Here is a 56,342-nt window from a genome sequence, read left to right as displayed (position 1 = left end):
AGGACCGAGGGGACGACGCGGACATTGCGGCCGCAGTCACAGACGGCCTTGACCCGCACCCCGCCGCCGGAGGACCCGTGGCGGGCGGCCGGTCCGCGGAAGGTGCGCTTGCTGTCGGCGGACGTGGCGACCGTGTGCGCCCTGAGGGCGCGCTGGAGTCTCTCGATCGTGGGGCGGTACCGCCGCTTCGCCTCGGGATTGAGCGCGACCAGCGAGAAGCCGCTGCTGGGATGCGGCTCATCGACATGATCCAGGCCCATCTCCTCGGCGATCGCGAGGAATCTGCGGTTGTGGTAGCGGCCGGCGCGTGAGGTGTCGCGGACACCTCTGGCGGCGGCGATGCCGTGGACTGCCTCGTGGAGCAGTCGCTCGAAGGAGAGCTCGGCGCCGCAGGCGGACGAGGACTCTCCGATCAGGGACTCGGGCGCGGCAAGATCCGGCAGCTCGGGGTGGTGCCGCTGAATATCGGCCCACGCCTGTGCCAGCTCTGCGGCGAGAACAGGTGGTGTCGTGCTCACGTCGTGATAACGAGCCGAGACGCTCGCGGGTTCCATTCCGGGGCATCCCAAATAATTTGCACGTACCCGTCAGTTGCCATTGATGCGTCGTGACGAGGACGTGTGCGTTGATCTGCGGAGAAGCTGCACAGCTCACACCAAGGTGGTACGTAGCGGCGTACGCCCCAGCGCGTGGACGAAGTCCGCACGCCGGGGCATCAGTTGCCTCGCCGGGCGCGTGCGCGTCAGTAGGCGCGGGCCACGATCGCGACAGTACCCGGGGCGTCGTCGGCGTCCGGCACCGACCCGTCCTCGGCGACCAGACACCGTACGGACACGGACTGCTCGGCGAGCCTGGCCTCGCCCTCCTGGCCCAGCGTCGCCCACGGAATACGGGCCCAGCCGCCGGCTGCCGCTGCCTCGGCGGCCTCCTCGATCGTCGCGACCTCGCTGGTCCGCGACTCGCGGCGGTCGCGCGACTCCTTCAGCAGCTGCGCCTGGTCCTCCTCGAGGACCTTGGGCAGCAGCTCGGCCAGCGCCTCGATCCGCACCGGCTCCTTGCCGCCGGGGATGCGGCGGGCCAGCATCGCGGTGCCCGCCTCCAGGTCGCGCGGGCCGACCTCGATCCGTACCGGTACGCCCTTGAGCTCCCAGTCGACCGCGCGGCGGCCGAACGGGGTGTCGGTGCGGTCGTCGACCTGGACGCGCAGGCCCGCGGCCTTCAACTGGTCGCCGATCTCACGGACCTTGGCGACCGCTTCGTCGCCCTTGATCGCCATGACCACGACCTGGACGGCCGCGAGGCGGGGCGGGACGCGCAGTCCGTTGTCGTCGCCGTGCGACATGATCAGGCCGCCGACCATCCGGGTGGAGGAGCCCCAGGAGGTCTGCCAGGCCAGCTCCTGCTTGCCGTCCTTCGACAGATACGTGGTGTTGAAGGCCTTGGAGAAGTTGGTGCCGAGCTCGTGGCTCGTACCCATCTGGAGGGCCTTGCCGTCGCCCATCATGCCTTCGAGCGTGAGGGTGTTGATGGCGCCCGCGAACCGCTCCCTGGGGGTCTTGCGGCCGAGCACCACATCGATGCCGAGCACGTTGATCATGAAGTCCGCGTACACCTCTTTGTGGATGTAGGCGGCGTAGTCGCGGGCGTCCTCGTAGGTGGCGTGGGCGGTGTGGCCCTCCTGCCAGAGGAATTCAGTCGTACGGAGGAAGACGCGCGGGCGCATCTCCCAACGGACCACGTTCGCCCACTGGTTGATCAGGAGCGGCAGATCGCGGTAGCTCTGGATCCACTTCGAGAAGTAGTCATTGATGATTGTCTCGGAGGTGGGGCGTACGACGACGGGCTCGTCGAGCTCCTTGCCGCCACCGTGAGTGACGACCGCGAGCTCGGGCGCGAAGCCCTCGACGTGCTCAGCTTCCCGTGTCAGGTAAGACTGGGGGATGAAGAGCGGAAAGTAGGCGTTCTGGGCACCCGCGTCCTTGATGCGGGCGTCCATCTCCTGCTGCATCCGCTCCCACAGGCCGTATCCGTACGGTCGGATGACCATGGTGCCGCGCACCGGACCGTTGTCCGCCAGTTCGGCCTTGTTGATCAGGTCCTGGTACCAGCGCGGGAAATCTTCCGCCTGGGGCGTGAGAACGGGTGCCTTTGCCATGGCGCAGATCGTACGGCGACACGGGTGCTGAGCGTGAATCGGCCAGCACGGCGGGGGCGCACGCACGGGGTACACAAGCATTGCCATACGACCCCTGGACGTGAGGACGCATGCGGAGTTCTCTGGCATACGGGGGGGCGCAGGCGTACGCACACGGGGGCTGTCCTTCAGGGCTCGGCTGACCTCTTGGCGATTGGGGCGCTTTCGATGACACCAACGCTCGTCCAGCACCGGACCCACGCGATGTCGGCGGCCGCGTCGACATCAGCGTCCTCGGCGGAGGCGTGTGCGCGTGCCCGGGACTGGGCCGAGATCCAGGAACGGATGCTGGTACCGCTGTACGAGGCGGTCTACGAGCGCCTGGAGGTCGGCTCCGGGACGCGTCTGCTGGGCCTCGGCTGTGGCTCGGGTCTTGCGCTGCTGATCGCGGCGTCGCGCGGGGCGAGGGTGACCGGGGCGGATTCGGACCGCGAGCGGCTGGCGCTGGCGCGGGAGCGGATGGGTTCGGCCGCGGCGGCAGCCCCGGCGACGGCTGCGGCTCCGGCTGCGGCTCCGGCTCCGGCTGCGGCTCCGGCTCCGGCTGCGGCTGCGGCTGCGGCTGCGGCTGCGGCTCAGGACATTGGGAGCGGTGGCGGCGGCCCGGGGGTCGCCGAGCTGCTGGACGCGGATGCCCTGGCCGCGGCCGATGTGGATCCCACTCGGCCGGCGTACAACCTGATCACGGCGTTTCAGCCGATCGGCTGCGTGGCGGGTGACTCCGAGGGGCTCGGTCCTGCGCTGGAGGCGGCCGTCGCGCGCTCGGACCGCGGCAGCGCGGTAGTGCTCACGGGCTGGGGCCCGCCGGAGCGCTGCGCCACGTCCGGGGTGCTGCGGCTGGCGGGCCGGCTGACCGAGCGCCTGCGCTCGGCCGGCGGCTGGCGTCCGGCGCTGCGGGACGACCTCGAGGACGTCGCGGCCCAGGCAGGCCTGAAGCCGGACGGCTCGGGGCGGGTGGCGTGCCCGTTCGGCTACGCGGACATGGAGAGCGCGGTGCGGGGGCTGCTGTCGACGGGGCTGTACGCGGCGGCGGTGCGGGCGACGGACCAGTCGCAGGTGGAGAAGGAGATCACGGAGGCGCTGCATCCGTACCGGCGGCGGGACGGGACGGTCTGGATGCCGAACGTGTTCCGGTACCTGATCGCGCGTACGCGCTGAGGCTTGGGGGCGGTGGGGTGCGGGTGCGGGTGCCGCGGGCCCTTCCTCCCGCCCTTCCACGACCGGGGCAAGCCCCGGCCCCCGGAGGCGGCAGCTTCGCGCCGCGGCGGTGCGGGCCGCTGCCCCGCCGGAGGGACAGGGCGCCCTCACGCGCTGCCACCGACGGATCCAGATGCGTCGCCAGCCGAAGGCTCGCAGCCGGAGCGGCAGGAGCCGCAGGAGCACGAGTGCCTCGGTCGCAGGAACGCGGAAGGGCCCGCGGCCGGTCCGGCCGCGGGCCCTCAGTGCACTCCAGCGCAGGCGTCAGTCCATGAACTTCTTGAACTCGTCGGGCAGCTCGAAGTCCTTGCCCGCCTCGCCGGCCGGCAGTCCGAACGCCCCGCCCTGCCCCGCCTGCTCGCGACGCGCCGCGGCCGCCTGCTCGTCGGCCTTGCGCTTCATCGGGTTGCCGCTCTTGCGCTTGCCCTTGGCCTGCTTGACCTGCTTCTTCTGACGGCCGGGGCCGCCACCCATGCCCGGCATCCCGGGCATCCCCGGCATGCCGCCGCCCTGCGCCATCTTCGACATCATCTTGCGGGCCTCGAAGAACCGCTCCACCAGGCTCTTCACCGCGCTGACCTCGACGCCGGAGCCCTTGGCGACGCGCGCCCGGCGCGAACCGTTGATGATCGTCGGGTCGTGGCGCTCGGCCGGGGTCATCGACTTGATGATCGCGGCGGTACGGTCCACGTCCCGCTCGTCGATGTTGTTGATCTGGTCCTTGATCTGCCCCATGCCGGGCAGCATCCCGAGCAGCTTGGAGATGGAGCCCATCTTCCTGACCTGCTCCATCTGCGCCAGGAAGTCGTCGAGCGTGAAGTCCTTGCCCTGGCTGCTCGCCAGCTTGGAGGCCATTTTGGCGGCCTCTTCCTGGCTGAAGGTCTGCTCGGCCTTCTCGATCAGGCTGAGCATGTCGCCCATGCCGAGGATGCGGGACGCCATGCGGTCCGGGTGGAACGTGTCGAAGTCGTCCAGCTTCTCGCCGTTCGACGCGAACATGACCTGGCGGCCTGTGACATGCGCGACGGAGAGCGCGGCACCACCGCGGGCGTCTCCGTCGAGCTTCGACAGCACGACGCCGTCGAAGCCGACGCCGTCGCGGAAGGCCTCCGCGGTGTTGACCGCGTCCTGACCGATCATCGCGTCGACGACGAAGAGGATCTCGTCGGGGCTGACGGCGTCGCGGATGTCCGCGGCCTGCTGCATCAGCTCCTGGTCGATTCCGAGGCGTCCAGCGGTGTCGACGATGACGACATCGAACTGCTTGGTCCTGGCGTGCTCGATGGAGTCCTTGGCGACCTTGACCGGGTCACCGACGCCGTTGCCCGGCTCCGGCGCGTACACCGAGACGCCCGCGCGCTCGGCGACCACGGCGAGCTGGTTGACGGCGTTGGGGCGCTGCAGGTCACACGCGACGAGCAGCGGAGAGTGCCCCTGGCCCTTGAGCCACAGACCCAGCTTTCCGGCCAGCGTCGTCTTACCGGCACCCTGCAGGCCCGCGAGCATGATCACGGTCGGCGGCTGCTTGGCGAAGCGGAGGCGCCGGGTCTCGCCACCGAGGATGCCGATGAGCTCCTCGTTGACGATCTTGATGACCTGCTGGGCGGGGTTCAGCGCCTGCGAGACCTCGGAGCCGGCCGCACGCTCCTTGACCTGCTTGATGAAGGCCCGGACGACGGGCAGCGCCACGTCCGCTTCGAGGAGCGCGATACGGATCTCGCGCGCCGTGGCGTCGATGTCCGCCTCGGACAGGCGGCCCTTGCCCCGGAGGTTCTTGAATGTCGCGGCAAGGCGGTCGGAGAGGGTGTCGAACACGGCGGTCGCGGATCCTCAGATGTCGGGGGCGGGCGGACAGTGCCCCCCAGAGTATCCGGCCGCGCGCGGTGGGGTCTGCCCCGTGGGGGGTCTCACCTCAGGCGCAGTGGGGGTCTCACCTCAGGCGCGCAGCATCGCCTCCAGCGCGCGGGCCGTCTGGGAGGCCTGCTCCGGGGGCAGCGGCGCTCCGTCGGCGCCCGTCACATAGAAGGCGTCGACGGCGTTCGCGCCCAGGGTGGAGACATGGGCGCTGCGCACCCGTAGCGCCGACTCGTCCAGCGCGCGGCCGATGCGGTGCAGCAGGCCCGGGGCGTCCTGTGCGCGGACCTCGATCACCGTCGCGAGCCGGGAGTCCGTCGGTGCGACCGTCACCCTCGGCGGCGGGGCCTTGACCCCGCGGCGGCGCGGATACGCGGCCTCCCGTTCGGCGAGCCTGGCCGGGATGTCGAGCGAACCGTCCAGGGCCCGTACGAGATCGGCGCGGAGCCTGGCGGCCTGCGGGAGCGATCCGTACTCGGCCGCCACCCGCCAGCTCAGCAGCAGTACGCCCGAGGGCTCGCCGAGTTCGCTGGGCAGCTCGATCGAGCGCAGATCCGCGGCGCGTACGGTCAGCCGGTGCAGGGCCAGCACCCCGGCCGCGGCAGGAAGCACGCCGGGCTGGTCGGGTAGCGCGATCAGCAGCTCCACACCGACGGGCTCGGGCTCGTCGCCGGCGGACGGCTCGGCCTGGGCGTGCAGCGCGAGCACCGGCTCGCCCGTACGCAGCGCCTCGATGGCGAGCCGTTCCTGTTCGGCGCTGGGAGCGGCGGGCTCCGGTTCCGCCGGGGCGTCGCCCGCGAGGACCGCCGTGACCCGTTTCACCAGGTCCGCGACGAGCGAGCCGCGCCAGGAGGACCAGGCCGCGGGTCCGGTGGCGAGCGCGTCGGCCTCGGTGAGCGCGTGCAGCAGCTCCAAGGTGCCCGCCGATCCGACGATGGCGGCGACGGAAGCGACCGTCGCCGGGTCGTCCAGATCGCGCCGGGTCGCCGTCTCGATGAGCAGCAGATGGTGGCGTACGAGCGTGGCGATGACGGCCACATCGGCCCGGTCGAAGCCGATCCGCGCGGCGACGTCCTTGGCGATGGTCTCGCCCGCCACGGAGTGGTCACCGGGCCAGCCCTTGCCGATGTCGTGCAGCAGGGCGGCGATCAGCAGCAGGTCGGGGCGGCCGACCCGGCGGGTGAGCGAGGAGGCCTTGACCGCCGCCTCGACCAGATGCCGGTCGACGGTCCAGGTGTGCACGGGGTTGCGCTGCGGCCGGCACCGTACGCGCTCCCAGTCCGGGAGCAGCCGTGTGATCAGGCCCTCGGCCTCCAGCGCCTCCCAGACGCCGACCGTCGACTCCCCCGCGCCGAGCAGGGTGACGAGCTCTTCGCGGGCCTCGGCGGGCCAGGGCACGGGCAGCGGGCGGGTGGTGGCCGCGAGCCGCCGTACCGCGTGCAGGGAGATAGGCAGGCCGGACTGGGCGGCGGCGGCCGCGGCCCGCAGCGGGAGGACGGGGTCGCGCTCGGGCTTGGCGGCGCGGGCGAGCACCACCTCGCCGTCCTGCTCGACGACGCCCTCGGCGAGCGGGCTGCGCTCGGGCTGCGGGGTGCGGCCGCCGCCCAGCATGGCCCGCAGCCGGGGCCGTACGGAGCGGGCCTTGAGCACCCGGTGCACCTCACGCCAGGTGACGTCGGTGGCGTACGAGACGGTCCGCGCCGCCTCGTACACCTGCCGCAGCAGCGCGTCGGCGTCCAACAGGCCGAGCTCGGTCGCGACTTGGTCCTGCTCCTGGAGCGCGAGGCGGTCGGTTGCCCGTCCGGTGACGAGATGGAGTGCGTCCCGGGCGTCCAGCAGGATCCTGCGCGCCTCCGCGAGTCCTTCGCGCGGCGCGTCGGCGAGCCAGGACGCGGCGACGGCGCGCAGCGCTGTGGCATCGCGCAGTCCGCCCCGTGCCTCCTTCAGATCGGGCTCCAGCAGGAACTGCAACTCGCCCTGCCGCTCGGCCCGTTCGCGGCAGAGCTCGTCCAGTTCGGGCAGCCGCTTGGGCGCCTGGTTGCGCCAGTCGGCCAGTACGGTGGTACGCAGCCCGGCCACCAGCCCCAGATCGCCCGCGACCGGACGCGCGTCGAGGAGCCCCAGCTGCACCTTGAGGTCGTCGCCCGCGACCTTGCGGGCCTCGCCCGGGGTGCGTACGGAGTGGTCGAGCGCCAGCCCCAGATCCCACACCGGGTACCAGATCCGGTCCGCGAGAGCGGCGATCGCGCCCGCGTCCGCGCCCCCGTCGTGCAGCAGGAGCAGATCGAGGTCGCTGCGTGGCGACAACTCGCCGCGCCCGTAGCCGCCGACGGCGACGAGCGCCGCGCCCCGCACCCCGGCCTCCAGCGTGGCGGTGGCGAACAGCGCGGACAGCCAGTCGTCCGTCAGCTTGGCGAGGGCAGCACGGCGCGGCGGCCCGGACCGCCCCTTCTCATTGAGAAGGCGCAGCCGGGCCGCCGCATAACCGCTGGGTCCCGAGTCTTCGGCTTCGGTGGTCGTTTCGAGGCTCGTCACCCAGCAGCTCCTGTTCTGTTGAGCGTTTACAGCGCGTCCGGGCCGCGTTCGCCGGTCCGCACCCGTACCGCCGTGTCGACCGGCACGCTCCACACCTTGCCGTCACCGATCTTGCCCGTACGGGCCGCCTTGACGACGACATCGATGAGCTGTTCGGCGTCGCCGTCCTCGACCAGTACCTCTATACGGATCTTGGGGACCAGGTCGACGGTGTACTCCGCGCCGCGGTAGACCTCGGTGTGGCCGCGCTGCCGGCCGTATCCGCTGGCCTCCGTGACCGTGAGCCCCTGGACGCCGAAGGCCTGCAGGGCCTCCTTGATCTCGTCCAGCCTGTGTGGCTTCACGACTGCGGTGATGAGCTTCATGCGTCCACCTTCTTGATCGGAGCTGCGGCTGCCACGGTGTCGCTCGGCGCGGGTACGGCCTTGCGGGAGCCTGCACCGCCGCCCGCACCGCTGAAGTCGTACGCCGTCTCGGCGTGCTCGTCCTGGTCGATACCGGAGACCTCTACATCCTCGTCCACCCGCATACCGATGGTCTTGTCGAGGAGGAAGGCGAGGACCGCCGATGCCACCAGAGAGTAGGCCAGTACCGCGAAGACACCCACGGCCTGCTTGCCGAGCTGGTCGAGACCGCCGCCGTAGAAGAGGCCCTTGACGTCGGACTGGACACCGCCGGTGGCGAAGAGGCCGACGAGCAGCGAGCCGGCGACACCGCCGACGAGGTGGACACCGACGACATCGAGGGAGTCGTCGTAGCCCAGCTTGAACTTCAGGCCGACGGCCATGGCGCAGAGCACACCTGCGATGGCGCCGACGGCGATCGCACCGAGCGGGCTGACGGCGCCGCCGGACGGAGTGATGGCGACCAGACCGGCGACCGCGCCGGAGGCGGCGCCGAGCGTGGTGAACGCACCGTGGCGGATCTTCTCGTACGCCAGCCAGGCGAGCATCGCGGCGGCGGTGGCGACCTGGGTGTTGATGAACATCACCGCGCCGACGCCGTCGTCGTTGCCCAGCCAGGAGCCGGCGTTGAAGCCGAACCAGCCGAACCACAGGAGTCCGGCGCCGAGCATCACCAGCGGCAGGCTGTGCGGCCGCATCGGGTCCCTCTTGAAGCCGACGCGCTTGCCGATGACCAGGATCACGCCGAGGGCCGCGGCTCCGGCGTTGATGTGGACGGCGGTGCCGCCCGCGAAGTCGATGACACCGAGCTCGAAGAGCCAGCCGCCCGCGCCCCACACCCAGTGCGCGACCGGGAAGTACACGACGGTGACCCACAGCGCGACGAACAGCGCCCAGGCGCTGAACTTCACGCGGTCGGCGAGCGCGCCGCTGATCAGGGCGGGGGTGATGATCGCGAACATCAGCTGGAAGACGGCGAAGACGTACACCGGGATGGTGTAGCCGTCCCACAGCTGGGTGATACCGAGGCCACTCAGTCCGACATAGTCCGAGGTCCAGCCGATGAAGCCGCCCTTGTCCGTGCCGAAGGTGGCGCTGAATCCGTACAGCACCCAAAGGATCGTGACGATCCCGAGGCTGATGAAGCTCATCATCAGCATGTTGAGCGTGCTCTTGACCCGGACCATGCCTCCGTAGAAGAAGGCCAGGCCCGGCGTCATGATCATCACGAGCGCGGAGCAGATGAGCATGAACCCGGTGTTGGCAGAAGACAGTGTCGGAGTGTCTGCTGCAAGCGTCGAGATGCCTGGAGGCATCGGCGTCTCCTCGTCGTCGGTGCGGCCGCGTGCGGGCGAAGCCTGTGCGGACAGTGGGCGGGCCGGTTATGCGCCCTGAGATTGGCCCAATGCGGTTTCCGTCGATGCCGCACGATGTTTCGCCGCAGTGACGAACGGGTCCTGCGTGTTACGCACCGATGAACTGCCGGGCTCGCGTACGGGACAGCGTTACCATGCCGCAACCATTGGATTGAGGACCTCGGTGGCGAGCAACCGCCTCCGCGCCGGCGGGGGCGGTATCGCCGTAAAGAGGGACCGGCCGCGACGGCACCCGGTTGACCTGGCACGGGGGAGCCGAGTCGGACTGTTCGGGGTGCGTCGCGGCCGGGGCCTGTGGGGCGCCGCCGCTCAGACCGCTTGCGCGGTCTCGGGCAGCTGAGAGGTGAGCAGGTCGGTGAAGTGGGCGACCTCGGCCACGTCACCGAAGTCCCGGGCCGCCGTGTCGACGGTCTTGCGCAGACGGGTGTTGACCCGCTCGGAGCGGACCCGCTTGGCGACGGTGAGCGCCCGGTCGGCAAGGACCATGGACTGCTCGGGCTCCCTCTTCAGCAGATGGACCGTGGCCATGCCGATCAGGTTGAGTGCGTACGAACGCTGGTGCTCGTCGTCCTTGCCGAAGAGTTCGACGGCCCGCTCCATCACCGGCTCGGCGAGCGAGGCGTACGTGGGGCTGCGGCCGGCCACGTAGGCGAGGTCGCGGTAGGAGTGGGCGTTCTCGCCATTGAGCTCGGCCTCGGAGAAGAAGCGGGTCCAGTCGGGCTCCGGCTCGCCGTCGAGACCGGCGTCGGACAAGGTGTGCTCGGCCATCCGGACGGCTCGCTTGCACTTGCTGGGCTGGCCCATGTTGGCGTAGGCGCGGGCCTCCATCGCATACAGCATCGCCTGAGTGCGCGGGGTGGCGCAGTCGCGGCTGCCGTACTGCGCGAGATGGACGAGTTCCAGGGCGTCGTCGGGCCGCCCGAGGTGAATCATCTGGCGGCTCATGGAGGACAGGATGTACGAGCCGAGCGGCTTGTCCGCCGCCTCCTTCGCGGCGTGCAGCGCGAGGACGAAGTATTTCTGCGCGGTGGGCTGCAGACCGACGTCGTAACTCATCCAGCCGGCCAGCTCCGCGAGCTCGGCGGCGCACCTGAACAGCCGCGTGGCGGTGGCCGCGGGCTGCGGCTCCTGCAACAGGTCGGTGACCTCGTGGAGTTGGCCCACAACGGCCTTGCGCCGCAGTCCGCCGCCGCACTGGGCGTCCCACTGGCGGAACATCGCGGTGGTGGCCTCCAGCAGGTCCAGCTCGGGCTTGGATAGCCGGGAGGCCCTGCGCGGAACAGCCGACGACTCGGGCGCTCCCGGCTCGCCGCCCGGGGACGGCACCAGCCAGCGCTGCATCGGCTCGACGAGGGCGGGGCCCGCGGCCAGGGCGAGCGAGGTCCCGAGGAAGCCGCGCCGCGCCAGCATCAGGTCGCTGCGCGAGAACTCGCTGAGCAGGGCTACGGTCTGCGGTCCGGCCCAGGGCAGGTCGACCCCGGACACCGAAGGTGACTGGTGCGCCGAGCGGAGTCCGATGTCCTCGATGGCGACGACGCTGCCGAAGCGCTCGGAGAACAGCTCGGAGAGGATGCGCGGAATCGGCTCGCGCGGCTGCTCGCCGTCGAGCCAGCGCCGCACCCGAGAGGTGTCGGTGCTGATGTGGTGTGCGCCCATCTGGCGCGCCCGGCGGTTCACTTGGCGCGCCAGCTCGCCCTTCGACCAACCGCTGCGCACGAACCACGAGCTCAACTGCTCGTTCGGACGCTTGCCGGTATTCGTACCGTCTGCGCCGCTGCCGCTCACTGGAACGCCCCCATCCGCCAAAGCCACTGTCGCCTGAACCCCTACCAGAATGCCGTGAGTTGCGACTGTCCGTATGGAGGTTGCGCCCCGTCGAACAGGGAACCGAGTTGCCCCCGGCATACCCAAGGATGCGCGGAACTCCAGGACTCGTGTACTGAAAGTAACCCTACGATCACCCCTCCAGCGAGGGCGATTCCAGAAACGCCACCATTCGCCACCCCATCGAATGAACTCCCTTGCTGTCGGGCGCGATTCACTTGACATACGACGATCAGGAGGCAGCGGAGCGTTGCACGCACAGGCGCGCGGCAGGATCCGCACCACCCCTCGCGCTACTGTGCGCCGCCGGACCTTCACCGGCTGCGACGCAGTGTTACGAGGAGACTTCGGGTCGTAACCACCGGCGAGTCGGACCCGTTGGAGGGGGCATGGGCTTCACGATCGGCGGCATCCGGGGGACCAGGGAGATCAGGCCCGGCTCACGGCGCCGCGGCCGCACGGCAGAGTGCACAGCGGTGGCCGAGTACACCGGGCTGTGGGGCTGGGCCGTGGTCCCGGGCGCGCGAGCCGCGTCCGGCCAGTGCTCCTGCGGCGCCCCGGACTGTACGTCCCCCGGCGCCCACCCGCTCGGCTTCGCCGCCGAAGTCCCGGCCGGCGCGACGCTGGACGAGGTCACCAAGGCGTGGGCGGAGGTGCCGGGCGCGTCGCTGCTGCTGCCCGTCGGGCGCACCTTCGACATCCTCGACGTCGCGGCCCCGGCCGGCCGGCGCGCGCTGGTGCGCCTGGAGCGGATGGGCCTCCCGCTCGGCCCGGTCTCGGCCACCCCGGACGGCCGCTGCCAGTTCTTCGTCGCGCCCGGCGCCTCGGCGGAGCTCCCGCAGCTGCTCTACCGCATGGGCTGGGACGACGCGGACCTGGACCTCCACTGCCTGGGCCCGGGCACCCACATCACGGCCCCGCCATCGGACCACGGCAGTCTGGGCCCGGTGAGCTGGCTGCGGGCGCCGTCCCTGGACACGGCGACGGCGCCGCCGGAGGCGCGGCTGCTGCTGGGCACGCTGGCGTATGTCTGCCACCGCACGTCGCCCTGACGCACGAGTCGGGGCTCCGCCCCGAACCCCGCGCCCAATCGCCGGAGGGGCTTGATTTTCAGCCCCTCCAGCGTTTGAGGAGTGGAGGTCCGGGGGCGGAGCCCCAGGTCACAGCTACTCGCCGATCAGCGCGTCGACGAACGCCTCCGGCTCGAAGGGCGCCAGATCGTCCGGGCCCTCCCCCAGCCCCACCAGCTTCACCGGTACGCCCAGCTCCCGCTGGACCGCGATCACGATGCCGCCCTTCGCCGTACCGTCCAGCTTCGTCAGCACGATGCCGGTGATGTCCACGACCTCCGCGAACACCCGCGCCTGCACCAGGCCGTTCTGCCCCGTCGTGGCGTCCAGGACCAGCAGGATCTCGTCCAGCGGGCCGTGCTTCTCGACCACGCGCTTGACCTTGCCGAGCTCGTCCATCAGGCCCGTCTTGGTGTGCAGCCGGCCCGCCGTGTCGATGAGTACGACGTCCGCGCCCTCGGCGATGCCCTCCTTGACCGCGTCGAACGCGATCGACGCCGGGTCGCCGCCCTCGGGGCCGCGCACCGTGCGCGCGCCGACCCGTTCGCCCCAGGTCTGCAGCTGGTCCGCCGCCGCCGCGCGGAACGTGTCCGCCGCGCCGAGCACCACCGAGCGGCCGTCCGCGACCAGCACCCGCGCCAGCTTGCCGGTCGTCGTGGTCTTTCCGGTGCCGTTGACGCCGACGACCATGACGACGCCCGGGGTGTCCGGGCCGCTCTCGGTCTTCACCGCGCGGTCGAAGTCGGTGCCGAGCAGGTGCAGCAGCTCCTCGCGCAGCAGGGAGCGCAGCTCGTCGGGCGTACGCGTACCGAGCACCCGCACCCGCTCGCGCAGCCGCTCCACGAGTTCCTGGGTCGGCGCCACGCCGACGTCCGCGGTGAGGAGGGTGTCCTCGATCTCCTCCCAGGTGTCCTCGTCGAGGTTGTCCCGGGACAGCAGCGTGAGCAGTCCCTTACCGAGGGAGTTCTGGGAGCGGGCGAGGCGGGCGCGCAGCCGGACCAGCCGGCCGGCGGTCGGCTCAGGGACCTCGATCTCGGGGGCCGGCGGCGCCGCGGGTTCCTCGACGACGACCGGAGCCGCGGCCTCGGGGAGGTCGACCTCCTCGATCGTGCGGCGCGGCTCCTCGACCGTCGGTGCGGCGTCCTCACCGACCTGAGGCTCGGCGGGCGGGGCAGTGATGGTCGGCGTGCTCGACGGTGCCGAGGGCGGCAGCTGCTTCTTCTTGCGGCTGCCGACCACGAGCCCGCTGATCGCGCCGACCGCGACCAGGGCGATGACTACAGCAAGGATGACGATGTCCATAACCCGTCCAGTATGCGTGACCTCCCGCTGACGATTCGTTCTCCTCGCAGGGGTCTCTGACCCCGCGGGCCGGGCCGGTCCGTCGCCCGGCCCGCGTTCATCTTCTTCCTGACGCTGCTCGCGGTGGCGTTCAGGCAGGCGATGGCCGAGCGCGTCGCGGAAGCCGAGCCTGTGTCTCTTTCCGTCTGACGTCTCTTTCTGTCTGACGTCTTTCTATCTGACGCAACGTCAGCTACCGTCCCCCTTCGCCATGTTCATACCCGGCGGAGGGGGACCTTCCCATGGCCTTTACAGTGGCCCGCTTCAATCTCGTCGCTCCCGAGGCGACACCCGAGACCCTCGCGGCCCGCTACCGTGCCGCCCTGGAGATGGCCGCGTACGCCGACGACCGCGGTGTCGACACCATCCAGACCGAGGAGCACCACGGCGCCGCCAACAACTGGCTGCCCTCCCCCTTCGTCTTCGCCGGCTCGGTCCTCGGCTCCACGCGCCGTATCGCGGTCACCGTCTCCGCGATCATCGGCCCGCTCTACGATCCGCTGCGGCTGGCCGAGGACATCGCCGTACTCGATCTGATCGGCAAAGGCCGGCTGGTCACGGTCGCGGGCATCGGCTACCGGCCGGAGGAGTACGAGCAGCTGGGCGTCGAGTGGAGCCGGCGCGGCAAGCTCCAGGACGAGCTGCTCGAGACGCTGCTCCAGGCGTGGACGGGTGAGCCCTTCGAGTACCGCGGCCGCACGGTCCGGGTCACCCCGCGTCCCTACACCCAGCCGCATCCGCTGCTGCTGGTGGGCGGCTCCTCGCAGGCGGCGGCCCGCCGCGCCGCCCGGTTCGGGCTGCCGTTCTTCCCGAGCGCGCATCTGCCGGAGCTGGAGGCGTACTACCACGAGAAGCGCGCCGAGTACGGGACAGAGGGCTGGACGATGATGCCGGCGGAGAAGACTCCGCTGCTGCACATCTCTCAGGACCCGGACCGTACGTGGGCGGAGTACGGCCCGCACTTCCTGCACGAGGCGCGGACGTACGCGTCCTGGCAGTCGAAGGACATCCGCTCGGCGGTGCGCTCGAAGGCGACGACGGTCGAGGAGCTGCGCGCCGAGGGCGTGTACCGGATCGTCACGCCGGACGAGTGCGTGACGCTCGGCGGGGACAGCCTGGTGCTGCATCCGCTGTGCGGCGGGATGCCGGTGGACGAGGGCTGGCGCAGCCTTCAGCTGCTGTGCGAGAACGTTCTGCCCCGGCTCAAGAACCTCTAGAGGAGGGCGAGCCGGGGCAGTTGGTGAGAAGAGGGGCAGCGGGGATTAGCCCATCTCCTCCAACGCCTTGCCCTTGGTCTCCTTCACGAACTTGAGCACGAAGGGGATCGAGAGCACGGCGAAGAATGTGTAGATCATGTACGTGCCCGAGAGGTTCCAGTCCGCCAGGCTCGGGAAGCTCGCGGTGATGGCCCAGTTGGCGATCCACTGCGCGGACGCGGCGACGCCGAGCGCGGCGGCGCGGATCCTGTTCGGGAACATCTCGCCGAGGAAGACCCAGACCACGACGCCCCATGAGAGGGCGAAGAAGAGCACGAAGACATGGGCGGCGACCAGGGCGACGACGCCCTGGGTGGTGGGCAGCTTGCCGTCGACGAGATCGGCGGAGAAGGCCCAGGCCTCGAAGGCCAGCGCGATCGCCATGCCGGCCGAGCCGATGAGGGCGAGCGGGCGGCGGCCGATCCTGTCCACGAAGACCATCGCGATCACGGTGCCGATGATGTTGATGATCGACGTGGTGAACGAGTAGAAGAACGAGCCGGCCGGGTCGATGCCGACGGACTGCCACAGCGTCGATGAGTAGTAGAACGCGACGTTGATGCCGACGAGCTGCTGGAAGACCGAGAGCCCGATACCGACCCAGACGATGGGCAGGAAGTTGAAGCGGCTGCCCAGCAGGTCCTTGAAGGTCGACTTGTGCTCGCTGCGCATCGCATGGTCGATCTCGGCGACGCGGGCGTCCAGGTCGACATGCCGGCCCTCGACCTCGGTGAGGACCTCCTTCGCCCTGTCGACCTTGCCGACGGAGATCAGAAAGCGCGGCGACTCGGGGATCGCGAAGGACAGCAGTCCGTACACCACGGCCGGGATGACCATGACGCCGAGCATCCACTGCCAGGCCTCGATGCCGGCGATCTCGCCGCGCTGGTCGCCGTCGGCCAGCTGCAGGATGCCGTAGTTCACCAGCTGGGAGATGGCGATGCCGATGACGATCGCGGCCTGCTGGAAGGAGGCGAGGCGGCCGCGGTAGGCGGCCGGGGAGACCTCGGCGATGTAGGCGGGGCCGATGACGGAGGCCATGCCGATGGCGAAGCCGCCGATGATGCGCCAGAAGGCGAGGTCCAGGAGGGCGAAGGGCAGCGCCGAGCCGACGGCGCTGATGGTGAAGAGCACGGCGGCGATCTGCATACAGCGGATGCGGCCGATGCGGTCGGCGATCCGGCCGGCGGTCGCGGCGCCGATGGCACAGCCGATCAGGGCGATGGCGATGACCTGGGCGAGCGTCCCGGAGCCGATGTCGTAGCGGTCCCTGATGGCCTCGACGGCGCCGTTGATGACGGCGCTGTCGTAGCCGAAGAGAAAGCCGCCCATCGCGGCGGCGGCCGTGATGAAGATGACATGGCCGAGATGTTCGGGATGGGCCTCACGGGCTCCGGACGGCGGCTGCGCAGTGCTGGTCACGTGTACTCCTGGGGCCGTCCGGCAGCGTCGCCGGGCGTGGGCGAGCCCTTCAAGTGGCACACAACTCCACACGCCCACCACTTGAAGGTAAAAGCAACGTTGCAGAGACTATTCGTTCAAGTTTCGAAGTCAAGACCCGGGGTCCCCCGAGTGAGCACCACGGCTGGGTCCACTTGTGTTCAAGACTTGAAGAGTTGTGAAGGTTGAACGGAGACCGGTCGAAGACTGATCAGCGAAGGCGCTGGCTGATGACCTTCGAGACGCCGTCACCCTGCATGGAGACGCCGTACAGCGCGTCCGCGACCTCCATCGTCCGCTTCTGGTGCGTGATGACGATCAGCTGCGACGACTCCTGGAGCTCCTGCATGATCCGGATCAGCCGCTGGAGGTTGGTGTCGTCGAGCGCCGCCTCGACCTCGTCCATCACATAGAACGGGCTCGGCCGGGCCTTGAAGATCGACACCAGCAGTGCGACGGCCGTCAGGGACCGCTCGCCGCCCGACAGCAGCGAGAGCCGCTTGACCTTCTTGCCGGGCGGCCGGGCCTCGACGTCCACGCCCGTGGCGAGCATGTTGTCGGGATCGGTCAGGATCAGCCGCCCCTCGCCGCCGGGGAAGAGCCGCGAGAAGACACCCTCGAACTCGCGCGCTGTGTCCCGGTACGCCTCGGTGAAGACCTGCTCGACGCGCTCGTCGACCTCCTTGATCACCTGCAGCAGGTCGGCCCTGGTCTTCTTCAGGTCTTCAAGCTGCTCGGAGAGGAACTTGTGCCGCTCCTCCAGCGCCGAGAACTCCTCCAGCGCGAGCGGGTTCACCTTTCCGAGCTGCTGATACGCCCGTTCGGCGGACCTGAGCCGCTTCTCCTGCGCACCGCGTACGAACGCCGTCGGCTGATTGCGCGGATGCTCCGGGTCCTCCGGCAGCTCCTCGCCCTCCGCGGGCAGGGACGGCGGCACCAGCTGGTCCGGCCCGTACTCGGCGATCAGCCCGGCCGGCTCCACACCGAGCTCCTCAAGGGCCTTGGTCTCCAGCTGCTCGATCCGCATCCGCTTCTCCGCACCGAGCACCTCGCCCCGGTGCACCGAGTCGGTGAGCTTGTCGAACTCGCTCTTGAGGTCGCGCCCCTCGTTGCGGGCGGCCGTCAGATCCTGCTCGCGCTCGGCCTTGGCCGCCTCGGCGGCCACCCGCTCGGCCCCGGCCCGCACCAGCGAGACCTCGACGTGCGCCAGCAGTTGGCGGGCGCCACTTGCCACCGCGGCGGCGACCTCCGCCTCGTGCCGCAGCCGGGCGCGCCGCTGTTCGGCGCGCGCCCGTGCCTCGCGCTCGGCGCGCGCTCCCCGGTCGAGCGCATCGGCGCGGCCCGCGAGCCCCTTCACACGCTCCTCGTGCGTACGGACCTGAAGGCGGGCCTCCATCTCGGTCTGGCGGGCGTTGGCACCGTCGGCGGCGAGCCGGTCCCGTACATGCGTATCGGGCTCCTCCTCCGCGGGGGCCTCCTCGGCGACCAGCAGCCGCTCGGCCAGCTCCTCGGCCTCCTCCCGGGCCCGCTCCAGCGCCTCCTGCGCCCGGGCGGCGGCCGCGGTCGTCCGCTCGGCCTCGCCCGCGGCACCCCGCGCCTGCCCGGAGAGCCGCCCCAGCTGCCCGGAGACCGCGGACTTCTCGCGGTCCGCGGCACGGCGCCGCTCCCCCAACTCCTCGACGAGCGCGCCACACGCACTGCGCCGCCCGGCCGCCTGCTGCTGCGTGGCGGCCAGCTCCTCGCACCGTACGGCCAGCTCCTCCAGCTCGGCGGCGGCCTCGTCGACGGACGCCTGCACCTCGAGGAGGCTGGGCGCTCCGGCGGAGCCGCCCTGCGCGAAGTGCGCCCCGAGGACGTCCCCTTCAGCGGTCACGGCGGTGAGCTCGGGCCGCGAGTACACCAGGTCCTCGGCGTCCTCCAGTGTCCCGACGACGACGATGCCGCGCAGCAGCCGGCGCACTGCGGGCATCAGCTCCTCGGGTCCGCGCACCAGATCGGCGGCGTACGGAGCACCGTCAGGATGCTCCTCGGACACTGCGGAGCCGGGCGCGCCGCTCAGCAGTATCGCCGCGCGGCCGGCGTCGGTCTTGCGCAGCAGCCGCAGCGCCTCGGCGGCGGTCGCCGGGGTGGACACGGCGACCGCGTCCGCGGCCGTGCCCAGCGCCGCCGCCACCGGGATCTCGTAGCCGGGAGTCACGGTGAGGAGTTCGGATGCCGGGCCGAGCAAGCCGTTCAGCCGGTCCTTCGCGGCGAGCAGCGCACCCGTGCCGTCCTTGCGGCGCAGGCCCAGGGCGAGCGCCTCGCGGCGGGCGGCCACGGCGGCGCGCTTGCGCTCGGCCGCGGTCAGTTCCTCGCGGGCGGCGCTCAGCGCCGCCTCCGCCTCGGTCAGCTCGCGCTTGGCCGCGTCGTGCTGCTCGCCCAGCGCGGAGTCGTCCGCGTCGAGGCCGTCGACCTCGGCCTTGAGCTGTTCGTACTCCTCCTGTGCGGCGACGGCCCGCTCCTGGGCCTCGTCGCGCGCGGCGGCCAGCCGGTCGATCTCTGCCTGCGCGGAGGCCGCCCGCGAACGGGCCGCGTTGACCTGCCCGTTGAGCCTGGCCAGTCCCTCGCGCCGGTCGGCGATCGCCCGTGCGGCATCCTTGAGCCGGCGTTCCTCGACCGCCAGCTCCCGCTCCAGCTCCGCGCGGTGCGCGACGGTGTCCTCCAGCGCGTGCTCCGCCGCCTCCAGCGCGGCCTCCAGCTCCGCCTCCTGCTCACGGATCCGGGCGGCCTCACGCTCCATGTCCTCGGGCTCGCGGCCGCGCCGCTCCTCCGCCGGTGCCTGGGTCGCGCTCTTGACCCGCGCGTCGGCCAGCGAGATCGTGCCCCGCACCCGCTCGGCCAGCTGGGAGAGTTCGTACCAGCTCTGCTGGGCCCGCTGCAGCCGCGGCGCGAGCCGCCGTACGTCGTCCTCCAGCTCCGCCTCGCGCGCCAGCGCGGCCTTGAGCTGCGCCTCGGCGCTGTCCTTGCGTTCCTTGAGCGCGGCCTCGTCGGCGATCTCGCTGCTCAGCGCCTCCCGGAGCCGTACGAGATCGTCGGCGAGGAGCCGCAGCCGGGCGTCGCGCAGATCGGCCTGGATCACGGCGGCCCGCCGGGCCACCGCGGCCTGCCGCCCCAGCGGCTTGAGCTGGCGGCGCAGTTCGTCGGTCAGGTCCTGTACGCGGGCGAGGTTGGCCTGCATCGCGTCCAGCTTCCGCAGCGCCTTCTCCTTGCGCTTGCGGTGCTTGAGTACGCCCGCGGCCTCCTCGATGAAGGCCCGCCGCCCCATCGGGTCCGCGTGCAGTACCGAGTCGAGCTGGCCCTGGCCGACGATGACATGCATCTCGCGGCCGATACCCGAGTCGGACAGCAACTCTTGGATGTCGAGGAGGCGGCAGGTGTCACCGTTGAGCTGGTACTCGCTGCCGCCGTTGCGGAACATGATCCGCGTGATGGTGACTTCGGCGTAGTCGATGGGAAGCGCGCCGTCGGAGTTGTCGATGGTGAGGGAGACCTCGGCGCGGCCGAGCGGTGGCCGGCCGGTCGTCCCGGCGAAGATGACGTCCTCCATCTTGCCGCCGCGCAGCGACTTGGCCCCCTGTTCGCCCATGACCCACGAGAGCGCGTCCACCACATTGGACTTGCCGGAGCCGTTGGGGCCCACGACGCAGGTGATGCCGGGCTCGAACCGCAGCGTCGTCGCGGAGGCGAAGGATTTGAACCCGCGCAGGGTCATGGCCTTGAGGTGCACGCAGCGGGACTCTACCTTTCATGCTCGGTTTCACCGATGAAGGTGCAGGGCACATCAGACGGTAAAGGAAGAGCTGTAAGGGGTGGGACGGAAAAGAAAGAAGGGACGCCGAGGCGTCCCTTGCGTATCTTGTGCAATCCTGCGCGATGCTCCAGTCAGGAACGTCCTGCTCAGGTGAGCGCGGGCTCCGGCTGGGGTACTTCGATGTCGATGCCGTGAAGCAGCGACTCTTCAGGGTGCTGAGCGACAGCAGCATTGAGCGCGTCATTCTCGGACTGAATCCGTACAAGTTCGGATTCTAGGTCCTGGACACGCTGTTGCAGCCGTCGCATCTCGGCGAGGAGTCGCGGGTCGGAACCGCCGACGTAACCGAGAAGCGCCTTTGCCATGATGGATGGTCCTCCACACTGAGTGACCGACCGAATGCGGTGTGGGTCGTGAGGGATTCGCACCCGCGGTGCTCGGCAGTGATTGTTACTTGCTATCGCTGCGGTTCGTACTGCCAAACAGCTAAGGTGCGCGGGGCTTCCAGAGTCTCACCAAAAAGTTTGACGGTCAACACGATCACGCCCCGCATCAACGGGCAAACCCGGGGGCTCACGGCCGCGAAACGTGCGGCGGAGCCTCTCGGCGGGGCCCAAAGGGCGTATAGATCATCCTTACTCGCGCAGCCTGGCATGACAAGCCTTTCTTGGCAACCACCAGGTCATTTCTGTCGTGGGCAGGTGCCTCCGGCATGTCCGCCGATCTCCACGGAGATCAATTACGCGGTCGGTTCACCGGATCGCGAAGCCCTCGTATCCACCTCGCGGGGTGTCCCAGATCTCAGTGACACCTTCGACGCGGCCGGGTGTGTCGTCGGAGCGAAGCCATTCCAGCAAACGGTGGCAATTCTCACGTGGCCCTTCTGCCACAACCTGCACTCTGCCGTCGTCAAGATTGACTGCGAAGCCCGTAAGCCCGCCGATCTCCAGAGCATTTGCCCTGGTGAACCAGCGGAAGCCCACTCCCTGTACTCGGCCGCGTACCCAGGCGGTGAGCCGTGCAACGTCGTTCATGCGTGCACGCTAACTGGCCGATTGCTCTCTGAGCACTTCGCCCCCACGCGCCATCGGCTACAGTCCCGTCGCAATGAACCTCACTCGTATGGGTGAGTCATGTTGACGTTTGACCGTCGAGTACCAGGAAGGCAAGCAGATGGGACGCCACCGACGCTCCGCCGCCGAACCCGCCGCAGCAGATTACGCGGACGGTTCGACAGGCCGGCACCGGGGTGGTGCACGCCGGAAGAAGCGGGGTCGTGTACCCGTACGCACCGGACTGCTCGGCGCCTCCGCAGCCATGGCGGTAGGTGCCGTGGCTGTCACGACCGGCCTGCTGCCGGGCGGTGACAAGTTCTCCGTCATAGGCGGCGACTCCGCCGGGCAGGTGCGCACCGAAGGCTCCGCGAAGCTCCAGACGCAGGGCGACGCGAGCACCGAGCCGACGAACGGGGCCTCGGCCTCCACGAGCCAGAGCGCCCCGCGCCCGCAGGCTCCGTCCAAGACCCCCTCCCCCTCCCCCACGCCGGCCAAGCCGTCGGCGACGCCTTCCAAGCAGACGAAGGCCCCGGAGGCGCAGAAGGAGAAGAAGAAGGAGAGCGCGGCCCCGGCCCGTACGGAGTCGCGTGCGTCCGACCGCTCGGCCACGCGGCCCAAGGCGCCCGTCGTCTCGGGTGCGGCGGCCGCCGAGGCCGCGGTGCTCAGCCTGGTCAACGAGGAGCGCGCGAAGGTGGGGTGCAGTCCCGTGCGGGCCAATGCCTCGCTTGCGGCGCTGGCCGGTGACTTCAGCGACGACATGGCTGCGCGTGGGTTCTTCGACCACACCGACCCGGAAGGGGACACCCCCTGGGACCGCGCCGACCAGGTGGGCGTGAAGGGTCTCGGCGGCGAGAACATCGCTCGCGGTCAGGCCGACGCGGCTGCGGTGATGACCTCCTGGATGAACAGCGACGGTCACCGCGCGAACATTCTGAACTGCGACTACAAGACGCTGGGCGTCGGTGTGCACCTGGGTGCCGGCGGCCCCTGGTGGACGCAGGACTTCGGCTTCTAGCCGGTCGCACGTACACAGAGATGGGCCCCGTCACCTCGGTGACGGGGCCCATCTTCATGACTCTTCAGGCGTGACGCCTCAGGCGGCGACGGCCGCCCGGCCCGCGATGAACGTGCGCGCGGTCTCCGCCACCCGGCGGCCGAGGTGCTCGGCGGTCGCGATGTCGGCCTTGTGCACGCCCTCCGGACCCTCGTCGGCGTTCGTCTGGGCCGCAGCACCGGAGAAGAAGCCCAGGCGGTTGAGGTCGTGCTCGGAGCCCTCGGAGGTATTCCAGCCGGGCTTGAGCCCGAGGTTCACCCAGTGCATGCCGTGCTGAGCGGCGAGCGTGGCGAAGAACTGCAGGGTGTGCAGCTTGTCGCCGCTCTTGGAGCCTGAGTTGGAGAAGCCGGCCGCCAGCTTGTTCCGCCAGGTGTCGGTGAACCAGCGCTTGGAGGTGTCCTCGGCGAACTGGTGGAAGGCGCCGGAGGCGGTGCCCATGTAGGTCGGCGACCCGAAGACGATGGCGTCGGACCCGTCCAGCAGCTCCCACTGGGCGTCGTCGATCTCGTCGACGTTGATCAGGTGGACGGTGGCGCCGGTGGCGGCCGCTCCCTCACGGACGGCCTCGGCGATGACGGCGGTGTGGCCGTAGCCGGAGTGGTAGGCGATCGAGACAACAGGGGTGGTCACGGTAGGGCTCCTCAAGGGCGATGGGCTCGGCGTGGTGCCCCAAGAAAAGCACTAACTTTTAGAGAGCGCAACCCGTGAGTTAGCGCTGCGTGGAGGTATGGTTGCTGTTATGGAGACCAGTGCCCTGGAAGTGAGCAGCGGAGGCTGTCCGGACGACGACCTCGCCTTTGACGTGTTTTCCCGCCAGTGCCCGTCGCGCGGCACCCTGGAGGACGTCACCGGCCGCTGGGGCAGCCTCACCCTCGGAGCGCTGAACGAAGGCACCTTGCGCTTCAACGAGCTGCGGCGCCGGGTCGACGGCGTGAGCGAGAAGATGCTGTCCCAGACGCTGCACGCGCTGGAGCGCGACGGTCTCGTACGACGGGACGCGCAGCCGACCAACCCCCCGCGGGTCGACTACGAACTCACCGCGCTGGGACGTCAGGTCTCCGAGCGGCTCCTGACCCTCATCCACTTCGTGGAGGGGCAGATGCCCGAGGTGCTGGCGGCGCGCGAGAGTTACGACGAGGCGCGCGGCGGCCGCTGACAGCGCGGACAGAAGTAGCTGGAGCGGTTCATCCAGGGGCGGCGGCGCATCGGAGTGCCGCACCGTCGGCACGGCTCGCCCTCACGGCCGTACGCGTCCAACGACCGCTCGAAATAGCCTGATTCGCCGTTCACGTTCACATACAGGCTGTCGAAGCTGGTGCCGCCGACAGCCAGAGCCGCGACCATCACGTCCCGTACATGGCCGAGCAGCTCGACCGAGCGGAGGCGCGTGAGGCTCGCCGTGGGGCGCTCGTAGTGGAGCTTCGCCCGCCAGAGCGCCTCGTCCGCATAGATGTTCCCGACACCGCTGATCAGCGACTGGTCGAGCAGTGCGCGCTTGACGGTCGTACGGCGCAGACGCAGCGCGGTGTGGAAGGCCGCGTCGTCGAAGGCCGGGTCGATCGGGTCGCGGGCGATGTGCGCGATGACGTCGGGGAGCCCCTCGGGGGTGTTGTCGTGCAGCGAAAGCCCGCCGAAGGTCCGCTGGTCGACGAAGCGCAGCTCCGTGCCGAGGGTGTCGTCGAAGCGGATGCGGATACGCAGATGCTTCTCGTCGGGAGCGTCTTCGGGCTGTACGAGGAGCTGGCCGCTCATACCGAGGTGGCCGAGGATCGAGGCGTCCGTGTCCGCGAGGGGCAGCCAGAGGTACTTGCCGCGACGGCGGGCTATACCGACGCTGTGGCCCTTGAGACGTGCCGCGAAGTCGTCGCCGCCCGGGAGGTGCCGGCGGACCGCACGCGGGTGCAGGACCTGCACCTCGGCGATCGTGCGCCCGCTGACCCAGCGCTGGAGTCCGCGACGTACGACTTCGACCTCGGGCAGCTCGGGCACGGGGCTCCTTCAGAACTAAGCGCTGACGCCCGCAGCGTACCGCTCCGCCCGGCGCTGACAGCCGTGAGGCCCCCGCTCCGGGGAGCGGGGGCCTCACGGTCGGAAACGGAAGCGTGGACTCAGGCCGAGGCCCTGTCCGCGGGCTCCGAGGCCGAAGAGGCGTCGGCGGCCTCTTCGTCGGATGCGTCGGATGGGGCGGTCTCCGCGACCTCCGCGGCGGTCGCCGCATCAGCGGCGGCCTTCGCGGTGGTGACCGCCTCGACGGCGGCGTTCTCCGCGGCGACCTTCTCCGCGGCCACCCGCTCGTCCGCGGCGGCACGGATCTCCCGCCACGCGGACTCCGCCGCCTGCTGCTCCGCTTCCTTCTTGCTGCGGCCGGTGCCGGTGCCGTACGAGACACCACCGACGCGGGCGGCAGCAGTGAAGGTCTTCTCGTGGTCCGGGCCCGTCTCGGTGACGAGATATTCCGGGACTCCGAGCCCCTCGGCAGCGGTCAGCTCCTGGAGGCTGGTCTTCCAGTCCAGGCCGGCGCCGAGGTTCGAGGACTTCTCGATGAGCGGGTCGAAGAGCCGGTGCACCAGCTCCGAGGCCGCTTCGAGGCCCTGGTCGAGATAGACGGCGCCGATCACCGCTTCAAGGGTGTCGGCGAGGATGGACGCCTTGTCCCGGCCTCCCGTGCCCTCTTCACCCCGGCCGAGCCGGATGAAGAGACCGAGTTCGAGACCACGACTGACCTCCGCCAGCGCACGCGAATTGACCACCGCGGCCCGCAACTTGGCCAGTTGGCCTTCGGGCAGGTCGGGGTGGGTTCGGTACAGCGTGTCGGTGACCACCAGACCGAGCACCGAATCCCCGAGGAATTCGAGCCGCTCATTGGTGGGCAGACCGCCGTTCTCGTACGCGTACGAACGGTGGGTCAGCGCACGCACCAGAAGGGCGGACTCGAGGTGATACCCGAGCCGCCCTTCCAGAAGCGTGTGGGACGAGGCTGCGTTGACGTTGTCCGCCTGCTTCTTGGCATTGGACAGCTCAGACATCGTGCCTCTCACCAGCCGCTCAGACCTCGAGGACCTGGCGCTTGTTGTAGGTGCCGCAGCTCGGGCACGCGATGTGCTGCTGCTTCGGCTCCTGGCAACGCTCACACGAAACCAGGGTGGGGACCGCAGCCTTCCACTGCGACCGGCGGTGGCGCGTGTTGCTGCGCGACATCTTCCGCTTCGGAACAGCCACGGCTACTTCTCCTGCTTCTCGTCGACGCCCGCTTCGGCGCCGCCCATGTTGTCCTTCTCGCCGTCCTTGACGGTTCCGGCGAGTCCCTGCAGTGCCGCCCAACGAATGTCGACGGCGTCATGGTGGTGGTCCGGGTTCTCGTCCAGCCTGATTCCGCATTCGGAACACAGGCCGGCACAGGTCTCCCGGCACACCGGCTGCATCGGCAGTGCGAGCACCACCGCATCACGCAGCACGGACTCGAGGTCGAACAGGCCGTCCTCGAGAAAGAGCGTGTCCTCGTCCTCGGCGTCGTCGACGGGTTCCGCAGTGCGACTGCGGCCCCGGTCGTCGGCGTCGGGGTACGTGAACATCTCCTGGAAGTCCGCCGCGACCTCAAGGCGCAACGGCTCCAGACACCTTACGCACTCCCCCTCGGCCGACGCACGGGCGGTGCCTGTGACAAGCACACCTTCCATGACCGATTCGAGGCGGAGGCCGAGCTCCACGGGCGCGCCCTCCGGCACGCCGATGACCCCTTCGATACCGAAGTCCTTGAGGGCCGAAACCGAGCGGGTCAGCTTCTGGAGCGCACCAGGACGCCGCCCCAGCTCGCGTGTGTCGAACACGAGGGGGTTGCGCTGGTCGAGGTGCGTCTTCAGGGCTTTGTCCTGCTTTCGGATCGTGAGGAGGGGCCGTCCCGATTCGGAGTCGAAGCGGACAGCCGGGATCGCGAAACCACACGCGACCGAAGAGCCAGGATACTGGACGGGCCGCCGTAGACCCAATCCGGTCCTTGCCAGCGGCTTCCGGCGGGCTGCCGCCGGCTTCCGGACCGGCTCGGTCAGCGGCCCTGCTCGTACCGGCGCAGCTGTTCGAGGTCGATCATGCTGGTGTCGAAGAGGCTGGTCTCGTCGAGGGCGGCGCTCTGCTGCTGGGCCTGCTGCTGGACCTGCTGTTGGGCCTGCTGTTGGGCCTGCTGCTGGTGCTGCGGCTGCTCGTAGCCCTGCTGCTGGTACGCGTACGGGTCCTGCTGGGCGTACTGCTGCTCGTAGCCCTGCTGCTGGTAGGCGGCGTACGGATCCTGCTGGTAGGCCGCGTACACCTCCTGCGGCTGCTGGGCCTGGTAGGCGTACGGGTCCTGCTGGGCCGGGATCTGGGGCTGCGGCTCGACCTGCGGCTGGTACTGGTGCTGGGGCTGAGCCTCGACCCGCGGCTGCTGCTGCGGCGGCTCGGCCAGCTCCGCCAGACCGGCCAGATAGTCCGAGTCACTCGCGTGCTGCTGGGTGCCCGCGGCGTCCTGGGCGGCCATGTGCTCGCCGAGGGCGTCACTGGTGGTGCGGCCGTGCAGCTTCTGCCGGCCGCGGCCGACCGCGTCAAGGGTCTTGGAGAGCACGGCCTCGAAGGCGCCGATCTTGGCGTCGACGTACTCGTCGGCGCGCTGGATCAGGGTCTGCGGGTCCGCGGTGTACTCCGGGGCGTCCTCGTCGGCGTACCCCTGCTCGTCGAGGCCGGGGCCGCGGCCGAGCAGCTTCTCGCGGCCGCGGTCGACGGAGCCGATGGTCTTGGTGAGGACGACCTCGAAGTTGGCGAGCTTGGAGTCGACGTAGTCGTCGGCCTCCGCGCGGATCTCCTCCGCGTCACGGCGGGCCTCGGCGAGGATACGGTCGGCCTCGTCCTGGGACTGGCGGGCGACCTGGGTGTCCGAGATCAGCGAGCCGCGCTCGGCGTGGGCGGTCTCGATGATCCGCCCGGCTTCCTGGCGGGCCTGCTCGACCAGCTGCTCACGGCCGCCGATCAGCTCCTGCGCCTGGGCCAGCGAGCCGGGGAGGGCCTGGCGGACCTCTTCGAGCATGGAGAGCAGCTCGGCGCGGTTGACCACGCAGGATGCCGACATGGGCATGGACCGGGCGTTCCCGACCGCCTCGACGATCTCGTCGAGCTTCTTCTGCACGTCCACCGTGGTTCGCCACTCTCTACAGCTGATTTGGAGACGGACGCCACGACTGTACGGGCAGTCGGCGCCCGTCCGACACCGGGTGACGGGCTGTCAGGTCCTCACTGATCCAGCCGCTTCTCGGCGAGGCGCCGGGTGAGAGCGGCGTGCACCACGGGGGGCAGCAGGTGGGAGACGTCACCGCCCCAGGCGGCGACCTCCTTGACCAGGCTGGAGGAGAGGAAGCTGTAGGTGGGATTGGTCGGGACGAACAGCGTCTCGACCCCCGAGAGGCCGTTGTTCATCTGGGCCATCTGCAGCTCGTAGTCGAAGTCGCTCACGGCGCGCAGGCCTTTGACGATGGCCGGGATGTCGCGCTGCTTGCAGAAGTCGACGAGGAGACCGTGGTGGGACTCCACCTGCACGTTTCCGTACTCGCGGGTGACCTCGCGGATCATCTCGATCCGCTCCTCGACCGTGAACAGCCCCTGCTTGGACTGATTGATCATCACCGCCACATGTACGACGTCGTACAGCTTGGAGGCGCGGCCAATGATGTCGAGGTGTCCATTGGTGATGGGGTCGAATGACCCCGGACAGACTGCGCGGCGCAACTGAAGTCCCTCGCTCTCCGGTCCGGTCATCGTGCGTCTTCGCACGTAGAGGCGGCGCGACCGTACCAAAGCGTGCCCTCGCCGTAACGACGGGCCCGCAGTGGCTCGAAGCCTTGTGGCCACACGAATTCGCCGCCCCTGGTGCTGCGCTCCACGGTGGCGAGCGCATCGTCCGCGAGCCAGCCCTGGGTGCGGAGTGTGAGCAGAATCTCGCGAAGATCGTCGTCGGTGACGGCGTACGGAGGGTCGAGGAACACCACGTCGTAAGGATCCTCGGGGGCCGGACCCGTCACGATTTGTTCCGCTTTGCCGGTACGGACTTCGGCGCCGGGCAGCCCCAGCACACGGACGTTCTCGCGGACGGTGCGAGCGGCGCGGGTGTCGGCCTCGACGAGAAGGGCGTGAGACGCGCCGCGGGAGAGCGCCTCCAGGCCGACGGCGCCCGAGCCCGCGTACAGATCGGCGATCCGGATGCCGATGAGCGAGCCGAGGAGCGACTCCCAGCTGGAGAAGAGTCCCTCACGAGCACGGTCGGACGTGGGGCGGGTGCCGTTGCCTGGCGGGACGGCGAGGCGGCGTCCGCCGGCCGCACCGGCGATCACGCGGGTCATCTCAGTCCTTCTCGGTGAGCTCGATGAGCGGAGTCTGTCCCGCCAGTCTCTCAGCCCTTGTCGAGGTACTGCTCGCGCTCGGTGTCGAGCAGGGCGTCCAGCGCCGTACGCAGCTCGGGCAGCCGCTCGAGCTCCGGGTCCTCGCTGACGATCGCCACGGCCTCCTCGCGCGCCGCCGCGATGACCTCCTCGTCGTCGATGACGGCAAGCATCCGCAGCGAGGAGCGCACGCCGGACTGGGCCTGGCCGAGCACATCGCCCTCACGGCGCTGTTCGAGGTCGATACGGGAGAGCTCGAAGCCGTCGAGCGTGGCGGCGACCGCGCTCAGCCGGGCGCGCGCGGGGCTCGCCTCCGGCATCTCGCTGACCAGCAGACACAGGCCGGCGGCCGAGCCACGGCCCACCCGGCCGCGCAGCTGGTGCAGCTGGGACACACCGAACCGGTCCGCGTCCATGATCACCATGGCGGTGGCGTTGGGGACATTGACGCCGACCTCGATGACGGTGGTGGCGACCAGGACATCCACATCGCCCGCCGCGAAGCGGCGCATGACGTCGTCCTTGTCGTCCGGCTGCATGCGTCCGTGCAGCACCTCGATCCGCAGGCCTGTCAGGGGGCCCTTGGCGAGCTGCTCGGCGATCTCGATCACCGCGAGCGGCGGCCGCTTCGACCCCTCTTCCGATGCCGCGGTGTCCTCGGCGGACTTCTTCTTCGGCTCGTCGTCGCCGTCGCCGATCCGGGGGCAGACCACATAGGCCTGGTGCCCCTTCTCCACTTCCTCGCGCACGCGCTCCCAGGCGCGCGCGAGGAAATGAGGCTTGTCCTGCGCCGGGACGACATGGCTGGCGATGGGCAGACGCCCGGCCGGCAGCTGGTCCAGGACGGAGGTCTCCAGGTCACCGAAGACGGTCATCGCGACCGTACGGGGAATGGGGGTGGCGGTCATGACCAGCAGATGCGGCGGCTGCTTGCCCTTGGAGCGCAGGGCGTCGCGCTGCTCCACGCCGAAGCGGTGCTGCTCGTCGACGACGACCACCCCGAGATCGTGGAACTGCACCTTGTCCTCGATGAGCGCGTGCGTACCGATGACGATGCCCGCCTCGCCGGTCACCAGATCGAGCAGCGCCCGCCGGCGCCCCGCCGCGCCCATGGAGCCGGTCAGCAGCACCACCTTGGTGGAGTGCTCGGCGCCGCCGAGCATGCCTGACTCGGCGAGCTCGCCCATCATCTCGGTGATGGAGCGGTGGTGCTGCTGGGCGAGGACTTCGGTGGGCGCGAGCATGGCCGCCTGGCCGCCCGCGTCGACGACGGTGAGCATCGCCCGCAGCGCGACCATCGTCTTCCCCGAACCGACCTCGCCCTGCAGGAGGCGGTGCATCGGGTGCTCGGCCGCCAGATCGTCGAAGATCTCCCTGGTGACCTTCTGCTGGCCGTCGGTGAGGGTGAAGGGCAGCTTGGCGTCGAAGGCGTCGAGCAGGCCGTCCGGCCTGGGTTTCCTTGCCACGGCCGGGAGCCCGGCGTCGGCGAACCGCCGCCGGGCGAGCGCGACCTGGAGCACGAACGCCTCGTCCCACTTGAGGCGCTGCCGCGCGTCCTCGATGTCCGCCCTGGTCTCGGGGCGGTGGATCTTGTGCAGCGCCTCGGGCAGCGAGGCGAATCCGCGTCCCTCGCGCAGCGCGGGCGGCAGCGGGTCGACGGCTTCCACGGCCCTGGGCAGCACGGTGTCCACGGCCTTGGTGATCTTCCAGGACTCCAGCCCCTTGCAGGCCGGATAGATGGGGATCAGCCGGCCCGCGAAGGCGTCCACAGCGTCCTCGTCGCTGTCCGTGCCGAGCGGTACGTACGTGGGGTGCGCGAGCTGGAGCTTGCGGTTGAAGACGGACACCTTGCCGGCGAACATCCCGCGGCTGCCCGGCGGCAGCTCCTTGTGCGGCTTGTGGATTCCCCTGCCGAAGAAGACCAGTTGGAGCCGGCCGCTGCCGTCGGTGAGGGTGATCTCCAGGCGCTGGCCCCGGCCGTTGTTGAACTTCAGCACGCGGGAGTCGGCGACCTGGGCGACGACGGTGACGTCCTCGTCCAGCGGCAGATCGGCCAGTGTGGTGAGCTGGCCGCGCTCCTCGTACCGCCGTGGGTAGTGGTGCAGCAGATCACCGACCGTGTGCAGGTCGAGATGCTCGGCCATCACCTTCGCGGTGGCGGCACCGAGCGGGGTCTTGAGAGGTTCGTCGAGCGCGGACACGCGATCCATTGCACACCACTCCACTGACAGTCGTCGCGCACCTGTGGACAACTCCTGGTCAGGCCCGTGCCGTGGACCCTCGATCGCAGGGGTCGCGCCCCGGCTACTCCACGCCGATCAGGAGCGGCGTCGACTGGTGGCCGCCCCGGTAGACCATCGTGTCCACCGCCAGGTGGCCGTCCCTGACGTAGCTCTCCAGGCGCTCGGCCACCTCGTCCGGGACGTCCTCGCCCAGCACCAGCGTCACCAGTTCACCGCCGGCCGCCAGCATCCGGTTCAGTACCGTCTCCGCCGTCCGGGCCACGTCCGTGCCGATCACCGCGACGTCCCCGTCGATCAGGCCCAGTACGTCCCCGGCCTGGCAGACGCCCGCCGACGTCCACGACTGCCGTTCCGCGACGGCCAGTTCGGCGTATCGCGTCGCGCCCGCCGCCGCCGTCATCGCGACCACGTCCTCGTCGAAGCGCCGGTCCGGTTCGTGGACGGCGAGCGCCGCGATGCCCTGGACGGCCGCGCGGGTCGGGATGAGGGCGACCCGTACGCCTTCCGTACGGGCCTGTTCGGCCGCGGCCGCGGCCGTGTGCCGCAGTTCCGCGGAGTTCGGCAGCAGGACCACCTCGCGCGCGTGCGCCCGCCGGATCGCCTCCACCAGTTCCCCGCTCGCCGGCGGCTCCCCCGGCCGCGCCAGCACGGTCGTCGCGCCCGCCTCGGCGCACAGTCCGGCCAGGCCCTCTCCGGGGACGACCACGACGACCGCGCGCTGCACCTGCTCGCGCGTCACCGCCGCCCCGCTGTCGAAGTGGGTGATGCGGATCCGGTACGGCCGCCCCGCCTCGACTCCCGCCTCCACCGCGGCGCCCGCGTCGTCGACGTGCACATGGACGTTCCACAGGCCGTCGCCGCCGACGACGACGAGCGAGTCGCCGAACCCGTCGAGCCGGGTTCGCAGCCGGGCCACCGCCGCGTCGTCGGCCTCCAGCAGGTAGATCACCTCGAAGGCCGGGCCGCCGTCCGCGCACGGTTCCGCGGCCAGGGCGGCCGGCTCCCGGCGTACGTGCGCGAGCGGAGGAGCAACCGGGGCCTCCCCCGACACCGCCTCGACCAGCGCCCCCAGCACCACCAGCAGCCCTCGCCCGCCCGCGTCGACCACGCCCGCGCGGTCAAGTACGGCGAGCTGCCCCGGCGTCGCGTCCAGCGCGGTCCGCGCCCCCGCGTACGACGCGCGGGCCGTGTCGGCCAGCGAGCCCGGGGCGGACTCCGCGGCGTCGGCCGCCGCACCCGCCACGCTCAGGATCGTGCCCTCGACCGGGTGCGCCACCGCCTCGCGCGCCAGCCCGGCCGCCCGCCGCAGCGCGCCGGCCAGGTGATCCCCGTCGCCGATCTGCTCCGCCATGCCGCGGAGCAGCTGCGCCAGGATCGTCCCCGAGTTCCCGCGTGCGCCGATCAGCGCTCCGTGCGCCATGGCCCGGATCACATCGGCGGGCGCGGGCGTGGACGACCCGGTCTCGTGCGCTGCGAAGACCGCCTCGACGGCCTGGGCCGCGGACTCCACGGTCAGGTAGAGATTCGTGCCGGTGTCCCCGTCCGCGACCGGATAGACATTGATCGCGTCGATCTCCTCGCGCTCCCGGCCGAGGGCCTCCAGGGCCAGTGAGCACCAGGCGCGCACCGCTGCGGCGTCGAGGGTCTGCGGCACCTGTGTGCGCCTCCTTGATCGGCTTTCCGGCAGCGGACTGACCGCAGGGTAAACCCCGGTCGGGGCCATGGGCCGGGGCGGGGGCGGGAGAAGCCATGGTAGTTTCGTATCCCGGACGCAGTCGTTGTATGCTGCTCCGGTTGCCCGATGAGAGTCGGGCCATTCCTCCGGCAAAGCCACCCATCAGATTCACTGATCCGGCGCGCCGGAATTCACTGTAAGTGCATCTGAAGTCTTTGGAGTGACCCGTGGCTGCCAACTGCGACGTCTGCGGCAAGGGGCCGGGCTTCGGCAACAACATTTCGCACTCGCACCGCCGTACGTCTCGTCGCTGGAACCCGAACATCCAGCGTGTGCGTGCCGTGGTCGGTCGGACGCCGAAGCGGCTCAACGTCTGCACCTCGTGCATCAAGGCCGGCAAGGTCTCGCGCTAATTGGTTGCGCCCCGCCCAGCGGGGATGTTCCCGCCGACGTTTCGTCGTAGCGCAGCCCCTGCGGTTGCCTTGAAAGCCGGTCCACCTCGGTGGACCGGCTTTTCGCCGTCCCCGGACAGGAATCAGCGGAAACGCCAGCCGTGATCCACCGGGCCGATTCCGTGCCCCAGTGCGAAACCGGCCGCGATCGCGCCCGTGACGTACTCCTTGGCGGCCCGTACGGCCTCCGGGACGCTCATCCCCTTCGCCAGCCCCGAGGCGACCGCCGACGCGAGCGTGCAGCCCGTCCCGTGGGTGTGCCGGTTGTCGTGCCGGGGCGCGCGCAGCCAGTGCTCCTCGGTGCCGTCGCTCAGCAGGTCCACCGCGTCGCCCGCGAGATGCCCGCCCTTGATCAGCGCCCAGCGCGGCCCGAAGCCGAGCACCGCGTCCGCGGCCCGGCGCATCCCGGTCTCGTCCTCGACCACCACACCCGTGAGCTGGGCCACCTCGTCGAGATTGGGCGTGGCCACGGTCGCGAGGGGCAGCAGCTTCTTCCGTACGGAATCGAGTGCGGACGCGGCCAGCAGCGGATCCCCGTGCTTGGACACCCCCACCGGGTCCACGACCACCGGCGCATCCGTCAGCGCCAGCAGCTCCGCGACCGTCTCGACCAGCGGCGCCGAGGCCAGCATTCCGGTCTTCACGGCCTGTACGCCGATGTCGTCGACGACGCTGCGGTACTGGGCCCGTACCGCCTCGACGGGCAGTTCCCACGCCCCCTGCACACCCAGCGAGTTCTGCGCGGTGACCGCGGTGAGCACGCTCATGCCGTGTACGCCGAGCGCCAGCATGGTCTTCAGGTCGGCCTGAATGCCGGCACCGCCGCCGGAGTCGGATCCGGCGACGGTGAGCACGCGGGGAGGCAGCGGGGGTATGTCCATGCCCCGAATCTACGTGCCGTCCTCGATGTCCCCGAAGTGGTCCCAGCCGCCCTTGCTGGTCCAGGGCGCACCGTCGACCGTCACCTGCGGCAGCGCCGACGGGTTGAGCACCTCGCCGATCACCTTCCAGCGGGCGGGCAGCTTCACGTCCGACGGGAAGGTCGCGACGATCGCGTGGTCCTCTCCCCCGGTCAGCACCCACTGCAGCGGGTCGACGCCTACCGCCTGGCCGATGTCGTTCATCTGGCTGGGGATGTCGATCATCCCGGAGCGCAGGTCGATACGGACCTTGCTGGCGTCCGCGATGTGCCCGAGGTCGGCGACGAGTCCGTCGCTGACGTCGGTCATGGCGGTGGCGCCGAGGCCGGCCGCCGCGGGGCCCGCGTGGTACGGCGGTTCGGGCCGCCGGTGCGCCTCGACGAAGGCGCGCGGCGAGCGGAAGCCGCGCGAGAGCACCGCGTGCCCGGCGGCCGACCACCCCAACCAGCCGGTGTACGCGACGACATCGCCGGGCTGGGCGCCGGCCCGGGTCACCGGCTCGTGGTTGCGCAGATCGCCGAGCGCGGTGATCGCGAGGGTGATCACCTCACCGCGTACGACATCGCCGCCGACCACGGCCGCGCCCGCGACCTGGCACTCGTCCCGGATGCCGTCCATCAGCTCGGTGGCCCACGTGACCGGGAGTTCGGCCGGGACGACCAGGCCCAGCAGCAGCGCGGTCGGGACCGCGCCCATCGCCGCGATGTCGGCGAGGTTCTGCGCCGCCGCCTTGCGTCCCACGTCGTACGCCGTCGACCAGTCGCGGCGGAAGTGCCGCCCCTCGAGCAGGACGTCCGTACTCGCCACAACCCTGCGGTCGGGTGCGGCCACGACCGCGGCGTCGTCGCCGGGCCCCAGCCGAACCGCGGGGGTGGAGGTGAGCCGGGAGGTGAGCTCCCTGATGAGCCCGAACTCCCCCAACTCGCCCACAGTGCCCTTCACCGAGTCTCACCTCTCCGTCGTCCTGCCGGATCGTCCGGCAGTGCCGCGCCCTTGCGGTCGCGAGTCGTCTGCGCCATAGGTACCGTCAAGAGATACGTCAACTTCTGCTTTCCGTACGCCACGCTGCGGGCATCGCCCGGCGCGCAGGTCTCCCCGCGGCCCGCGGCGACGCGATACCGTGGCGTCTCTTCTCCCCCCACATGATCCTCGTGGCCGCCCTGGAGGTTCCGTGGTACAGGCGTACATCCTCATTCAGACCGAGGTGGGCAAGGCGTCGACCGTCGCCGAGACCATCGGCAAGATTCCGGGAGTGATTCAGGCCGAGGACGTAACCGGTCCCTACGACGTGATCGTGCGCGCACAGGCCGAGACGGTCGATGATCTCGGTCGCATGGTGGTCGCCAAGGTCCAGCAAGTGGACGGCATCACCCGCACCCTGACCTGCCCGGTCGTGCACCTGTAGCCCCCGTCTACGCTTGGCCGGTGACGTCTTCCCGCCGCCGGCCCTTCTGTCTGTCCGCCGCCGCCGTTGTGCTTGTGGCCGCCGCGGGCTGCTCCTCCACGGACGCAGCGGCGACGATCGCGGTTCCCAGCCCCCCGCCGGAGGAAGCCTCCCTGTGCAGTGCGCTGCACAGGGAGCTGCCCAAGTCCGTCGCCGGGCAGGACCGCGAGGATCCCGAACCGGCTTCCGAACTGACCGCCGGCTGGGGCGATGCCGCGATCGTACTGCGCTGCGGCGTCCCCCGGCCGGAGAAGATGAGCGACCCCCAGGCGAAGTCCGTGGAGGCGGACGGCGTGAACTGGCTGCTGGAGGAGGACCCCGAAGGCCCCCGGTTCACCACCACGTACCGCAAAACCTATGTCGAGGTCACGCTGGGCAAGCAGTACGCCCATGACGCGACCCCGCTCGCCGAACTGGCCGACGCCGTCAAGAAGACGGTGCCGGCCAGCCTTTGACGTCCGAGCCGTGTCCGACCCTGGGCCCTAGCGCAGGCCTGTCGGGCGGCGCAGCGCCGCCTGGATCAGCATGTCCACCAGCTCCGGGTAGCCGACCCCGCTCTCCTGCCACATCCGCGGGTACATCGAGATCGGTGTGAAGCCCGGCATCGTGTTGATCTCGTTGATGACGAACTCGCCGTTCTCCTGCAGGAAGAAGTCCGCGCGGACCAGTCCCTCGCAGGACGCGGCGTCGAAGGCCTCGACGGCGAGCCGCCGCACCTCGGCGGTCTGCTCCGGCGTCAGCGGCGCGGGCACCAGACCGGCCGCCGAGTCGATGTACTTGGCCTCGAAGTCGTAGAACTCATGCGCCGTGACCGGCGGGATCTCGGCCGGGACGCTGGCGCGCGGGCCGTCCTCGAACTCCAGCACCCCGCACTCGATCTCGCGGCCGCGCAGCAGCGACTCCACCAGGATCTTGGGGTCGTGGCGCTGTGCCTCGGCGATCGCGTCGTCCAGGCCCGACAGGTCGTCGACCTTGGTGATGCCCATGGAGGACCCGCCGCGCGCGGGCTTCACGAAGAGCGGCCAGCCGTGCTCGCCCGCGAAGTCGATGATCTTCTTGCGGGCGGCGGACTGGTCCTGCTCCCACTCGCGGGGGCGGATCACCTCGTACGGACCGACCGGCAGCCCGAAGGAGATGAAGACCCGCTTCATGTACTCCTTGTCCTGGCCGACGGCCGAGGCGAGGACGCCGGAGCCGACGTAAGGGATGCCGGAGAGCTCCAGCAGACCCTGGAGGGTGCCGTCCTCGCCGTACGGGCCGTGCAGCATCGGGAAGACGACGTCGACCTCGCCGAGGACCTTGGGCACGGAGCCGGGTTCGCTGTAGACGACCTCGCGGTTGGCCGGATCGACGGACAGCACGACACCACCGTCGGCGGAGTCGGCCAGCTGCTCGACGCTGGGCGTCCTGCGGTCGGTGATGGCCATCCGGTCCGGTTCGTCGGCGGTCAGCGCCCACCGGCCGTCCGTCGTGATGCCGATCGGAAGTACGTCGTACTTCGTACGGTCGATGGACCGCAGCACGGCACCGGCGGTGACCACGGAGATTCCGTGCTCGGAGCTGCGACCGCCGAAGACGACGGCTACGCGGGGCTTGCGGAGCTGCTCAGGGCTCTGGGGGAGGTTCTCGCTGCTCATATCGCGATGAGACTACCGTGCACATCCAGCGCCGTGGAGTGCGGGCACGAGGCGCGTTGGGCCGGCCAGTGCCGTGGGGTGCGTCCACCCGTCCACGTTCCCCGGGCCGGTGGAGACCCGTCGCTGAGCGGCTGACGTCACGGCGCCGCAGCGGCTCGATTGCCCGCGAAGCGGTGCGAGAGGTGCGTCAAAGAGGGGTCAGTGGCGCTCGGGCTTGGCGCTGCGGGACATCAGCTCCTTGAGCGCGACGACCGGCGGCTTGCCCTCGTGGACGATGCCCACCACCGTCTCGGTGATCGGCATGTCGACGCCGTGCCGGCGTGCCAGATCGAGCACCGACTCACAGGACTTGACGCCTTCCGCGGTCTGCTTGGTGACCGCGATGGTCTCCTCGAGCGTCATACCGCGCCCGAGGTTGGTGCCGAAGGTGTGGTTGCGGGAGAGCGGCGACGAGCAGGTCGCGACCAGGTCGCCCAGTCCGGCGAGGCCGGAGAAGGTCATCGGGTCCGCGCCCATCGCGAGACCGAGGCGGGTCGTCTCGGCGAGGCCGCGGGTGATCAGCGAGCCCTTGGCGTTGTCGCCGAGGCCCATGCCGTCCGCGATGCCGACGGCGAGACCGATGACGTTCTTGACGGCGCCGCCCAGCTCGCAGCCGACCACATCCGTGTTGGTGTACGGGCGGAAGTACGGGGTGTGGCAGGCCGACTGGAGCCGCCGGGCGACGGCTTCGTCGCGGCAGGCGACGACGGCCGCGGCCGGCCGGCGCTGGGCGATCTCCTTGGCCAGGTTGGGGCCGGTGACGACCGCGACCCGGTCCGCGGAGACCTTGGCGACCTCCTCGATGACCTCGCTCATCCGCTTGGCGGTGCCGAGTTCGACGCCCTTCATGAGGGAGACGAGCACGGTGCCGGGGGCCAGCAGCGGCACCCACTCGGCGAGGTTGCCGCGCAGGGTCTGCGAGGGGATGGTGAGGACCGTGAAGTCCGCGCCCGCCGCGGCCTCCGCGGGGTCGGTGGTGGCCCGTACCGAATCCGGAAGCTCAATTCCCGGCAGATAGTCGGGGTTGGTGCCGGTGGTGTTGACGGCTTCGGCGACTTCGGCGCGGCGGGCCCAGAGGGTCACCTCGCAGCCCGCGTCGGCGAGGACCATGGCGAACGCCGTACCCCACGAGCCGGTTCCAAAGACGGCTGCCTTGACGCGGTCGCTCACTTGGTTGCCTCCCCCGCGGCTTTGCGCCGCTGTTCCTCACGTGCATTGCGGTGGTCGTACGGCTCGGTCGGTGCCTGTTCGCCGCGCACCTCCTCGAGCAGCTCGGTGATCGCGGCCATGACGGCCTCGGTCGCCTCGCGCAGTACCTCGGGAGTGGGCTCGAGTCCGTAGAACCGGGAGAGGTCGACGGGCGGTCCCGCCTGCACCTTCAGTGTCTTGCGGGGGAAGAACCGGAATTTGTTCTCCTTGGCGTACGGCGGCATCGCCAGGTTGGCGCCCCACTGTGCGACAGGGATGACCGGGGCCTTGGTCAGCAACGCGACGCGTGCCACACCGGTCTTGCCGGCCATCGGCCACATGCCCGGGTCGCGGGTGAGAGTGCCCTCCGGGTAGAAGGCGACGCATTCACCGCACTGGATGGCGTCCACGGCGGCACGGAAGGCATCCAGCGCGTTGTTGGTCTCGCGGTAGACGGGAATCTGTCCGGTGCCGCGCAGAATCATCCCGACGAAAGGGACCTTGAACAGAGCCGCCTTGGCCAGCAGCCGCGGCACTCGTCCGCTGTTGTACTGGAAGTGACCGTAGGAGAGCGGGTCCAGATACGAGTTGTGGTTGACCGCGGTGATGAATCCGCCGTCGGCCGGAATGTGTTCCATTCCCCGCCAGTCCCGCTTGAACAGAACCAACAGCGGCGGTTTAGCGATGACCGCCGCCAGGCGGTACCAGAAGCCGATTCTACGGCGGGACACTCGGACACCTTCCTCTATTGCCGGGCTACCGCCCGGCTGCTGGGGGTCAAGTGTCGCCCCAGGCCCCTGGTCTGTCGAGAACACCGTACGCCCCGGCCCAGGGCCCGGACCCCCGGAGCTTCGCACGCTTCGGTGACAATGGGCTCCCCATGCGCATGGACGGAGAACCCGCCACGAACACCGACCCGACGGCCCCCTGGTCCCTGGTCGTCCCGCTGAAACCTCTCGCACTGGCCAAGAGCAGGCTTTCGGCGGCCGCGGACGACGTGCTGCGGCCGCATCTCGCCCTCGCCTTCGCCCTGGACACCGTGACCGCGGCGCTGGCCTGCCCGGCTGTGCGGGATGTGGCGGTCGTCACGGACGACCCGGGGGCCGCGGCCGAGCTCGCCGCGCTGGGGGCGCGGATCGTGCCGGACTCCCCGGCGGCGGGACTCAACGCGGCGCTGACGCACGGGGCACAGGCGGTGCGGGCGCTGCGGCCCGCCGCAGCGGTCGCCGCCCTCAACGCCGATCTGCCCGCATTGCGTCCCGTGGAATTGACGCGGGTGCTGGCGAAGGCAGCGATATTCCCCCGGGCATTTCTGACGGATGCGGCCGGAATCGGCACGACTTTACTCTCGGCTGCCTCGGGCGTGGAATTGCGTCCTGCTTTCGGCGGCCGGTCGCGGCGCCGGCATTTGCGCTCGGGGGCCGCGGAAATCCTGCTCGACGCCGTCGATTCGGTACGGCAGGACGTGGACACGGGGGACGATCTTCAGGCCGCTCTGGCGTTGGGCGTGGGCCCGCGTACCGCCGAGCGATGGGCGGCCGGCGCCCACGCCATGGAGGGCCGGCGGGACGGCTGAGCGGCCCCGGGGACACCGCTCAGGGTCTTTCGTTGGATCAGGCCGGATGAGTGAGCGGGGTCCGGCGATGGGGGCACCTCCCGTGCCCGAAGGGCTGCGGAGGAGTGCGGTGCCTGGGCACGCGAGCCCGGCAGGATCGGACGGCCTAAGCTGCTGCGTATGCAGGCGACCTCGTACACATACGACTCCGAGACCCGCGGCGGGAGCGTGCTGCTCGACGACGGCACCCCGGTGCAGTTCGATGCCGCGGCCTTCGACGCGGGCGGGCTGCGACTGCTGCGGCCGGGCCAGCGGGTCCGTATCGAGACCGAGGGCGCGGGCCCTTCCCTCCGCATCACGCTGGTGACGCTGCAGACTCTCTGACTCGGCGGCCACTCCGGACACCCCGAACACGCCGCGGGCCGGGCTCCCCGAGGGGAGCCCGGCCCGGCGCGTGAGTGGCCCGGTGACCTTTTGCCGCTTACTTCTTCCTGGCAGTGGTCTTCTTGGCGGTGGTCTTGCGTGACGTCGCCTTCTTGGCGGGCGCCTTCTTGGCCGTGGCCTTCTTGGCGGGCGCGGTCTTCTTCGCGGTCGCCTTCTTGGCGGTGGCCTTCTTGGCCGTCGTCGCCTTCTTCGCCGTGGTCTTCTTCGCCGCGGCCTTCTTCGCCACGGTCTTCTTGGCGGTGGTCTTCTTCGCCGCGGCCGTCTTCGCCACGGTCTTCTTGGCCGTCGCCTTCTTGGCGGTGGTGGCCTTCTTGGCCGCGGCCTTCTTCACCGTCGCACGGGCGGCAACGCCACCCGTGAGGCTGCCCTTGGGAGCCTTCTTGACGGCGACCTCGCCACCCCTGGGGAGCTTCTTCGAGCCGCTCACCAGGTCCTTGAAGCCCTGGCCCGCACGGAAACGCGGAACGGAGGTCTTCTTGACCCGTACGCGCTCACCCGTCTGCGGGTTGCGGGCGTAACGGGCGGGACGGTCGACCTTCTCGAACGAGCCGAAGCCGGTGACCGAAACCCGGTCTCCTCCGACAACGGCGCGGACGATCGCGTCAAGTACCGCGTCGACAGCCTCGGCGGCCTGCTGACGGCCGCCGACCTTGTCGGCAATCGCTTCTACGAGCTGCGCCTTGTTCACGTCTTCCCCTTCGGAGACATTGCCGGAACGATTACGTCCCGGCTTTTTCGCACGTTAGGCAGATATATACCGCAAATCAAACACGAAACGGGCTAATCACCCTAGTGCCGCAACGATGTCGACGTTCGCGGAACTCTGGGTGTCAGTCGCCCTCAGGGAATCGGCCCTCGTCGAGGTCCTTCATCAAGCGGTCCAGACGCCTCGCCGCATCCGGGAGATCGTGCTTCGCCGCGGCCGTGACGACCAGCAGCTTCCGGGACAGCGCCATCCTTACGCCCTCCGGGACTTGCAGTTCACGCACCCTTGTGTGCGCTTGTTTCAGTCGGGCGGCGACTGCCTCGTAGAGCTCGAGTTGGCTGTCGCGTTCCATGCACCGATTGTGCCATCTGGGGCGAGTTGTCGCCCGACGGGGTCTCAACAAGCGACTGCGCCCCCCACCGGACGGTGGGGGGCGCAGTTGGGGAAAACCGCTGCTCAGGCCTCAATTGTGCGAGGTTTGAAGGCCGGTCGGGAGGCCTCGTAAGCCGCGATGTCGGCTTCGTTCTGAAGGGTGAGGCTGATGTCGTCGAGACCGTTCAGCAGCCTCCATCGGGCGTTCTCGTCAAGCTCGAAGTCAGCCGTGATTCCGGTGGCCAGAACCTGTCGCTTCTCCAAGTCCACGGTGATCTCAGCGGTCGGGTCGGCCTCGGTCAGCTCCCAGAGCGCGTCCACCACCTTCTGCTCCAGAACCACTGTCAGCAGACCGTTCTTGAGCGAGTTACCGCGGAAGATGTCGGCGAACCGGGAGGAGATGACGGCCTTGAAGCCGTAGTTCTGCAGGGCCCATACGGCGTGCTCGCGGGAGGATCCGGTGCCGAAGTCGGGGCCGGCCACCAGGACCGTGGCGCCCTTGCGCTCGGGCTGGTTGAGGATGAAGGACGAGTCCTTGCGCCAGGCCTCGAAGAGCCCGTCCTCGAAGCCGTCGCGGGTGACCTTCTTGAGCCAGTGGGCCGGGATGATCTGGTCGGTGTCGACGTTGCTGCGGCGCAGCGGTACGGCCCGGCCGGTGTGTGCGGTGAAGGCTTCCATGGTTGCTCAGACTCCGGCGGTCGCGGGGGCGTCGGACAGATCGGCGGGCGAGGCCAGATGGCCCAGTACCGCGGTGGCCGCGGCGACCTGGGGCGAGACCAGATGGGTGCGTCCGCCCTTGCCCTGCCTGCCCTCGAAGTTGCGGTTGGAGGTCGACGCGGAGCGCTCGCCAGGGGCCAGTTGGTCGGGGTTCATGCCCAGACACATCGAGCAGCCCGCGTGCCGCCATTCGGCGCCCGCGGCGGTGAAGACCTTGTCCAGGCCCTCCGAGACGGCCTGCAGGGCGACTCGTACGGAGCCGGGGACCACCAGCATCCGTACGCCGTCGGCGACTTTGCGGCCGTCCAGGATCGAGGCAACGTTGCGCAGGTCCTCGATACGGCCGTTGGTGCAGGAGCCTACGAAGACGGTGTCGACCTTGATGTCGCGCAGCGGCTGGCCGGCGCTCAACCCCATGTACTCCAGGGCCTTTTCGGCGGCGTGGCGCTCCGAAGCGTCCTCGTACGAAGCAGGGTCGGGGACGTTCGCCGACAGGGGCGCGCCCTGGCCGGGGTTGGTGCCCCAGGTGACGAACGGCGCCAGTTCGGTGGCGTCGATGAACACCTCGGCGTCGAATACGGCGTCGTCGTCGGTGCGCAGGGTCTGCCAGTACTCGACGGCCGCGTCCCAGTCCGCGCCCTCGGGGGCGTGGTCGCGGCCCTGCAGATAGTCGAAGGTGGTGCGGTCCGGGGCGATCATTCCGGCCCGGGCGCCCGCCTCGATCGACATGTTGCAGATGGTCATCCGGGCCTCCATCGAGAGCTTCTCGATGGCGGAGCCGCGGTATTCCAGGATGTAGCCCTGGCCGCCGCCGGTGCCGATCCTGGCGATGATGGCCAGGATCAGGTCCTTGGCGGTGACGGTCTCGGGCAGTTCGCCCTCGACCGTGATGGCCATGGTCTTGGGGCGGGCCAGCGGCAGCGTCTGGGTGGCCAGCACATGCTCCACCTGGGAGGTGCCGATGCCGAACGCGAGGGCGCCGAAGGCGCCGTGCGTGGAGGTGTGGGAGTCGCCGCAGACCACGGTGGTGCCGGGCTGGGTCAGGCCCAGCTGCGGGCCCACGACGTGGACGACGCCCTGCTCGACGTCGCCCAGCGGGTGCAGACGGACGCCGAAGTCGGCACAGTTCTTGCGGAGCGTCTCCAACTGGATGCGGGAGACCGGGTCCGCGATGGGCTTGTCGATGTCCAGCGTCGGGGTGTTGTGGTCCTCGGTAGCGATGGTGAGGTCGAGGCGGCGGACCTGGCGGCCGTTCTGCCGGAGCCCGTCGAAAGCCTGGGGGCTGGTCACCTCGTGCAGCAGATGCAGATCGATGTAGAGGAGGTCGGGCTCGCCCTCTGCGCGCCGGACGACGTGGTCGTCCCAGACCTTCTCCGCGAGTGTCCTACCCATCGCTTTCCCTCCGGCCGACTGTTCCGCCGACGCAACTAGAGATCTTGTGCGGAGCCCGTTGGTACGCGGGCCGCCCCTACAGCCTCGCAAGTTCCACGGAAAATTGAACTTGCGTTTCACACTGTGAGACGCGAATATCGTTGCATGGACAACTCTAGCGGCGTCGGCGTTCTCGACAAGGCAGCTCTCGTATTGAGCGCACTGGAGTCCGGTCCGGCCACCCTCGCCGGGCTGGTCGCGGCGACAGGGCTCGCACGACCCACGGCACATCGCCTTGCCGTGGCACTGGAACACCACCGGATGGTGGCGAGGGACATGCAGGGCCGGTTCATTCTCGGCCCGCGCCTGGCGGAGCTCGCGGCCGCGGCCGGCGAGGACCGCCTGCTGGCCACGGCCGGACCCGTACTCACGCATCTGCGCGATGTGACCGGCGAGAGCGCGCAGCTCTACCGCCGGCAGGGGGACATGCGGATCTGTGTGGCCGCGGCGGAACGGCTGTCCGGACTTCGGGACACCGTGCCGGTCGGCTCCACGCTCACGATGAAGGCGGGCTCGTCGGCCCAGATCCTGATGGCCTGGGAGGAGCCGGAGCGCCTGCACCGCGGTCTGCAGGGCGCCCGCTTCACGGCGACGGCGCTGTCCGGAGTGCGGCGCCGGGGCTGGGCCCAGTCGATCGGCGAGCGCGAGCCGGGCGTGGCCTCGGTCTCGGCGCCGGTGCGGGGCCCGTCGAACCGCGTGGTCGCGGCGGTCTCGGTCTCCGGCCCGATCGAGCGCCTGACGCGCCACCCGGGCCGGATGCACGCCCAGGCGGTCATCGACGCGGCGGGGCGCCTGAGCGAGGCGCTGCGCCGCGGGGGCGGCGCCTGAAGGGGCTGAAGGGGCTGAAGGGGCTGAAGGGCACGCCCTTCGGGCGTCTCCTCAATCGCCGGAGGGGCTGGAATTGCCGGCCCCTCCTCGGCGAACGGCACACAGGCCTGGTGCACAAACCCCCTGCGCACGGCGTCAGTTGACACGATGGGCTCCCAGCCGAAGGCCGGGTGTCGCGTCCCAGCCGACCAGCGCGATCACATTCCGCAGATGCGGGGCGAGCCCGGTCAGCTCCACATGATGGCCCTCATCTCGCGTACGGGCGAAGGCGATCAGCATGCGCAGTCCGCCGAGATCCAGGAACTCCAGCTGCGAGAGCTCGAGTTGGAGATCGCCGCCGGTCGACCCGATCGCTTCGAGCGCGGTGCGCAGATGGCGGTGGGTGTGGACGTCCACCACGCCCTCGATCTTCAGTCCCGGCGGCCGGCGGATGCGGGTGATGCGTAACTCCGCGGTGCGTATGAGGGGTTCCGCGCCGGCAGCATCCATGCGCGGAGTATCCCGCCGAGGCGGCCGCAGGAGGAAGGCGGCGGAAGGCAACAGACGCGAGGAGGCCCTCCGCGGTGTGCGGAGGGCCTCCTCGATGCGTACCCCCGACCGGATTCGAACCGGCGCTACCGCCTTGAGAGGGCGGCGTGCTAGGCCGCTACACAACGGGGGCCTGCTGTGGTGCAGATCGACATACTCTCGACTTGCGCTGGGCTACCAGGACTCGAACCTAGAACAACGGAACCAGAAACCGTCGTGTTGCCAATTACACCATAGCCCATGGTTTAGACCAGTACCCCCGACCGGATTCGAACCGGCGCTACCGCCTTGAGAGGGCGGCGTGCTAGGCCGCTACACAACGGGGGCCCTAGCGATCCCACCCGGCGGAGCCGGGTGATGTCACCGCACGATCATTGGGTGCGACCCTGATGATCAACGGGATGGATCTGTACCCCCGACCGGATTCGAACCGGCGCTACTGCCTTGAGAGGGCAGCGTGCTAGGCCGCTACACAACGGGGGCTTTGCAGAAGAACTCTGCGAGCTGGGCTACCAGGACTCGAACCTAGACTAACGGAACCAGAAACCGTCGTGCTGCCAATTACACCATAGCCCACCAAAACTCAACCCCCAGAAGGGGGTTTTGTTTGGCTTGCGCTTTCCGGCCGGACCTCTCGGCCCTCCCGGGCGGCGCAGGAAGAACATTACCTGAAGGTGTCCGGCGCTCCAAAACGGGTATCGCCGCGCAGCAGGCCTGGGAGCTGGTCAAGGCCGGTGATACGAGTGAGCTCGGGGTGCCCTCCGAGGCCGGTGCGGTCCAGCCAGATGCCGGCCAGTCCGGCGGCGACGGCACCACGGGCGTCTATTTCGGGGTGATCCCCGACATACGCCACGTCCTGCGGCGCGAGGCCGATCGTGTCGCAGGCCGCGTGAAAGGCGCCGGGGTCGGGCTTGGAGACCCCGAGTTCGACGGCGCAGACGACGGCCTCAAACCGGTCGCGCACGCCGAGGACACGGAGCTTGCGGTCCTGGTTGTGGATGCTGGAATTCGACAGCACGGCATGGCGGTACTCGTCCGCGAGCAGGTCAAGTACGGGCACGGTGTCGGGGAAGAGGGACCAGGCGGCCTCGTAGTGGGCGACGTGCCGGTCGAACCAGGCGTCCGCGTCCGTGTCGCTCAGCTCCGTACGCAGAAAGGACCGGACCCGGTCGCGGCGCTGCCCCTCGAAGTCGGTCTCACCGTCGGCGAAGCGGGCCCAGTGGACATCGGTGAACTCGCGCCACGAGTCAAGGGCCTGCCCGATGGATTCGTATCCCTCGGGCAGGCCCTCGGCCTTGAGATGCTGTCGCATGCCGACGCGGTCGGCGCTGGTGTAGTCGAAGATCGTGTCGTCGATGTCCCAGAGCACGGCTCGGATCGTCATGATCCGAGCCTAGCCCCCACGCACCCCGCTGCTGGGGGTTCGGGGGTTGTCCGAGCTTAGGTCAGGGCCTCAGGCCGCCAGCTTCGCCAGCGCCGCGTCGATGCGGGACAGGGTCTTCTCCTTGCCCAGGATCTCCAGGGACTCGAAGAGCGGCAGACCCACCGTGCGGCCGGTGACCGCGACGCGGACCGGGGCCTGGGCCTTGCCGAGCTTCAGGCCGTGCTCCTCGCCCGCCGCGAGCACCGCGTTCTTCAGGGACTCGGCGCTGGACCAGTCCGCCGCCTCCAGCTTCTCGCGGGCCGTACGGAGCAGCGCGTCGGAGCCCTCCTTCATCGCCTTCGTCCAGGACGCCTCGTCCTCGACCGGGGCGTCCAGGAAGAGGAAGTCCACGTTGGCCGTGATGTCCGACAGGACGGTCACCCGGGTCTGCGCGTACGGGGCGATCGCCTCCCACGCCGCTCGGTCGAACTGCTCCGGGGCCCAGTTGGCGTGCGGGGCCCGCAGCCAGGGGCCGCAGGCCTCGGCGAAGGCCTTCACGTCCAGCATGCGGATGTGGTCGGCGTTGATCGCCTCGGCCTTCTTCAGGTCGAAGCGGGCCGGGTTGGCGTTGACGTCCGCGATGTCGAACTTCTCCACCATCTGGGAGATCGTGAAGACGTCCTGGTCGGCGGAGAAGGACCAGCCGAGCAGCGAGAGGTAGTTCAGCAGGCCCTCGGGGAGGAAGCCGCGCTCGCGGTAGACGTTCAGGGACGCCTGCGGGTCGCGCTTGGAGAGCTTCTTGTTGCCCTCGCCCATCACGTACGGCAGGTGGCCGAACGCGGGGGTGTCCTTGGCGATGCCCAGTTCGATCAGCGCCTTGTACAACGCGATCTGGCGCGGGGTCGAGGAGAGCAGGTCCTCGCCGCGCAGAACGTGGGTGATCTCCATGAGCGCGTCGTCGACCGGGTTGACGAGCGTGTACAGCGGGGCGCCGTTCGCGCGGACGATGCCGTAGTCCGGGACGTTGTCCGGGGTGAAGGTGAGCTCGCCGCGGACCAGGTCCGTGAAGGTGATCGGCTCGTCGGGCATCTTGAAGCGGACGATGGCGGGGCGGCCCTCCGCCTTGTACCGCGCGATGCGCTCGGCGGAGAGGTTGCGGCACGTGCCGTCGTACCCGGAGGGCTTGCCGGCCAGCCGGGCCGCGTCGCGGCGGGCCTCGAGCTCGACGGCGGTGCAGAAGCACTCGTAGGCATAGCCGCCGGCCATCAGCTTCTCGGCGATGTCCTTGTAGATGTCCATCCGCTGCGACTGGCGGTAGGGGGCGTGCGGGCCGCCGGCCTCGGGGCCCTCGTCCCAGTCCATGCCCAGCCAGCGCAGCGAGTCGAGCAGCTGGTTGTACGACTCCTCGGAGTCGCGGGCCGCGTCGGTGTCCTCGATGCGGAGGACCATGGTGCCGCCGGTGTGCCGGGCGTAGGCCCAGTTGAAGAGGGCCGTGCGGACCAGACCCACATGGGGGTTGCCGGTCGGCGAGGGACAGAAACGTACGCGGACGGGTCCGTTAGTCACGCTTGATCACCTTGTTGGTGAGAGTGCCGATGCCTTGAATGGTGACGGCGACCTCGTCGCCGACGTTGAGCGGACCGACCCCGGCCGGGGTGCCCGTGAGGACGACGTCGCCGGGGAGCAGCGTCATGGCCTCGGTGATGTTGACGATCAGATCCTCGATGGAGTGGATCATCTGGCTCGTACGGCCGAGCTGGCGTTGTTCCCCGTTGACCGTGCACTGGATGGTGAGGTCGCTCGGGTCCAGGTCGGTCTCCACCCAGGGGCCGAGCGGGCAGGAGCTGTCGAAGCCCTTGGCCCTGGCCCACTGCTTCTCGCGCTTCTGGACGTCACGGGCGGTGACGTCATTGGCGCAGGTGTAGCCGAGGATGACGTCCTTGACGCGCTCGCGCGGGACCTCGCGGCACATGCGGCCGATGACCACGGCCAGTTCGGCCTCGTGGTGCAGCTCGTTCGAGAAGGAGGGGTACGCGATCGGGTCGCCGGGGCCGATCACCGAGGTGGACGGCTTGAAGAACGCGAACGGCGCGTCCGGACGGCCTTGATCGTCAACGATGGCATGGCCGAGCTCCGCCGCGTGCTCCGCGTAGTTGCGGCCGAAGGCCACGACCTTGTTGGGAAGCACGGGCGGCAGCAGCCGGACCTTGCTCACGGGGACCTTCGTACCGGAGAGCTCGAAGTCCGCGAACGGGATGCCCTTGATGATGTCGAGGACGAGGCCGTCAGGGCCTTCGCCCTCGACCGCGCCGAAGGCGACATTGCCGTCGATGGAGAACCTGGCGATGCGCACGGGATGCGGGTGCCCCTCTACTACTTACGCTGACTGGAGTGTGACGCTCCAGGCTAACGCGGGTGGGGGCACCGCCTCGCGTATTACTGGACGGGGGCGTCCATCAGGACCGTGCGACGCGGGTTGGCCGTCTGGGTGGGAAGATCGAGCGTGTGCTCCTGCTGCTCCGGCGTCTGCAGTGCCCCTGCGTCCTCGAGGTGCGCGAGCGTGGTGCGCCGGGGGTTGGCTATGTTGCGGAACATCATCGTCTTCATCTGTTGTTTCAGACCTTGTCGGGGTGCGGGCGCTGCGGTGAACGCCGGTTGACGGATTTCCCATCCCTGTAAAGCGTCAGGCTAAACATCCAATTCCCCGCCAAGGCCCGGAAGAGACAGCGATCTACGTGTGAGTTTGCTCACGGATTGACGGGCAATTCGGTCATTCTCGACAGGCAACTATCGCCAGGGAAACGGACATTGCCCCACTGAAGCCACCATTCCGCTCCTGATCATGGCGACTGGGACACCCCCCACCCCAAGCGACTTGCAGGGAAACGTCCGTTTCCTCCGTGAACTCCTTCTACGTCTTGTGACACAACGCTCACACCGTGTCACCCAGGTCACAGCCCGGTACGTGGCCCTTGTTGGAGATCCTGCACTGTGCTGGAATTCCACGCACCGCCGCGGGTTTCAGACCGGCGCGCAAGGGCGCAACGCAGCGCCGAGTGGCGGCGGGAAAGGGGAGCAGCGCCGGTCACTGACGACCAACATGGGACGTGCTCTTCGTCCCACGATGCCGACACCGTCCCGCCGTGCGAGCGGAGGGACGCCTGGTCCAGAGGTTGCGACGCTAGTGCAGGGACGTTTCAAGAGGGATGGCAGCGCTGCGGCGGAACAGGAGCCGCGCGGCGGGACCGACCGCGGCTCCTCGCCCCAGCACACCCAAAACCAGGGACCGGCAGCACCCGGCGCCAGCGGTGACCGTGCCGCGCGCCTCGGTGCGGCGGCACCCGCAGCCGACGGGGCCAAGGCCCCGCTGAAACCCAAGGGGCCCACGGATACCGGCTCGCGAATAGCGCTGCGCAACTGGCGCATCAGCACGCGACTGGTCTCCCTGCTCGCCCTGCCGGTCGTCGCCGCGACGACGCTGGGCGGACTCCGTATCAACGAGTCCATGGCCGACATGAAGCAGCTGGAGCACATGCAGCTGCTGACCGAGATGACCAAGCAGGCGACCGATCTCGCGTCGCGGCTCCAGGCTGAGCGGGACCTGTCCGCGGGTCCTCTGTCCAACGACCCGACGAACGTCACCGACTCCAAGGTCACCGGCCCCCGGGCCGAAACCGACCGGGCCAGGAAGGCCTTCCTCGAGGCCACCCGCGACATCCCCAACGCGGAAAACGACGACGCGCTGGAGAGCATCCGCGCGAACGCGAACCAGATCGCCGTCCAGGTCAACCAGCTCACGACCATCCGTGAGAACGCGTACGCCGACGACGACACCGTCCCGCACTCGCTCACGGTCGACAAATACAGCCGGCTGGTCGAATCGCTGCTGAGCCTCTCCCAGGACATGGCGCAGGCGACCAGCAACCCGGACATGATCAAGCGCACGCGCGCCCTGGCGGCCTTCTCCTCCGCCAAGGAGTACGCGTCCATCCAGCGCGCCATCATCGCCGCGGCGCTGCCGGGCGGTGGCGGCGAGCAGGCCCCCGGCCTCAACGAGAACGACCGGCTCTACGGCAAGGCCGCCCGCGAAAGCGGCGAGACCCAGCTCAAGGCCTTCAAGGCGGTCTACGAGTCCTACGGCGGCAACTCCGACGAGCTGACCGAGCCGATGGAGAGCGGCAACCCGACCATCGAGGTGTCCGAGCAGTACGCCAAGCGCGTGCTGGACACCAAGAACGGTCTGGCCACCCAGGATGCTCGTTCCTACCTGGACTGGACCGACGACTACTCGGCCCGTATCAACGCCATGAAGACCATCGAGGCCACGCTGCTCGGCCAGATGGAGGGCAAGGCCCGTGAGCTGCGCGACCAGTCGCAGCGCGAAGCGATCATCAACGGTGCGCTGATCCTCGTCGTCCTCGGCGTCTCGCTCGTCGGCGCCTTCGTCGTGGCCCGCTCCATGATCCGCTCGCTGCGCCGTCTGCAGGACACCGCGACCAAGGTCGCCCAGGACCGTCTGCCCGAGCTGGTCAAGCAGCTGTCCGAGTCCGACCCGCAGGACGTCGACACCTCCGTCGAGTCGGTCGGTGTGCACTCGCGGGACGAGATCGGCCAGGTGGCCGCGGCCTTCGACGACGTGCACCGCGAAGCCGTACGACTGGCCGCCGAGCAGGCGCTCCTGCGAGGCAACGTCAACGCGATGTTCACCAACCTCTCGCGCCGAAGCCAGGGTCTTATCCAGCGTCAGCTCTCGCTCATCTCCGAACTGGAGTCCCGCGAGGCCGACCCGGACCAGCTGTCTTCCCTATTCAAGCTTGACCACCTCGCGACCCGTATGCGCCGGAACGGCGAAAACCTCCTCGTCCTCGCGGGCGAGGAGCCGGGCCGCCGGTGGACCCGGCCGGTCCCGCTGGTCGACGTGCTCCGTGCCGCCGCCTCCGAGGTGGAGCAGTACGAGCGCATCGAACTGTCCGCCGTTCCCACTACCGAGGTCGCGGGCCGCGTCGTCAACGACCTCGTGCACCTCCTCGCCGAGCTGCTCGAGAACGCGACGTCGTTCTCCTCACCGCAGACCAAGGTCCGCGTCACCGGCCACGCACTGCCCGACGGCCGTGTGCTGGTCGAGATCCACGACACCGGCATCGGCCTCTCCCCCGAGGACCTCGCCGCGATCAACGAGCGGCTCGCGTCGCCGCCCACCGTGGACGTCTCGGTCTCGCGCCGCATGGGTCTGTTCGTGGTCGGCCGGCTGTCCCTGCGACACGGCATCCGCATCCAGCTGCGTCCTTCCGACTCCGGTGGTACGACCGCGCTGGTCATGCTCCCCGTCGATGTCGCCAACGGCGGCAAGAAGGCCCCGAACATGCCCGGTGCGAGCGGCCAGGGCGCCGTTCCTCCCGGTCAGAACGGTCCTGCCGGAGTCGGCGGCCGTCCGGCCGGCGGTCCCGGTGCGAACGGCGGCGGCCGTCCCGGTCTCGGCAGTCCGCCCGCGGGCGGACCCGGCGGTGCCGCCGCCGGCGGCCGGATGGGCACCGGCGCGCCGCGCGGCCAGGTCGGTGCGGGCGCGGCTCCGCGTGCCGCGCTCCCGGCCCGTGACGGCGCTCCCGCATCCGCACCCCGTCACGCACAGGGTCAGGGTCAAGGCCAGGGCGGCGGTCTCGGCGGTGCCTTCGGTTCGGGCGCCGGCCGTGGCGCGCAGAACGCCCCGGCGCGGAGCGAAGCACGCCAGAACGGCTTCCAGCAGGGTGCTCCCGGCGCGGGCGACCGAGGCCGGCAGCTGCCTGCCCCCGGCGGCACGCGTGCCGAACTGCCGGGCGGCAAGCCCCCGCGGCGGGACACGCCCTCTCAGCGTCCCCAGGCAGCCAGCTGGGGCAGCGAGCAGCCGTCCGCCCCGCAGCAGCGTCCGTCCGCGGACGCGCCGCGCGGCCACGACGACAACGAGTCCGCGCGCGGTCCCGCCGCCACGGCCGAGTTCGCGCGGCCCGACTTCAACGCTCCGCCGCCGCGCGGCGGCGGTTCCACCGGGCAGTTCGTACGTCCGGATGTGTACGGCCCCCAGGACCCCTCGTCCACGGGCCAGTTCGCCCGCCCGGGCACGGGTGGCCCGCAGCCGCCGGCCCCCTCCCAGGCGCCGCGTCCGCGCGGCCGGGACAACACCGACTACTCGGTGCCGCGTCCCGCGAACGCACTGCCGCCGCAGCCCCAGCCGGAGGCCCTGCCGCCGGCCGGTCCCGGCGACGGCCGTACGCCGCTGTACGACACGCTGGAGACGAACTGGTTCCACGGCCCGCAGAGCGGTCAGCCCGCCGAGCAGCCGCAGGCTCCGGCCGTCCCGCAGCAGCCGGCGGGGCGTGCCGTTCCGCCGATGCCGCAGCGCTCCCCCGCGCCGGCCCCGGCAACCCCGGGCAACGCGCCCAACGCGAGTGGTGCCGCCTGGCGCACCTCGCCCAATGACGAGTTGGTACGTCAGGCCGAGCGGGTCAGGAAGCCCGCGGCCGGCGGCGTCACCACCTCTGGTCTGCCCCGACGGGTCCCGCGCGCCAACCTGGTGCCCGGCACCGCGCAGGAGCAGACCAACCAGGCCGGTCCGCAGGTTTCGCGTGCTCCCGATGACGTACGCGGCCGGTTGACCAATCTCCGACGGGGCATTCAGCAGGGTCGTCAGCAGAACAGCTCGACGACCGGCAGCTTCAACCTCGGCCCCACTCACCAGCAGGAGCGTTAGTTGAGTCCGATGAGCCAGGCGGCGCAGAATCTGAACTGGTTGATCACCAATTTCGTGGACAACACCCCTGGGGTGTCCCACACGGTGGTGGTCTCCGCCGACGGTCTTCTGCTGGCAATGTCCGAAGGATTCCCCCGCGACCGCGCCGATCAGCTTGCGGCCGTGGCGTCCGGACTCACCTCGTTGACCGCGGGGGCGTCCAGGATCTTCGAAGGCGGTCCGGTCGCCCAGACCGTCGTCGAGATGGAGCGGGGCTTCCTCTTCCTCATGTCCGTGTCCGACGGGTCCTCACTGGCCGTGCTCGCACACCCCGATTGCGACATCGGCCTTGTGGGCTACGAAATGGCTCTCCTCGTCGACCGTGCCGGCAGCGTCCTCACTCCGGACCTCCGCGCCGAGCTTCAGGGAAGCCTTTTGCACTGAAACACCCCTCCCCCCAGCTCTTACAGGCACGCGCCACCGCACCGTTACCGTCAATGCCAGGTCGCCCGAAGGCCCCCCACCGGCCCAGTCAGACGGCACGCCGACCACTTGCTGTCACGCCCGGAGGATCCATGACCCCGCCACCCGCCTCTCACGATCCGTACGGCGCCTCAGTCGACGCGTCGTACGGATATGAGGGCGACCAGCCGCTGGTCCGTCCTTATGCCATGACCGGCGGCCGGACCCGGCCGCGTTACCAGCTCGCCATAGAGGCGCTGGTCAGCACCACGGCGGACCCGGCGCACCTCGCCGGGCTGCTCCCCGAGCACCAGCGGATCTGCCACCTGTGCCGCGAGGTCAAGTCGGTGGCGGAGGTGTCGGCCCTGCTGTCGATGCCGCTCGGCGTCGCGCGGATCCTCGTGGCCGACCTGGCGGAGGCGGGGATGGTGGCGATCCATCAGCCGGGCAACGGTGAGGCCGGCGGCACGCCGGATGTGACACTGCTCGAAAGGGTGCTCAGTGGACTTCGCAAGCTCTAGTAGCGGTGCGGCACGGTCGACCACCTCCGCGAAGATCGTGGTGGCGGGCGGCTTCGGCGTGGGCAAGACCACGTTCGTCGGTGCCGTCTCGGAGATCAACCCGCTGCGTACCGAGGCCGTGATGACGTCTGCGTCCGCGGGCATCGACGACCTCACCCACACCGGGGGCAAGACCACCACCACGGTGGCCATGGACTTCGGCCGTATCACCCTGGACCAGGACCTGATCCTGTACCTGTTCGGTACGCCCGGACAGGACCGTTTCTGGTTCATGTGGGACGACCTGGTCCGGGGCGCGATCGGCGCCATCGTGCTGGTCGACACGCGCCGTCTGGCGGACTGCTTCCCGGCGGTCGACTACTTCGAGAACAGCGGTCTGCCGTTCGTCGTGGCCCTCAACGGCTTCGAGGGACATCAGCCGTACAACCCCGAAGAGGTGCGCGAGGCCCTGCAGATCGGCCCGGACACCCCGATCATCACGACCGACGCCCGCCACCGCGCGGACGCGAAGAGCGGGCTGATCACGCTGGTCGAGCACGCTCTGATGGCCCGGCTCAAGTAGACGGCGGCATACGGCAGTTGTCGTAGCGTTGCGCGCGGGCGGACTGTGTCGTTTGACACGGTCCGCCTGCGTGTTCATAACGTTTCGAGAGAGAATTATCGGGCCCCGGACACCCGGTGCTTACGACTGGTACCACTGCGCTCACATCGGCCTCGCTATTTGTCGGGGCTTACTCTTTATGCCCCTTTTATCCGAGGCGTACGCCACTCGGAATGGCTGATTCCAACTGTTTGGAACGGACCCGCTCCACGTGCTGGAATTCGACGAACTCCCGAGTAGTAGAGCTCTGAACGAAACACACGGCACAGCGTAGGTGCCGACGCCGAGAGGTTGTTGGTCGAGTGAGGCGAAGCATGACGAGCTCCGCGGAGCAGCAGGCGCGGGGCAACTTCACCCCGCCGCCGCGCATAGCGGCGCCGCCTGTGGAGGCGCCCATTGCGCCACCCGCCCCCGGCAGCTCAAGCCGGCTGAACCCGCGCAACTGGCGAGTGCCCACCCGCCTGAACGCGATCCTCCTCATCCCCGTGCTCGTCGGGCTGGTGATGGGCGGCTTCCAGGTCAAGGGCTCCATCGACACCTGGAGCGAGGCACAGGACGCCGAGAAGACCGCGCTGGTCGTGCGTGCCGCCTCGGAGTACGGCCAGGCGCTGCTCAACGAGCGTGACAAGACGGCCGCGCCCCTGCTGGTTTCCACCACCCCGGCTCAGCGCAAGGCCCCGGAAGTCACCAAGGCCTACGCGACCACGGACGCCGCCAAGAAGAAGTTCGACGAGGTCGTCAAGGACCTGCCCGCGAAGCAGGGCCTGGAGCGCCGTCTGAGCCTCTTCCGGGCCGTGGAGCCCAAGCTCGCCGACACCCGCAAGCTCGCGTACACCACGGCCGTCGAGTCCAAGTCCGCGGTCGGCACCGAAGAGAGCTACGTCGAGGTCCAGCACTCGTTGATGGAGTTCTCCAACGAGCTCGGCCTCGGCACCGGCAACATCACGAGCTACGGCCGTACGGTCTACGCGGTCCAGCTGGCCAAGGCCGCCGCGTCGCTCCAGCGCTCCATCGGTATGCACCTGCTGATCCGTCCCAGCGATGACGACACGATCCGGGCCAAGCAGACCATCGCGTTCAACTCGTACAACTACCTCGAGCAGATCGCGCTCGCCGAGTACATCTCGGGCGGTACGCAGGACGACACCGACAAGCTCGAGCAGATCATGACGGCCAAGGCCGTCGAGGGCGGGAAGCAACTGCAGGCCGCCGGCCTCAAGCCGCCGACGGACGAAAAGGGCTCGGTCCTGGCCGGCATGGCCGGCCGGATCGGCCAGGGGCTCAGCCCCAAGGAGCTGAAGAAGCTCGACGTCACGCCCCAGACCTGGATGGGCGCGGCCACCGCCAAGTTCGACGGCTACTCCGAGATCGAGAACGATCTCCTCGAGAAGTCCGTGACCGAGATCGCCGTGATCTCCGACGACGCCAAGAACGACGCCATCACCAACGGCGCCATCGTCGTGATCGCCCTCCTCACCGCGTTCATCCTGGCCGGGCTCATGGCCCGCCAGATGAGCCGCTCGATGCGCCAGCTTCGTAACGCCGCCTTCGGCATCGCCGAGCAGCGGCTGCCGATGCTCGTCGACCAGCTCTCGCGTACGGAGCCGGGCCGCGTCGACACCCGGGTGCAGCCGATCCCGATCGACACGCAGGACGAGATCGGCGAGGTCGCCCGCGCCTTCGACCAGGTCCACCGGGAGGCCGTCCGGCTCGCCGCCGAGCAGGCCA

Annotated in this window: 52 protein-coding genes and 5 tRNA genes (2 of these 57 cut by a window edge); 16 read left to right on the top strand and 41 right to left on the bottom strand. The window is 69.8% G+C overall.

The window, feature by feature from the left end:
- On the bottom strand, positions 1-554 hold the 5' portion of the coding sequence (locus SLUN_RS28430) for a hypothetical protein (RefSeq protein WP_108152838.1). Its footprint begins 76 nt before the window's first position; the window shows 554 of its 630 coding nt (coding positions 1-554); its start codon is at positions 552-554; its stop codon lies off the left edge, out of view.
- 188 nt (positions 555-742) lie between these two features.
- The gene (proS, locus tag SLUN_RS28425) at positions 743-2,155 is read right to left on the bottom strand and encodes a proline--tRNA ligase (RefSeq protein WP_108152837.1); all 1,413 of its coding nucleotides are present in this window, start codon (positions 2,153-2,155) and stop codon (positions 743-745) included.
- Between the two features lie 207 nt (positions 2,156-2,362).
- Between proS and SLUN_RS28420 the strand changes: the two genes are divergently transcribed.
- On the top strand, positions 2,363-3,349 hold the full coding sequence (locus SLUN_RS28420; RefSeq protein WP_108152836.1) for an SAM-dependent methyltransferase: 987 nt from the start codon (positions 2,363-2,365) through the stop codon (positions 3,347-3,349).
- 303 nt (positions 3,350-3,652) lie between these two features.
- Here SLUN_RS28420 and ffh read toward each other — a convergent pair whose 3' ends face one another.
- The 5 genes from ffh to nsdA form a co-directional block, all read right to left on the bottom strand.
- Positions 3,653-5,203 carry a signal recognition particle protein gene (gene ffh, locus SLUN_RS28415; protein WP_108152835.1) on the bottom strand — a complete coding sequence of 517 codons (1,551 nt, stop codon included), beginning with the start codon at positions 5,201-5,203 and terminating at the stop codon, positions 3,653-3,655.
- A 120-nt stretch (positions 5,204-5,323) separates the two neighbouring features.
- The gene (locus tag SLUN_RS28410; RefSeq protein ID WP_108152834.1) at positions 5,324-7,777 is read right to left on the bottom strand and encodes a [protein-PII] uridylyltransferase; all 2,454 of its coding nucleotides are present in this window, start codon (positions 7,775-7,777) and stop codon (positions 5,324-5,326) included.
- Positions 7,778-7,803: 26 nt separating this feature from the next.
- The gene (locus SLUN_RS28405; RefSeq protein ID WP_030351756.1) at positions 7,804-8,142 is read right to left on the bottom strand and encodes a P-II family nitrogen regulator; all 339 of its coding nucleotides are present in this window, start codon (positions 8,140-8,142) and stop codon (positions 7,804-7,806) included.
- Positions 8,139-9,497 carry an ammonium transporter gene (locus tag SLUN_RS28400; RefSeq protein WP_108152833.1) on the bottom strand — a complete coding sequence of 453 codons (1,359 nt, stop codon included), beginning with the start codon at positions 9,495-9,497 and terminating at the stop codon, positions 8,139-8,141. The genes SLUN_RS28405 and SLUN_RS28400 overlap by 4 nt, the downstream gene beginning before the upstream one ends.
- 369 nt (positions 9,498-9,866) lie before the next feature.
- Entirely contained in the window at positions 9,867-11,342 is a 1,476-nt protein-coding gene (gene nsdA / locus SLUN_RS28395) for a transcriptional repressor NsdA (protein ID WP_108152832.1), read from the bottom strand.
- Positions 11,343-11,770: 428 nt separating this feature from the next.
- Between nsdA and SLUN_RS28390 the strand changes: the two genes are divergently transcribed.
- A complete protein-coding gene (locus tag SLUN_RS28390; protein ID WP_108152831.1) occupies positions 11,771-12,433 on the top strand; it encodes a bifunctional DNA primase/polymerase in 663 nt (220 codons plus the stop codon).
- 114 nt (positions 12,434-12,547) lie between these two features.
- Here SLUN_RS28390 and ftsY read toward each other — a convergent pair whose 3' ends face one another.
- The gene (ftsY, locus tag SLUN_RS28385; RefSeq protein ID WP_108152830.1) at positions 12,548-13,753 is read right to left on the bottom strand and encodes a signal recognition particle-docking protein FtsY; all 1,206 of its coding nucleotides are present in this window, start codon (positions 13,751-13,753) and stop codon (positions 12,548-12,550) included.
- Between the two features lie 281 nt (positions 13,754-14,034).
- On the opposite strand from ftsY, the gene SLUN_RS28380 reads away from it, so the two are divergent.
- Positions 14,035-15,009: an LLM class flavin-dependent oxidoreductase gene (locus SLUN_RS28380; protein WP_108152829.1), complete on the top strand. Its 975-nt coding sequence runs from the start codon at positions 14,035-14,037 to the stop codon at positions 15,007-15,009.
- Positions 15,010-15,054: 45 nt separating this feature from the next.
- On the opposite strand, the gene SLUN_RS28375 is transcribed toward SLUN_RS28380, so the two are convergent.
- The 4 genes from SLUN_RS28375 to SLUN_RS28355 form a co-directional block, all read right to left on the bottom strand.
- Positions 15,055-16,470, bottom strand: coding sequence for a sugar porter family MFS transporter (locus SLUN_RS28375; protein WP_108152828.1), 1,416 nt, complete (start codon positions 16,468-16,470; stop codon positions 15,055-15,057).
- Between the two features lie 229 nt (positions 16,471-16,699).
- Positions 16,700-20,254: a chromosome segregation protein SMC gene (smc, locus tag SLUN_RS28370; RefSeq protein WP_108152827.1), complete on the bottom strand. Its 3,555-nt coding sequence runs from the start codon at positions 20,252-20,254 to the stop codon at positions 16,700-16,702.
- A gap of 170 nt (positions 20,255-20,424) precedes the next feature.
- Positions 20,425-20,643: a hypothetical protein gene (locus SLUN_RS28365; RefSeq protein WP_108152826.1), complete on the bottom strand. Its 219-nt coding sequence runs from the start codon at positions 20,641-20,643 to the stop codon at positions 20,425-20,427.
- A 387-nt stretch (positions 20,644-21,030) separates the two neighbouring features.
- The gene (locus SLUN_RS28355; RefSeq protein ID WP_108152825.1) at positions 21,031-21,312 is read right to left on the bottom strand and encodes an acylphosphatase; all 282 of its coding nucleotides are present in this window, start codon (positions 21,310-21,312) and stop codon (positions 21,031-21,033) included.
- Between the two features lie 139 nt (positions 21,313-21,451).
- Here SLUN_RS28355 and SLUN_RS28350 point away from each other — a divergent pair, with 139 nt between their 5' ends.
- Positions 21,452-22,348, top strand: a complete 897-nt coding sequence (locus tag SLUN_RS28350; RefSeq protein WP_108154978.1) for a CAP domain-containing protein — start codon at positions 21,452-21,454, stop codon at positions 22,346-22,348.
- 78 nt (positions 22,349-22,426) lie between these two features.
- On the opposite strand, the gene SLUN_RS28345 is transcribed toward SLUN_RS28350, so the two are convergent.
- Positions 22,427-23,017 (bottom strand): flavodoxin family protein, encoded by a 591-nt coding sequence (locus tag SLUN_RS28345; RefSeq protein ID WP_108152824.1) that lies wholly within the window; start codon positions 23,015-23,017, stop codon positions 22,427-22,429.
- Positions 23,018-23,126: 109 nt separating this feature from the next.
- Here SLUN_RS28345 and SLUN_RS28340 point away from each other — a divergent pair, with 109 nt between their 5' ends.
- On the top strand, positions 23,127-23,543 hold the full coding sequence (locus tag SLUN_RS28340) for a winged helix-turn-helix transcriptional regulator (RefSeq protein ID WP_108152823.1): 417 nt from the start codon (positions 23,127-23,129) through the stop codon (positions 23,541-23,543).
- Here SLUN_RS28340 and mutM read toward each other — a convergent pair.
- The 9 genes from mutM to SLUN_RS28295 all read right to left on the bottom strand — a co-directional run bounded on the left by mutM (position 23,516) and on the right by SLUN_RS28295 (position 32,682).
- Positions 23,516-24,376: a bifunctional DNA-formamidopyrimidine glycosylase/DNA-(apurinic or apyrimidinic site) lyase gene (mutM, locus tag SLUN_RS28335; RefSeq protein ID WP_108152822.1), complete on the bottom strand. Its 861-nt coding sequence runs from the start codon at positions 24,374-24,376 to the stop codon at positions 23,516-23,518. The genes SLUN_RS28340 and mutM overlap by 28 nt on opposite strands.
- Before the next feature lie 119 nt (positions 24,377-24,495).
- Positions 24,496-25,413, bottom strand: coding sequence for a ribonuclease III (gene rnc / locus SLUN_RS28330; protein WP_108152821.1), 918 nt, complete (start codon positions 25,411-25,413; stop codon positions 24,496-24,498).
- Positions 25,414-25,432: 19 nt separating this feature from the next.
- The gene (gene rpmF, locus SLUN_RS28325) at positions 25,433-25,606 is read right to left on the bottom strand and encodes a 50S ribosomal protein L32 (RefSeq protein WP_026165248.1); all 174 of its coding nucleotides are present in this window, start codon (positions 25,604-25,606) and stop codon (positions 25,433-25,435) included.
- A gap of 2 nt (positions 25,607-25,608) precedes the next feature.
- The gene (locus SLUN_RS28320; RefSeq protein WP_108154977.1) at positions 25,609-26,214 is read right to left on the bottom strand and encodes a YceD family protein; all 606 of its coding nucleotides are present in this window, start codon (positions 26,212-26,214) and stop codon (positions 25,609-25,611) included.
- A gap of 215 nt (positions 26,215-26,429) precedes the next feature.
- Entirely contained in the window at positions 26,430-27,545 is a 1,116-nt protein-coding gene (locus tag SLUN_RS28315; RefSeq protein ID WP_108152820.1) for an ATP synthase subunit B family protein, read from the bottom strand.
- A gap of 98 nt (positions 27,546-27,643) precedes the next feature.
- Entirely contained in the window at positions 27,644-28,135 is a 492-nt protein-coding gene (coaD, locus tag SLUN_RS28310) for a pantetheine-phosphate adenylyltransferase (protein ID WP_179955319.1), read from the bottom strand.
- A gap of 26 nt (positions 28,136-28,161) precedes the next feature.
- Positions 28,162-28,746: a 16S rRNA (guanine(966)-N(2))-methyltransferase RsmD gene (gene rsmD / locus SLUN_RS28305; RefSeq protein WP_108152818.1), complete on the bottom strand. Its 585-nt coding sequence runs from the start codon at positions 28,744-28,746 to the stop codon at positions 28,162-28,164.
- 50 nt (positions 28,747-28,796) lie between these two features.
- Positions 28,797-30,995 carry an ATP-dependent DNA helicase RecG gene (gene recG, locus SLUN_RS28300; RefSeq protein WP_108152817.1) on the bottom strand — a complete coding sequence of 733 codons (2,199 nt, stop codon included), beginning with the start codon at positions 30,993-30,995 and terminating at the stop codon, positions 28,797-28,799.
- Between the two features lie 94 nt (positions 30,996-31,089).
- On the bottom strand, positions 31,090-32,682 hold the full coding sequence (locus tag SLUN_RS28295) for a DAK2 domain-containing protein (RefSeq protein WP_108152816.1): 1,593 nt from the start codon (positions 32,680-32,682) through the stop codon (positions 31,090-31,092).
- Positions 32,683-32,930: 248 nt separating this feature from the next.
- Between SLUN_RS28295 and rpmB the strand changes: the two genes are divergently transcribed.
- Positions 32,931-33,116, top strand: a complete 186-nt coding sequence (rpmB, locus tag SLUN_RS28290) for a 50S ribosomal protein L28 (protein ID WP_003957616.1) — start codon at positions 32,931-32,933, stop codon at positions 33,114-33,116.
- Positions 33,117-33,238: 122 nt separating this feature from the next.
- Here rpmB and thiD read toward each other — a convergent pair whose 3' ends face one another.
- Together thiD and SLUN_RS28280 are read right to left on the bottom strand one after the other, a co-directional pair.
- Positions 33,239-34,036, bottom strand: a complete 798-nt coding sequence (gene thiD / locus SLUN_RS28285) for a bifunctional hydroxymethylpyrimidine kinase/phosphomethylpyrimidine kinase (protein ID WP_175313352.1) — start codon at positions 34,034-34,036, stop codon at positions 33,239-33,241.
- 9 nt (positions 34,037-34,045) lie between these two features.
- Positions 34,046-35,017: a thiamine-phosphate kinase gene (locus SLUN_RS28280; protein WP_108152815.1), complete on the bottom strand. Its 972-nt coding sequence runs from the start codon at positions 35,015-35,017 to the stop codon at positions 34,046-34,048.
- A gap of 229 nt (positions 35,018-35,246) precedes the next feature.
- Here SLUN_RS28280 and SLUN_RS28275 point away from each other — a divergent pair, with 229 nt between their 5' ends.
- Both SLUN_RS28275 and SLUN_RS28270 read left to right on the top strand, forming a co-directional pair.
- Positions 35,247-35,480 carry an Lrp/AsnC family transcriptional regulator gene (locus tag SLUN_RS28275; RefSeq protein ID WP_108152814.1) on the top strand — a complete coding sequence of 78 codons (234 nt, stop codon included), beginning with the start codon at positions 35,247-35,249 and terminating at the stop codon, positions 35,478-35,480.
- 20 nt (positions 35,481-35,500) lie between these two features.
- The gene (locus SLUN_RS28270; protein ID WP_108152813.1) at positions 35,501-35,974 is read left to right on the top strand and encodes a DUF3515 domain-containing protein; all 474 of its coding nucleotides are present in this window, start codon (positions 35,501-35,503) and stop codon (positions 35,972-35,974) included.
- Between the two features lie 27 nt (positions 35,975-36,001).
- Here the strand turns inward: SLUN_RS28270 and SLUN_RS28265 are convergent, their stop codons facing one another.
- From SLUN_RS28265 to SLUN_RS28255, 3 genes are all read right to left on the bottom strand, one after another.
- Entirely contained in the window at positions 36,002-37,156 is a 1,155-nt protein-coding gene (locus SLUN_RS28265; protein ID WP_108152812.1) for a D-alanine--D-alanine ligase family protein, read from the bottom strand.
- A gap of 198 nt (positions 37,157-37,354) precedes the next feature.
- Positions 37,355-38,365 carry an NAD(P)H-dependent glycerol-3-phosphate dehydrogenase gene (locus tag SLUN_RS28260; protein WP_108152811.1) on the bottom strand — a complete coding sequence of 337 codons (1,011 nt, stop codon included), beginning with the start codon at positions 38,363-38,365 and terminating at the stop codon, positions 37,355-37,357.
- Positions 38,362-39,114 carry a lysophospholipid acyltransferase family protein gene (locus SLUN_RS28255; protein WP_108152810.1) on the bottom strand — a complete coding sequence of 251 codons (753 nt, stop codon included), beginning with the start codon at positions 39,112-39,114 and terminating at the stop codon, positions 38,362-38,364. The genes SLUN_RS28260 and SLUN_RS28255 overlap by 4 nt, the downstream gene beginning before the upstream one ends.
- 149 nt (positions 39,115-39,263) lie before the next feature.
- Here SLUN_RS28255 and cofC point away from each other — a divergent pair, with 149 nt between their 5' ends.
- Positions 39,264-39,959: a 2-phospho-L-lactate guanylyltransferase gene (gene cofC / locus SLUN_RS28250; protein WP_108152809.1), complete on the top strand. Its 696-nt coding sequence runs from the start codon at positions 39,264-39,266 to the stop codon at positions 39,957-39,959.
- A 159-nt stretch (positions 39,960-40,118) separates the two neighbouring features.
- On the top strand, positions 40,119-40,322 hold the full coding sequence (locus SLUN_RS28245) for a hypothetical protein (protein WP_108152808.1): 204 nt from the start codon (positions 40,119-40,121) through the stop codon (positions 40,320-40,322).
- A 97-nt stretch (positions 40,323-40,419) separates the two neighbouring features.
- Here SLUN_RS28245 and SLUN_RS28240 read toward each other — a convergent pair whose 3' ends face one another.
- The 4 genes from SLUN_RS28240 to leuC all read right to left on the bottom strand — a co-directional run bounded on the left by SLUN_RS28240 (position 40,420) and on the right by leuC (position 43,569).
- Positions 40,420-41,070, bottom strand: a complete 651-nt coding sequence (locus tag SLUN_RS28240; RefSeq protein WP_108152807.1) for an HU family DNA-binding protein — start codon at positions 41,068-41,070, stop codon at positions 40,420-40,422.
- Positions 41,071-41,212: 142 nt separating this feature from the next.
- Positions 41,213-41,440: an SCO5555 family protein gene (locus tag SLUN_RS28235; protein ID WP_108152806.1), complete on the bottom strand. Its 228-nt coding sequence runs from the start codon at positions 41,438-41,440 to the stop codon at positions 41,213-41,215.
- 104 nt (positions 41,441-41,544) lie between these two features.
- On the bottom strand, positions 41,545-42,138 hold the full coding sequence (gene leuD, locus SLUN_RS28230) for a 3-isopropylmalate dehydratase small subunit (protein WP_108152805.1): 594 nt from the start codon (positions 42,136-42,138) through the stop codon (positions 41,545-41,547).
- Between the two features lie 6 nt (positions 42,139-42,144).
- Positions 42,145-43,569 carry a 3-isopropylmalate dehydratase large subunit gene (leuC, locus tag SLUN_RS28225; protein ID WP_108152804.1) on the bottom strand — a complete coding sequence of 475 codons (1,425 nt, stop codon included), beginning with the start codon at positions 43,567-43,569 and terminating at the stop codon, positions 42,145-42,147.
- A 144-nt stretch (positions 43,570-43,713) separates the two neighbouring features.
- Here leuC and ndgR point away from each other — a divergent pair, with 144 nt between their 5' ends.
- Positions 43,714-44,436, top strand: a complete 723-nt coding sequence (gene ndgR, locus SLUN_RS28220; protein ID WP_108152803.1) for an IclR family transcriptional regulator NdgR — start codon at positions 43,714-43,716, stop codon at positions 44,434-44,436.
- 135 nt (positions 44,437-44,571) lie between these two features.
- Here ndgR and SLUN_RS28215 read toward each other — a convergent pair whose 3' ends face one another.
- From SLUN_RS28215 to SLUN_RS40120, 10 genes are all read right to left on the bottom strand, one after another.
- Positions 44,572-44,925: an STAS domain-containing protein gene (locus SLUN_RS28215; protein ID WP_108152802.1), complete on the bottom strand. Its 354-nt coding sequence runs from the start codon at positions 44,923-44,925 to the stop codon at positions 44,572-44,574.
- Positions 44,926-45,024: 99 nt separating this feature from the next.
- Positions 45,025-45,097, bottom strand: a tRNA-Glu gene (locus SLUN_RS28210).
- 36 nt (positions 45,098-45,133) lie between these two features.
- Positions 45,134-45,205: transfer RNA gene (locus SLUN_RS28205), tRNA-Gln, on the bottom strand.
- A gap of 13 nt (positions 45,206-45,218) precedes the next feature.
- A tRNA-Glu gene (locus SLUN_RS28200) sits at positions 45,219-45,291 on the bottom strand.
- 83 nt (positions 45,292-45,374) lie between these two features.
- Positions 45,375-45,447 (bottom strand) — tRNA-Glu (locus tag SLUN_RS28195).
- A gap of 21 nt (positions 45,448-45,468) precedes the next feature.
- Positions 45,469-45,540 (bottom strand) — tRNA-Gln (locus tag SLUN_RS28190).
- Between the two features lie 88 nt (positions 45,541-45,628).
- Entirely contained in the window at positions 45,629-46,348 is a 720-nt protein-coding gene (locus SLUN_RS28185; RefSeq protein WP_108152801.1) for an HAD family hydrolase, read from the bottom strand.
- 69 nt (positions 46,349-46,417) lie between these two features.
- Positions 46,418-47,893 carry a glutamate--tRNA ligase gene (gltX, locus tag SLUN_RS28180; protein WP_108152800.1) on the bottom strand — a complete coding sequence of 492 codons (1,476 nt, stop codon included), beginning with the start codon at positions 47,891-47,893 and terminating at the stop codon, positions 46,418-46,420.
- Positions 47,886-48,680: a fumarylacetoacetate hydrolase family protein gene (locus SLUN_RS28175; protein WP_108152799.1), complete on the bottom strand. Its 795-nt coding sequence runs from the start codon at positions 48,678-48,680 to the stop codon at positions 47,886-47,888. The genes gltX and SLUN_RS28175 overlap by 8 nt, the downstream gene beginning before the upstream one ends.
- A gap of 83 nt (positions 48,681-48,763) precedes the next feature.
- A complete protein-coding gene (locus tag SLUN_RS40120) occupies positions 48,764-48,934 on the bottom strand; it encodes a hypothetical protein (protein ID WP_170146614.1) in 171 nt (56 codons plus the stop codon).
- A 577-nt stretch (positions 48,935-49,511) separates the two neighbouring features.
- Between SLUN_RS40120 and SLUN_RS28170 the strand changes: the two genes are divergently transcribed.
- The 5 genes from SLUN_RS28170 to SLUN_RS28150 all read left to right on the top strand — a co-directional run.
- Positions 49,512-53,051, top strand: a complete 3,540-nt coding sequence (locus SLUN_RS28170) for a sensor histidine kinase (RefSeq protein WP_108152798.1) — start codon at positions 49,512-49,514, stop codon at positions 53,049-53,051.
- A gap of 9 nt (positions 53,052-53,060) precedes the next feature.
- Positions 53,061-53,474, top strand: coding sequence for a roadblock/LC7 domain-containing protein (locus SLUN_RS28165; protein WP_108152797.1), 414 nt, complete (start codon positions 53,061-53,063; stop codon positions 53,472-53,474).
- A 131-nt stretch (positions 53,475-53,605) separates the two neighbouring features.
- Entirely contained in the window at positions 53,606-54,013 is a 408-nt protein-coding gene (locus tag SLUN_RS28160; RefSeq protein ID WP_108152796.1) for a DUF742 domain-containing protein, read from the top strand.
- Entirely contained in the window at positions 53,994-54,575 is a 582-nt protein-coding gene (locus SLUN_RS28155; protein WP_108152795.1) for a GTP-binding protein, read from the top strand. The genes SLUN_RS28160 and SLUN_RS28155 overlap by 20 nt, the downstream gene beginning before the upstream one ends.
- Positions 54,576-54,916: 341 nt before the next feature.
- Positions 54,917-56,342, top strand: the 5' portion of a protein-coding gene (locus SLUN_RS28150) for a sensor histidine kinase (protein WP_371413858.1). Its footprint extends 1,775 nt past the window's final position; the window shows 1,426 of its 3,201 coding nt (coding positions 1-1,426); its start codon is at positions 54,917-54,919; its stop codon lies beyond the right edge, outside the window.

It is taken from the genome of Streptomyces lunaelactis (assembly GCF_003054555.1).
Lineage (GTDB): Bacteria > Actinomycetota > Actinomycetes > Streptomycetales > Streptomycetaceae > Streptomyces > Streptomyces lunaelactis.
This window is presented reverse-complemented; position numbering and strand designations above follow the sequence as displayed.

What these genes read in the sequence shown, in the direction of transcription:
- SLUN_RS28265 (WP_108152812.1), bottom strand. Translation starts at nt 37,156, where the DNA reads ATGAGCAGCGAGAACCTCCCCCAGAGCCCTGAGCAGCTCCGCAAGCCC.
- SLUN_RS28350 (WP_108154978.1), top strand. Translation starts at nt 21,452, where the DNA reads ATGGGACGCCACCGACGCTCCGCCGCCGAACCCGCCGCAGCAGATTAC.
- leuC (WP_108152804.1), bottom strand. Translation starts at nt 43,569, where the DNA reads ATGGGTAGGACACTCGCGGAGAAGGTCTGGGACGACCACGTCGTCCGG.
- SLUN_RS28380 (WP_108152829.1), top strand. Translation starts at nt 14,035, where the DNA reads ATGGCCTTTACAGTGGCCCGCTTCAATCTCGTCGCTCCCGAGGCGACA.
- proS (WP_108152837.1), bottom strand. Translation starts at nt 2,155, where the DNA reads ATGGCAAAGGCACCCGTTCTCACGCCCCAGGCGGAAGATTTCCCGCGC.
- SLUN_RS28185 (WP_108152801.1), bottom strand. Translation starts at nt 46,348, where the DNA reads ATGACGATCCGAGCCGTGCTCTGGGACATCGACGACACGATCTTCGAC.
- SLUN_RS28215 (WP_108152802.1), bottom strand. Translation starts at nt 44,925, where the DNA reads ATGGATGCTGCCGGCGCGGAACCCCTCATACGCACCGCGGAGTTACGC.
- SLUN_RS28365 (WP_108152826.1), bottom strand. Translation starts at nt 20,643, where the DNA reads ATGGCAAAGGCGCTTCTCGGTTACGTCGGCGGTTCCGACCCGCGACTC.
- rnc (WP_108152821.1), bottom strand. Translation starts at nt 25,413, where the DNA reads ATGTCTGAGCTGTCCAATGCCAAGAAGCAGGCGGACAACGTCAACGCA.
- SLUN_RS28245 (WP_108152808.1), top strand. Translation starts at nt 40,119, where the DNA reads ATGCAGGCGACCTCGTACACATACGACTCCGAGACCCGCGGCGGGAGC.
- leuD (WP_108152805.1), bottom strand. Translation starts at nt 42,138, where the DNA reads ATGGAAGCCTTCACCGCACACACCGGCCGGGCCGTACCGCTGCGCCGC.
- SLUN_RS28390 (WP_108152831.1), top strand. Translation starts at nt 11,771, where the DNA reads ATGGGCTTCACGATCGGCGGCATCCGGGGGACCAGGGAGATCAGGCCC.
- SLUN_RS28400 (WP_108152833.1), bottom strand. Translation starts at nt 9,497, where the DNA reads ATGCCTCCAGGCATCTCGACGCTTGCAGCAGACACTCCGACACTGTCT.
- SLUN_RS28160 (WP_108152796.1), top strand. Translation starts at nt 53,606, where the DNA reads ATGACCCCGCCACCCGCCTCTCACGATCCGTACGGCGCCTCAGTCGAC.
- SLUN_RS28340 (WP_108152823.1), top strand. Translation starts at nt 23,127, where the DNA reads ATGGAGACCAGTGCCCTGGAAGTGAGCAGCGGAGGCTGTCCGGACGAC.
- SLUN_RS28165 (WP_108152797.1), top strand. Translation starts at nt 53,061, where the DNA reads ATGAGCCAGGCGGCGCAGAATCTGAACTGGTTGATCACCAATTTCGTG.
- recG (WP_108152817.1), bottom strand. Translation starts at nt 30,995, where the DNA reads ATGGATCGCGTGTCCGCGCTCGACGAACCTCTCAAGACCCCGCTCGGT.
- ftsY (WP_108152830.1), bottom strand. Translation starts at nt 13,753, where the DNA reads ATGGACATCGTCATCCTTGCTGTAGTCATCGCCCTGGTCGCGGTCGGC.
- cofC (WP_108152809.1), top strand. Translation starts at nt 39,264, where the DNA reads ATGCGCATGGACGGAGAACCCGCCACGAACACCGACCCGACGGCCCCC.
- SLUN_RS28405 (WP_030351756.1), bottom strand. Translation starts at nt 8,142, where the DNA reads ATGAAGCTCATCACCGCAGTCGTGAAGCCACACAGGCTGGACGAGATC.
- ndgR (WP_108152803.1), top strand. Translation starts at nt 43,714, where the DNA reads ATGGACAACTCTAGCGGCGTCGGCGTTCTCGACAAGGCAGCTCTCGTA.
- rsmD (WP_108152818.1), bottom strand. Translation starts at nt 28,746, where the DNA reads ATGACCCGCGTGATCGCCGGTGCGGCCGGCGGACGCCGCCTCGCCGTC.
- SLUN_RS28420 (WP_108152836.1), top strand. Translation starts at nt 2,363, where the DNA reads ATGACACCAACGCTCGTCCAGCACCGGACCCACGCGATGTCGGCGGCC.
- SLUN_RS28235 (WP_108152806.1), bottom strand. Translation starts at nt 41,440, where the DNA reads ATGGAACGCGACAGCCAACTCGAGCTCTACGAGGCAGTCGCCGCCCGA.
- SLUN_RS28355 (WP_108152825.1), bottom strand. Translation starts at nt 21,312, where the DNA reads ATGAACGACGTTGCACGGCTCACCGCCTGGGTACGCGGCCGAGTACAG.
- thiD (WP_175313352.1), bottom strand. Translation starts at nt 34,036, where the DNA reads ATGGACATACCCCCGCTGCCTCCCCGCGTGCTCACCGTCGCCGGATCC.
- SLUN_RS40120 (WP_170146614.1), bottom strand. Translation starts at nt 48,934, where the DNA reads ATGAAGACGATGATGTTCCGCAACATAGCCAACCCCCGGCGCACCACG.